Here is a 57,671-nt window from a genome sequence, read left to right on the forward strand (position 1 = left end):
TACCTCATAAATGACAGGTACTAGAATCAGAGTCAGCAGGGTAGAGGAGGTAAGTCCTCCAATAACAGTCACTGCCAGCCCTTTTGAAATTAAAGTGCCTGATGATGTTGTCAGCGCTAACGGAATTAACGCTGCTATGGTCGCGAAGGCAGTCATCAGGATTGGTCGAAGTCGGGTAATGCCTGCCTCTACAAGAGCTTCTCGTATTGTCATTCCTTTTTCCATACGATTCTGGCCGATCCTGTCGACAAGGACGATGGCATTTGTTGTAACAATCCCAATCAGCATCAGCAATCCTATCATGACACTTACAGACATTGGTTCATCAGCAATCCAAAGTCCAAGCAATGAACCAATTGGGACGAAAATCAACGATGAGAGAATGATTAATGGAATCCTTGCTTGCCCAAATGTGATCAGCATTGTCAGGTAAACAAGACCAATTGCGACCACTATGGCAATGCCAAGCTGAGTGAACGTCTCGACTGTTTCATCACTTCCTCCGCCGCCTTCCAATGAAACACCTTCAGGAAGGTCAAGGTTTTCTACACCGTTTATGACGCTTGTAGAAACAGAACGAATATCATTGGAAGCAATTTGTGCAGAGATTTGTGCAAATATTTTTCCGTCCAATTTCTGAATGGACGTAAAGGCGTCCGTTTCAGTAATCTCGGCAATATCTGTAATCGGTACAGGTCCCTGCTGAGTGAAAATAATCGTATTCTTTAAATCTTCTATAGTCTCTGATTGATCATTATAAGTGATTGAAACCTTCCGTTCCTCTTCACCTAATTTCATTGTACCCGCATCCACAGGTTTTGTTTTATCTGTGATCGTTCCAAGGATCTGGAATCCTGATAGACCAAGTTGTGCAGATTTTTCCGGGTCTATATCAACAATCACTTGCTTTTGTTTTTCGGAAAAATTGTTCGAGACATATTTTAAATCATCCTGCTTTTTCATATATTCTTCAACCCTTGCTGCTGCCTCTTGTAATGCTGCCAGGTAAGTCGAATAAAGATCAATATTTACATTGTTATTGGATGGAGGTCCTCCTGTAGATTGCTCCTGTATACCCAATTTCGCATCTGGTTCAATCTTAAGGATAATTTCCTCCATTTCTTTTTCTAACTCTGGTATAAAGGTAGAAACGCTGACACCGTCATCAAGGCTGATAAAATAATTCGCCTGGTTCTGGCGCTTCAGACCTGTTTGGAAATCGCGGCTGCCGATCCCTACCGTCACATCCTTGATTTCCTTTTTATCTGCAAACATTTCCTCTACCTTCAATGAAACATCATTCGTCTTTTCTAGCGATGTAGAAGAAGGGAGCTGAAAGGTAGCGACAAGCAGCTTTTGTTCCTCGTTAGGGATAAAAGTAAAACCAAGGCCTTTCACAAGGAAACCTGAGCCTGCCAAAAGCAGGAATGAAAGTACAATGACAAGTGCTTTATGGTTAAGTGACCACTTAATGGCACTTGCATATGCGCGCTGCATAACGCCTTCCTTTTCTTCCTTAGGTACCTTTTTAAAGGAGAATTTAGCAAGTATAGGAACGATCGTAATCGCAACGATTAATGATGCTAGCAATGAGAATACAATTGTCAGGGCAAATGGAAGGAAAAATTCTCCGGTAATCCCGCCTACAAGACCCAGTGGCAGGAATACGACGACGGTTGTTATGGTCGAAGAAGTGATTGCTTTCAGGATTTCTTTTGTTGAATCCTGGATCAGTTCATCCTTCATGCCTTCCTTTGTCTTTCGGACTCTCCTGAAGATATTCTCGATTACTACAATGCTGTCATCCACAACTCGGCCAACAGCAACGGCCATTCCCCCGAGCGTCATGATATTCAGGGAAATATCGAGCTGATTAAGAAAGATAGAAGAGATTAATAGCGAGAGCGGTATTGAAACAATCGCTATAATTGTAGCCCTGAAGTTTCTTAGAAAAATAAGCACCGCAATCGAGGCAAATAGTGCTCCTAACAGTCCTTCTTTTACTAATGTATTAACAGACTTTTCGATACCCTCTGCAGAATCAAAGCCAATTGCATAGTCCATGCGATCGCTATAGCTGTCTATTACGGCTAATACTTTTTCAGCAATCTCTACTGTATTGGCATCCTGTTTTTTTGTGATTGCCATTGATAAAGATTCTTTTTCATTGTAGCGAGTGATTTCTGGCTTTTCTGTTACAACCTCAATGGAGGCTATATCACCTAGTTTTACTGCAGGAGCTTCCGGTTCATATTTCGACTTAATCAGCAAGTTTTCAAGTTCATTAATCTCTTCAATTTTCTCTTGTACCCTGACTGGGACCTGGATTTCATTTTCGTTCAGATTCCCTGCTGGAAAGCTGAACTTTTTTGAATTGATCGTTTCTTTAATTTCATTTAAGCTTAGGGCGAGTTGGGAGGCTTTTTTCTGGTCAACGGTAATCTGCAGTACATCCTCAGTCTGCCCGCCAACGGAAACACTGTTAATTCCTTGAATTTTATTAAGGTCAGGAATGATTTCTTCATTTACAAGCTGTTCTAGGTCTTGGTCACCTTTGGCGAAAAGTGAAATGTTAAAAATAGGGAAGGATCCAAAGGAAAATCTGTTTACATTCGTCTGCACATTTTCTGGAAGTCCTGCCTCTTTTATATAAGTATTTACTTGCTGCTCGGCATCATCGAGATCTGTATTAAATGGGAACTCGAGATTAATGATGGCAATGCTTTCAAAAGACGAGCTCAACATTTTTTTAATGCCTTCAATACCTTTTAATTTTGTTTCAAGTTTTTCCGTTACCTGTTCATTAATATCCTGCGGGGAAGCACCGGGATACACAACTTCAATTGAAAGTTGTGGAAACTCAATATTAGGAAGCAAATCCACTTTTAAGCGTGTAAAGGAATACAATCCGCCAAGAATTAATAAGAAGGAAATGATAAATACAGCAAAAGAATTTTTTAAACTGAATTTTGTCAAGAACTGCATATGGTTTACCTCTTTTCATAAAATATATGCCTTTATTCTATAAGCCTTTTATGTACTTTTCATTTTTAAACTGTAAAAAGATAAAAAAACTTAAAAAGCCCGGAACAAGTCCGGGCTTCTGCATTATTTACCTTTAATCGTGATTTTATCATTTTCGATAACGGCAGTCAGTTCATTTTCATCTGGCTTATCAAGAATGAAGTCAGCGATTGAATCCTCAAGCTGTTCCTGGATGGAACGGCGAAGTGGACGTGCGCCAAAGGCAGGGTGATATCCAAGTTCCGCTAATTTCTCTTTTACTTCAATAGAAACTTCTAAGCGGATCTTTTGTTCTTTAAGAGTATTTTTCAGTTCTGCAAGCATCAATTCGACAATTTGAAGAAGACTTTCCTTCTCAAGAGACTTGAATTCTATAATGCTGTCAAACCGGTTAAGGAATTCTGGCTTGAAAAAGCCGCCAAGTGAATCAAGAACGCTTGATTCAGCAACAGCCTCACTTTGATCAAAACCAACCTTAATCGTTTTGTGTCCAACGCCTGCATTGCTTGTCATGATGATGACTGCATCTTTGAAGCTCACTGTGCGGCCTTGGCTGTCAGTCAGGCGTCCATCTTCAAGGATTTGCAAGAACAGATGCTGGACGTCAGGATGAGCTTTTTCGATTTCATCAAGCAGGATGATGCTGTATGGGTTGCGGCGGACTTTTTCAGTCAATTGGCCAGCTTCCTCGTGTCCTACATATCCTGGTGGTGAACCGATTAACTTGGAAACACTATGCTTCTCCATATACTCACTCATATCGAGACGTACCATGGCGTCCTTTGAACCGAATAATTCTTCAGCAAGGGTTTTAGTTAATTCTGTCTTACCCACACCAGTTGGTCCAACAAACAGGAAAGAGCCAATTGGCCGGTTTTTGGATTTCAAACCTGCACGGCTGCGACGGATCGCTCTTGCAACCTTTTGGACAGCTTCTTCCTGTCCAATGACTTTATCATTCAGATTAGCAACAAGATTCTTCATCTTTTCCTGCTCATCTTCCTGCAGCTTTCCTACAGGGATTCCAGTTTTCTTTTCAATGATTTCCTGAATATGCTGGACTGTTACGACAGGACGGGCTGAATTTCCCTTTGCATGTATAGCTTTTTCAAGCTTTGTCTCTTCGTCACGAAGCTTAGCGGCAGTTTCATAGTCTTCCTGCTTAAGAGCTCGTTCCTTCTCATTTGCAATTTCAGCAAGACGGCTCTCCGCATTGTTTTGATTTGTGTAATCAGAAACAAGATTTATTTTTGAACCAGCTTCATCCATTAAGTCAATCGCTTTATCAGGAAGGAATCGATCCTGGATATAGCGGTGTGATAGCTGAACGCATGCCTTGATCGCATCATTTTCAAATGAAACTTCGTGGAAGTCTTCATACTTAGACTGGATTCCTTTCAGGATTTCAATTGCTTCGTCAACATTCGGTTCAATGACATGCACAGGTTGAAAGCGTCTTTCGAGAGCTGCGTCTTTTTCAATCTGACGGTATTCTTTCAGCGTAGTCGCTCCGACGACCTGCAATTCACCACGTGCAAGCGCAGGCTTCAGGATATTTCCTGCATCCATGGAGCCTTCTGCAGAACCGGCGCCTACAAGCTGGTGAATTTCATCAATAAATAAAATGATATTCTTGCGGGCATGAAGTTCTGAAATAAGCTGTTTCATTCTTTCTTCAAATTGTCCTCGGATTCCTGTATTGGAAACCATGGAAGCTACATCTAGCAGATAAACTTCTTTGTTTTTCAATTTATTCGGTACATTGCCTTCAGCAATTTTTAATGCCAGACCTTCAGCGATGGCTGTCTTACCAACGCCTGGTTCCCCAATGAGAACTGGATTGTTTTTGTTTCTTCTGTTTAAAATTTCGATGACACGCTTTACTTCCTCGTCGCGGCCGATGACAGGGTCAATCAAGCCTGTCTTTACAATCTGGGTCAAGTTACTTCCGAATTGGTCAATAAATCCGTTTCCCCCACCAGCTTTCTTAGGAGAAGGAGGAGGTGCAATTTGATCTGGGTTACTATAGTTCATATTCTCTGTAAATTGTTTAAAGATATCGTTAAGAGGCGATCCTCCAAAACCGGAGAAACCGGACAGTGAGCTGCCGAAGGATGCACCTAATTTTTCTTTGCTGTAGCAATCTTCACAGAGCATTAAATGCTTCTGATTACCGTTTAAATTAATTTTTAATTGAATTTTAGCGTGTTTCTCCTGGCAATTTTGGCAAAGCATTTAAATTCCTCCTTCAATGGTTTCTATTTATATTCTTGATCAGTTAAGTCGTTATTTGACTTTGACTATCTTTGATCAATGTGTTTTTATTATAATTTGACCTTTCTTGACTTTCAACAATTTTGATGATGGTAATTTTTACATTTTTATAGTTAGTCTTTTTAAAAGCTCGTCATGGTTTGTCTTAGTTCACATATATTGAAAGGGAGGAGGGGAATGCTTTGAAGACAAACTGGGGAGCTGCCTTTCAAATCGCTGCTGTTTATGTTGGCACGGTCGTTGGTGCCGGCTTTGCGACCGGGAGGGAGATCGTCGAATTTTTTTCCCGCTTTGGCATATTTGGGTTGATTGGAATATTCATGAGCGGTTATATGCTTATTTACATGGGCTCCAAGCTGATGAGAATTGCTGCCTTAATTGGAGCCCATTCATATGAAGAAATGAATGAACATCTATTTGGGAAGTTTTTTGGAAAAATGATCAATCTGGTCATGCTGGTAATGCTTCTTGGGGTATGTGCTGTCATGCTTTCTGGGGCAGGGGCTGTCTTTGAAGAACAACTCGGACTGACGAAGTCACTTGGAGTATTTATAACCATCGCTCTTTCGCTTGTTGTCATGTTCGTCGGCTTGAAGGGAGTATTTGCAGTAAATACCTTTGTTGTACCAATGATGATTATATTCAGTCTAATCCTATTCTTCCTGTCAATAAAATTGCCAGGTTTTATTGAACAAGTGGTTTATATGCCATATGCAGAAGATGGCTGGAAATCTGTTGTGGCTCCATTTTCATATACAGCATTGAATCTTGCGCTTGCTCAAGCGGTGCTTGTCCCAGTAGCAGCGGAAATTAAGGACGATAATACCGTGAAGTGGGGCGGAATTATTGGAGGGATCGCACTGACATTAATTCTCCTTTCAAGCCATTTGACCTTGATCATGCTGCCAGGGTTCGAAACCTTTGAAATCCCGATGGCAGTGATCATGAAGCAGCTGGCTTCTGGTCTTTACTGGATTTTTGTATTGATCGTTTATGGAGAAATTTTCACGTCAGTAATTGGCAACATCTTCGGTCTAGAAAGGCAGATCCAAAAATACATCAAGCTTCCTAGTATGCTTGTCGTATCATTATTGTTTCTGATTTGCTATTTCATAAGCCTTATCCATTATGGAACACTGCTTTCGATTCTATATCCCGTTTTTGGTTATATCAGCTTGATTTTTATTATTCTGCTTTGGATGAAACCACTGAATAAAAAAAGTTAAACACAAATTGTTAATATATGGTAGAATTCAATTATAAACAAAAGCTTGTAAAGGTGTGAATGGCATGAAATATAAAGATTTGATAATGTCTGTTCTGCTTAATGCTTTTTTAGGTTATCTTTGGATTCTTTTTATCGATCACATAGTTGTAGTTGCAAATTCTCTCGATAACTTTGTTTTTGGGGTTTTGATCATAATTGGGGGTACGACACTTTTTTGGGAAATTGTTAAAAGGGTAACTCCATTGAATGAATACCAAAACAGGCATCCTGTAAAAATTGCTGGATTTGTTTCCTTTGGGATTGTAATCACAGTTAATTTATTTGTTTTCAATTTAATTTAATCGACTTTTAAACTTGACAAGTTGATTTTTTTTTTTGAAACTTAGAAGTCGCAAAAAAAACTATATAATATCAAAAACCAAGCAAAATAAAAAAGAAGGGAGGTCCCTTCTTTTTTATTTGTTCTCTTTAAGGATGGTTTTGCCCATTTCCAAAAAGGCATTCCTATGATCAGCATTATCCTTCGTAAATAATGTCAATTTTATTGGCTGTTGCTCATTCTTTATCAGATAGGATGTTACAGTCTCTGACCCGCTTTTTGTTTCCATTGCCCATGCATTTTCAAAAAAAGTATCATCAGGAATTTCGGCTTCTTTCACATCTGGCCCTACAGCTGTTAGCTGGGCTTTTGTGTTTTCTTCCATTAGAGCCCAATCGATATCTGCAGGAAGCAATTCAATCCTCATAAAGACGCTGTCGTCGTCCTTCCAGAAAAGAACATCTTTATTTGGTTCTTCTCCAGTAAGCTCATATTCAGGTAAAACATACATAGAATAGTTTTGATTGTCATTGTATTTTAAGAAGGCTGTTTCTTCTTTCTGTTCACCATTGACTTTATAAGATAAGTTTTGTTCAAGGATTCTAATTACGCCATCATCACCTTTATCTTCCGATTGCTTCTGTTCTGATGTTTCTTGTCCGTTAGCTTGCTCTTTTTCAGTATTGTCAGGTGCGGTAACTGTCTTAGCTGGCGTCTTTTCAGCAGACTGCTCAGCAGAACCGCAGCCAGCAATGAATAGTGCAGATAAGCTGATTACTGCAAAAGGTTTTACTAATTTGTTCATATTTTTGCCCCCTGTTTTCTCTTTTGGTGTTAACTATTCTTTTAGACGCAATTGATATAAATAAGTTACAACCACTATACCCTAAAAAAAAGATAACATGTACAAGATGTCCGAACAATAAAAAAATGACCCATTTAGGCCATTCAAACCTGCGGGGTCATTTTTATCGAAGCGGAAGAAATACAAATAATAATAAATCAAAAACAACATGAGAGACAATAACTAAAGGAAGGCTTCGCTTCCAGGCATATAAGATGCTCCAGGCTAATCCAGCAATAATTGCAGCAAGCACAAGGATTAATTCTCCTGAATATAGGTGAACAGAGGCATACAGGATTACGGAAAGTCCGATGCTCATTTTCATGCCATAATGTTGATTAAGGCGCTTTTGGATAAATCCTCTCCAAAAAAATTCTTCTCCAGGAGCAATGATTAAAATGAGCACAAGATAATGCCAGATTATTTCTGGTGAAAATCTGCTGTATAGTCGGGAAATTTGCGTGGTTAATGGGATGTTAAGAATATCGATAATTGAGCTACCCAGCCAGAAGAGTACAAAAAGGCCAAGTCCAGATGCAATTCCTATGGAAAAATAGGATAAAGCCGAAGCCTGATCTTCAATTTCTTCATGTTTGATCGAGTAACTGATTAACACTAGCATGGATGCTGTGAATATATACCAGAATACTGTCTTATCCTCGAAGGTAAAGAATAATAGTAGATGTGCGATCAATATACCTAAAATCAATCTGCGATCCGCCATCCATTTGTTCATTAAAACTAACCCCTTTCCAGAAACAAAACTTATTGTATCAAAAATTTGCTTAAAGTTGTAAGGAAAAGATTTCATCTATTTGGGGAATGGTAAGACAGAAGTAAATTTTATTTTGGAGGTTTTATTATGTCAGAATCAAAACATGAACAAGAACGTAAATGGACTGTCCGCAAGCAAGATCAGCACCCGCATGGGAAAGTAAAATCATTTAAGGAATTGGCTGGAAAGGAAGAGAAAAAATAATCCAATAAGAAAAAGCAGCCCAGGCTGCTTTTTCTTGATTTTCCATATATACATATATTAATAGGCTGTTTCCTTAATAATCTTATAATTTTTATGATTGATTACAGTTCTCTGGTCTAATTCCAAATCGCGGAAGTTGTTCATATAAGTTAAATCGACAATGACGGAGTTCTCATTGACTTTCTCAACAACCCCTTGTAATCCTTCTTTGAATTCGATTACATTTCCCACTTCTGCTTTCTTCAATAACCTCGCTCCTTCGTTATCTTTCGAATTACTAACATTTTGCACTAAATTTACAAAGGCGTAAAGGAAAATTCGTTATAAATTTGAAATGTTCACGAAATTTTCATTTTATAAAAGTTAGAAAATTCAATTTATATATTTGTTATTATATAAGAAATTTCAGATTCCATCTACAAGAAAATTTGTGGTTCCTTCAAATTCTTATAAAATAGAACTAGTTAATGTGGCAAAACGCAATAAACAACATGGATTCTACTCTTTCATTCCCAACATTAAAAATTCAAAAACATCAAGTTTCATTTACATTTAGAAACGGGTGATCGCTTGTTGCATTATTATAGCAAGAAGATAAAATAGTTGTTAGTTTATATAATTAGGGAGTGTAAATCTATGGATAAAGAACAAGCAGTAAGAATGCTTGACAGCCTAAAAAATAAAGAAGTGGATGAAATATTTGTGTCTAAACAAGATTTCATGATTTTTCGGGAAGTGATCGTTAACAGGGAGGATTTTAAGCATTACAGGGGAATCGCCCAAAGAGGTGGGGATGTCAAATATCAATATATGGACGAGCCTAGGAGTTAATATTTCTTATCATCAAAAAGTAACGTTAAATAAGCGTTTCTCAGACTGTAGACAAACTCGATGAAAATCGAGCTTGTTTACAGTTTTTTAGTTTGGAGGAGAAACGTGTAACTTTCCGTTCCAGGCGCTTCGCTTTCCGCGGGCCCTGCGCTGTGCCTCCTCGACACCGGTGGCGACTGCGGCGTGTTCTGTGACCTGTATCTTTGTCGACAGCTGAGAAAAAACTTTATTAGCGTTTCTTTTTGTGTGCTAGGCATTTTTTTACACACCTTCATGCCAGTTCATCGACTGTTTTTTTACATAAGTTGTTCTCGGATCACTTCTCATAACAACTCAATGCCAGTTTTTTGTATTGAGTTGTTCTCGCACCTCTTCTCATAACAACTTGATGCCGGTTTTTCGTATGGAGTTGTTCTCGGACCTTTTCTCATAACAACTCGACGCCAGTTTTTCCTATTGTTAACTAGAACGGAAATTAACAGCCAACATTAACAAGGCTTTGTGAAAATTAGATTGGATAAAAATGGGTATGAGTTTTCTTTTATTACAGCAGATGTTAGAATTTTAAAAAAAGAGAAATTTTCTGAGAACTTAGGGGGAGTCAAGGTGGAATGGTCAACTAAACTTGAAGAATTAAAAAGAGAACTAAGTAAAAATGTCATCGGCCGTGATTTTGAAGTTGAAATGATGGTAATTGCACTTTTAAATAATGGTCATATTTTAATGGAAAGCGTTCCGGGGACTGGGAAAACATTGCTTGCTAAAACCTTTTCGAAAGCTATCAGCGGAGATTTTTCAAGGATTCAATTTACGCCGGATGTGCTGCCAAGCGATATAACCGGGATTCAATTTTTCAACCCGAAGCTTCAAGAGTTTGAATTGAAGCCCGGTCCTATTGTTACTAATATTCTTTTAGCCGATGAAATTAACCGTGCAACACCTCGGACGCAGTCCAGCTTGCTTGAGGCGATGGAAGAACACCAGGTGACGATTGATGGACATACGATTCAGCTGAACACACCATTCCTAGTAATCGCTACACAAAATCCAGTCGAATCTCAGCAGGGAACTTTTCAACTTCCAGTAGCGCAAATGGACCGTTTTTTTATTAAACTTTCACTTGGTTATCCTGAATTGAATGAAGAAAGAGAGATGATCCGCAAGCATAGATTTGGTTCCTCAAAAGAAGAACTAAATCCTGTATTGAGTAAAGAAGATATTATTCAGCTGAAGAGAGAGCTTGAAAATGTGCAGCTTTCTGAAGTTGTTGAGCAATACTTGCTGAAAATCACAAGGGAAACTAGAAATCATTCTTCCATAGAATTAGGGATCAGTCCTCGTGGAACTCTCGCTTTAGTGAAAGCTGCTCAGGGGAGAGCACTTGTGAAGGGCAGGAGCTATGTAATTCCGAATGATGTGAAGGAAATGGCCCCTTTCGTTTTAGGACACAGAATCTATTTATCAGCTGAGGCATCTTTGACTTCGACTCCTGAAAAAGTGGTTCAGGATCTTTTAGAATCTATTCCGCTTCCGGTGGAAGTTGAGGTTTGAGACTATGCAATGGAAAAAAGTAATCATTGAGGATCGTTTTTTATCCATTCTAGCTTTTCTCGGCGTTCTACTGGTCATTGCCAGCTTTTACTTTAATTCATGGCTGATTTTCGGGGCTGGGCTGCTGATAATTTTAATAACAGCTGCTAACTCATATTATTTAAATCACATTGGCGAGGGTCTTGTCTTTGAAAACAAGCGTGAAAGAAACCGTTTTTTCATAGGCGATAACGGAGAATGGTCGCTTCATTTTGCTAACCATGGACTGCCAATCATGAAGGCAAGGCTGACGGTTTATTTTGACAGTGCAGTAATACCAGTTTCAGGAGAATTCCATATTCATCAATCAAAGGTTGATGTAGGAATGCCCGTATCAATGAGTCGCAAGGAACAAATAGTGATTAAAATTCCATTTAAAGCAGATAGGCGCGGAATGTCAAAAATCAGGAGATTGGAACTCCATATCCCACACTTTTTTGGATTTGGGGACACGATCCTGGAATTTAAAGATGTCATCAATAGGGAGGCCCTTGTATTCCCAAGGCCAATTTCTGTCAGGAACATAGATAAACATAAATCATTTAGACCAGGTACCAGCACATCGTTATTTTCTGTATTTGAAGATAATATGGGTCCAGTTGGAACAAGAGACTATCTTCCGACTGATAGTTTTAACAGGATTAACTGGAAAGCAAGTGCAAGGAGAATGACATTGCAGACAAAGGAATTTGAGCGAATAACCGAAGCTGGTGCTGTTTTGTTTGTTAATGTAGTGGATGGCTTTTCTGTAACCGTCATGCTGGAATTCCTTATGAGCAGCATAACTGAAATGGCTTATTTCTTCCATAAGGCTAACATTCCATTTTCTCTTTGTATGAATATCAGATCGGCAGGTGCCACTCCTTTTACTTATATTCCATTAGGTTCAGGTAAGGATCATTTGCAAAAACTGCTTGATATTTTGGCGATTGCAGACCATCATTCTCCTACAATTCCCTATGACAAGATGCTGTTCTTTTACAAAAGGCATTTTCCTGTCGCACCAACGATGATTCATACAGGAATTCGAACAGAAGGTGCAGATATTTACTTTAAGGATTTCGGCAGGGATGGGATTCAGCTTTTAGAGCTGCAAAGGCATGTGGCGGTTGAAGAGGAAGCCTTTTTAGGACCGCTCCAATTAATGATGAAGGAGGTGGCGATGAAATGAATAAAAAAGTCTTGAACATATTTTTTCGTTTTTATATGGAATGGACCTTCGCCACCTTAATCATTTTGATGCTTCACATATTATCTAGACAGCAAATGCCTTTGTTATCCACCATGGCCATCCCAGGAATTGCTTCCTTACTATTTGCCATTCTTTTAGAGAGGAAAAGAAATCAGGCTAAAGCATTATATTTTCTGTTGATTATGCCGGCACTTTATCTGACAGGATTATGGGTTGGGATTCCGATTTTTTACATATCCATAATGGCATTGTTCATTTTTTGGCGAACGCTGAATTATCACCAGGATGTAACGAGTAACTCCGAAAGTGTTTGGCTGGTGCTGACATTTCTCATCGGTTTGTTCCTTTCACCGCTTGCGCACTTTTATGATGGTGCTTATCTGAGACAAATTGCGTTTCTCTTGGCCTTTCAATTGATGTTTATTATTGCAGGGCAATTTTTTATAAAATGGTTGGATATCGAACTTGTCTCAAAAAGAAAGTTTGCAGGTGACTTTTCAAAATTGCTAGGACTTGGTCTTTTGATATTGTTGATTCTTACATTTGGAAGGAACTTCATTAAGAGTATTTTCTTCTTTATCCTGCAAGGGATTGGCTGGATTTTTTCTATTCTCCTTTATCCCTTATTTGCATGGGTAGAAAACCCGATCCTTAAAGAACGAGCTGGCCGTCTATTATCCTCCAGGCAGCCGCCGGCAAAAGAGTACGAATCCCCGTTTGCAAATGCAAAGGAGCTAATTAATCCTGATCTTTGGGGACCAATACTCTTTTCTGCTATCGGGGTGCTGATTTTCTTTTATCTTTACAAAAAAACAAGCTTATTCACTAAAGAGCAGGAGGTTGGCGTATCACCTAGCGGTTATGTAACATCGAGCTCACTTGATGATTCCATGTACAGTGACCCCTTCTATAAAAATCGTACAGGAATGCCTGTTAACCAGATCCGTAAGGAAATATACCACCTCGAGAAGTATGCTCAGAAAAAGGATTTGGCCAGGTTAAACCATGAAGCGATCAACGAATGGCTGCAGCGGTTGGGTATTGATTATGATGAACGGACGGTTCAAACGTATCAGCAGGTCAGGTACGGAGCATCTGCAGAAAATGAAGTCGAGGAATGGTTTAAGGAAGAAATCAAAAGGATAAAAAAACAGTTAACAATCCTGGAAAAAGAGAGAAAAGATACAAGTAAGTCAGGAATTAAAAGTTCCCTAAAAAAAGTATTTAAAAGATAGGATTACTTGCCTTAATCTTCCCAAAAGGAGGGTTTGTGATTAAAAAACAGTTGGTCAATTCTAAGTTAACATTGGGAAGACGAATGATTTTTAGGGAAAAATGCAATGGATAAAATCATTTGTCACAATTTCGCTAAAATGAAAACGTTTTAATGAAAAAAATGCTTAAAACCTTGAAAAAACCAATGTTTTTTCATTGTCTAACACTTTTCAAAATGCTATTCTTTTGTGTGGGATGCCAGTTACAGTTTCCGTGGAAACGATTGGAAATAATATATGGTGTGAAAGAACATTACTAATGGGTAAAATACAATTATCATTTTAGCTAGGCCGGAAATTTTGACCTTTCGCTGAATTGAACCATTTAGTTTGGAAGGCATCATGTATGGTCATCTTAATCATTTAATATAAAAGGAGAATGATCTAGTATGGTACAAAAACAATTCAAGGTTGTTGCTGAAACAGGAATTCATGCTCGTCCTGCTACAATGTTGGTTCAGGCTGCAAGCAAATTCGATTCAGAAATCCACTTAGAATATAAAGAAAAAAAGGTTAACCTTAAGTCAATCATGGGTGTAATGTCATTAGGAATCGGCCAGGGAGCAGATATTGCGATCATCGCTGAGGGTAGCGACGAGCAAGATGCTCTTAACACACTAGAAGAAACTTTAAAAAGAGAAGGATTAGCTGAATAATGGGCTTTCTTCAGGGAATTGCCGCTTCAAATGGCATTGCGATCGCCAAAGCCTATAAGCTGGTAGAACCGGATTTTTCTTTTGAAAAAAAGACAATCGAAGCACCTGCTGATGAAGTGGCCCGTTTTCAAGCTGCCCTTCAAACTGCAAAAGCTGAGCTTGCGCAAATCCGTGACCACGCAGGTACTGAATTAGGTGCCGACAAGGCTGCAATATTTGATGCACATCTTCTAGTTTTAAGCGACCCAGAATTGATTTCACCCATCGAAGATAAAATCAATACCGAAAATGTAAATGCTGAACATGCATTGAAAGAAACAGCTGACATGTTTATCAGTATGTTTGAGTCTATGGACAATGAATACATGAAAGAACGTGCAGCGGACATCAGAGATGTGACCAAACGTGTAATGGCCCATTTATTAGGCGTTCAGATTCCTAATCCAAGCATGATTGCTGAAGAAGTAGTCATTGTAGCGGAGGATTTGACACCATCTGATACTGCACAGCTGAACCGCCAATTCGTAAAAGGTTTCACGACAAATATTGGCGGACGTACCTCCCATTCTGCAATCATGGCTCGTTCCATGGAAATTCCTGCAGTCGTTGGCACAAAATCTGCAATTGAAGAAATCAACAATGGTGACATGGTCGTTGTTGATGGATTAAAGGGTGAAGTACATTTTAACCCTACACCAGAAGTGCTGGAAGCCTATAAAAAGATTCAGGTAGACTTCGAAAAGCAAAAAGCTGAGTGGGCTAAGCTTGTAAATGAAAAAACAGTTACAGCTGAAGGACACCATGTTGAGCTTGCTGCTAATATCGGAACACCTAAAGATTTAAAGGGTGTTATTGAGAATGGCGGTGAAGGAGTAGGTCTATACCGTACTGAGTTCCTTTATATGGATAGGGACCAGCTTCCAACCGAAGAGGAACAGTTTACTGCTTATAAAGCGGTTCTTGAAGGAATGGAAGGAAAGCCAGTTGTCGTCAGAACGCTTGATATCGGCGGCGATAAGGAACTTCCTTACTTGAACTTGCCTAAAGAAATGAACCCATTCCTTGGTTTTAGGGCGATTCGTCTTTGCCTTGAAGAGCAGGACATTTTCAGAACGCAGCTTCGTGCCCTTTTACGTGCCAGCGTATATGGCAATTTAAAAATCATGTTCCCTATGATTGCAACATTGGTAGAATTCAGGGAAGCAAAAGCAATGCTTGAAGAAGAAAAAGCAAAATTAGTAAACGAAGGGATCCAGGTTGCTGGGCATATCGAGCTGGGAATCATGGTGGAAATTCCTTCAACTGCAGTTCTTGCAGACCAGTTTGCTAAAGAAGTTGATTTCTTCAGTATTGGAACAAACGATCTGATTCAATACACAATGGCTGCAGATAGGATGAACCAGCAGGTTTCTTACCTGTACCAGCCGTACAATCCATCGATTCTTCGCCTTGTCAAAATGGTCATCGATGCTGCTCATAAAGAGGGAAAATGGGCTGGCATGTGCGGTGAAATGGCTGGAGACGAAACCGCGATTCCAATTTTGCTTGGTTTAGGACTGGATGAGTTCTCTATGAGCGCTTCATCTATTCTGAAGGCACGTTCACTCATCAGGCAATTAAATAAAGCTGATATGGAAAAACTGGCTTCTGAGGTACTTAACATGAGTACAACCGAAGAAGTAGTAGAAGCGGTAAACGAGGCTTTAGGTTTGTAACATAATTGTAATATAAAAAATGTTTTACCCTATAGATGGCGGGTATATATGAGTAAGCACTTTGGTTAGACTGAAAGTAAGCTAATCATTCTCATTTTCCCCCAGATTTGGCCGGCTGTTCATTCAGCCGGCATTTTTTTGCGTACAGGGAAAGGTGAAAACATCTAATCACATGTTTGGAAAAGAGGCATTGAAACAATCGAGGGATTGAAAAGAACTCGAACGATGTTCCTAAAGGTGATTGGAACAATGGAAGGGTAGGAACATTCACATCTGATGTTACAATAAGGGTCATTGGAACAACGGAAGGGCAGAAACAACCTCACTCGATGTTCTAATAAGGGTCATTGGAACAATGGAAGAGCAGAAACCACCTCACTCGATGTTCCAATAAGGGTGATTGGAACAACGAAAGAGCAGAAACCACCTCACTCGATGTTCCAATAAGGATCATTGGAACAATGGAAGAGCAGAAACCACCTCACTCGATGTTCCAATAAGGGTCATTGGAACATCGGAAGGGCAGAAACAACCTCACTCGATGTTCCAATAAGGGTCATTGGAACAATGGAAGGGCAGAAACCACCTCACTCGATGTTCCAATATGGGTCATTGGAACAATATACGAGGCGAAAAGGAACATTCCTATTCTATAAGATTCTCCTTAAAGAGTAGCAACAATGGTCTGTATTCAAACTAAGCGTCTAAAAACCCCAATCTTTTAGAAAACAGCCTATTATTTAAACGGATTTCTCCATTCCATCAGCATTCCGTAATTTAAGGATTCATCATCTTCGAGATAATTGGCTACTGGTTTTACTGGAGTACGTCCGCAGCGGAGCAAAAAGGAAACGACTGGATCTTTGAAATCTCCTGATAAAACCTTATTCATATACTCTTCAATCGATAATTCCTCCGAATAAAGATGATATCCAGGCATCCTTCCCCCGCCGAGCAACCTATCCAAACCTAATTGAACTACAGTTTCATACATCGACTGAAGCATCCATTTTCCTAAGCCGAGCCTTCTGTAGTCGGGGCTGATGCAAATATCAACTATATACAAAGTATTGCCATCTCTGTCATGGTTTCGGATGTATCCGTGATCTGTTATATCAGCCCAAGAATGCTCCAGATCATTATCTTTTAGTTTTACAATTAACCCTGTAATCGAGCCGGCTATCTTTCCATCTATTTCAACGCAAAGCGCTCCTTCGGGAAAAAAAGTTATATGGTTTTTTAGCTGCTCTTTATTCCATAAAAGTTCCTCAGGAAAAGGAGGGGGGAAAGCCTCCCGCTGAACTCGAATTAACTCATCAAAGTCATTTTCATTGTAATTTCTTATTACAGCTTTCACTGGCTTCGTTTGGTCGAAAACATATAACTCTTTATTAAACATGATTGCACCTCGATTTATGACTTTAGCTTGAGTTTAAAAAAAACAATAAAGCACGTCAATTTTCAGTTATTCGTTTATTCCTTGAGTTTATGATATCCCAGAATCAAAATATGAACTGTTAAAAATGAAATTACTAGAAAATTCTTATATAATGAATTTAATACATACAAGGGGGAATACATATGGAACTTCAGCTTACCGGCAAGACGGCTGTTATCGCTGCCTCTAGCCAGGGACTTGGCAAGGCGATTGCGGAAGGACTTTTGAGGGAAGGTGCAAATGTTGTTGTCTCAGGAAGAGAAGAGGGGAAATTAAAAGATGTAGTCGCTGAATTACAGCAGATTGGCATCGGAAAAGTCGTTTTTCGAAGGACAGACATCACGAACCAAGAGGATATTAAGCAATTAATTCAAACGGCCGTAGACCAGTTTGGCGGTGTCGATATACTGGTCAACAATGCTGGAGGTCCTCCCGCAGGCTCCTTTGAAACAATAACCGACGAGCAATGGCAAACTGCATTTGAACTGAATTTGCTGTCCTATATCAGGCTGATTCGTGAAGCACTGCCGTTTTTAAAAGAACAGGGAGGCAAAATTATTAACATAGCCTCCTCTTCAATCAAGGAACCAATTCCAGGGCTCTTGCTTTCAAATACTTTCAGGACAGGTATTGTTGGCCTGACAAAGACCCTTGCTCAGGAACTTGCTCAATATGGTATCTTAATCAATACGGTAGCACCTGGCCGGATTGCTACAGACCGTGTTAGACACTTGGATGAGGTTAATGCTGAGAAAATGCAAATTTCTCGTGAAGAAGTCGAAGAAAGAGTGAAGGGCACCATACCTTTAGGGCGATACGGAAAACCGGAGGAGTTCGCGAAGGTGGTAGTTTTCCTTGCATCTGATGCTAATTCGTATATGACTGGCAGCTCATTCCTTGTTGATGGCGGTATGGTAAAATCAATTTAATAAATAGGTTTGAACTATCTCGAAATGGGTATAAAACTATTGCGCATAAAATTGTAGATCGTTCTGGAAGGCCGGAGAAATTTTTCTTCGGCCTTTTTATATATCGGTTATTGTTTTCATATTGGTAGTTCAAGAATAACTTCAATGCCAAAAGATGACCTGTAATGATAAAATAAACTTAATTATTAAGGAAAGAAGGTATACATATGTTATCCAAGGAAGATACTGTGATTGGTTTTATTGGCACAGGTGTAATGGGAAAAAGTATGGCTGGCCATTTATTGAATGCAGGTTATCAAGTCACAGTGTATACGAGAACAAAGGAGAAGGCTGATAAGCTGTTGGAAAATGGGGCAGTCTGGTCTGATTCTCCAGGTGATATCGCGAAGAAATCCGATGTTATTTTTACAATAGTAGGCTATCCCGCAGATGTTGAAGAAATTTACTTGGGTGAAGATGGCTTGATTCCAAATGGGAAACCTGGAACGTACTTGATTGATATGACGACTTCGACTCCGTCACTTGCAAAGGAGATTTATCAGCAGGCTAAGAAAAAAGGGATGCATGCCCTTGATGCTCCAGTTTCTGGCGGTGATGTCGGTGCTAAAGAAGCCAGACTCGCAATCATGGTTGGCGGGGACAGTGAAGCTTTTTTGGAAATTGAACCATTGTTGAATATTCTGGGCACAAACATTGTTCACCAGGGCGAAGCTGGGGCTGGACAGCATACAAAAATGAGCAACCAAATCGCCATTGCCTCAAATATGATCGGTGTATGTGAAGCAATCATCTATGCTGAAAAAGCAGGTCTGGATCCCGAAACGGTATTAAAAAGCATTTCTACGGGGGCAGCAGGAAGCTGGTCACTTTCAAATCTGGCACCTCGTATGATCAATGGAAACTTTGAACCGGGCTTTTATATCAAGCATTTTATCAAGGATATGAAAATCGCTCTCGACGAGGCAAAACGAATGGATATGGAAGTACCGGGTTTGTCACTTGCAATATCACTCTATGAACAGCTTGCCGGAAAAGGTGAAGAAAACAGCGGCACCCAGGCTCTTTATAAGTATTGGAAACAATAAGTAATCCATTTAATATTTTCAAGTCATAGCATCCCCTTTAGGTAAAATACTAAAACAAAAGGAGGGGATTGATATGGCAAAAAGAACGAAGAAGAATGATCCGCAGCAAAAAAATAAAAAGGGTTTCGATTCTGCAGTAATTGATTCGGAATTTTCGCATGAGATCGGAAGTGCTGCAACGAACAAAATCCATAAGGATAAAGCAAAAAAAGAAAAAGCTCCGAAAAACAACGGACAATACAAAGGGTGAAGGAAAAGCCGTTCCATTGGGGAACGGCTTTTCTCGATTAGGCTATTGGTGACTCATTTCGTTAGGTTCTCAAGTTTTTGGTCATCACTGAGGTCTATTGGTGACCTATTTTGTGAGGTTCTCAAGTTTTTGGTCATCAATGAAGTCTATCGGTGACCTATTTTGTGAGGTACTCAAAATTTTGGTCATCAATAAAGGCTATTGGCAACCACATTGTTTTACCTGTTCAGATACTTCTCAAGACGGTCTAATCCTTCTTTAAGCGTATCCATTGAGTAAGCGTAGGATATCCGGAAATATCCCTCACCAAGCTCAGAGAAGGCACTTCCGGGAACAACAGCAAGCTTAACCTTTTCCACAAGCTCCATGCAAAAATCAAAAGAAGGTATGTTTTCAAGAGGGATTTTTACAAAAAAGTAAAATGCTCCTTCAGGCTTGATCACCTCAAGGCTCATAGATGTCAGGCGGTTGTAAACATAATTCCGCCTTAAAGCATACTCCTTCTTCATAGGCTCAGCGTCATTAATTCCATTCGTCAAAGCTTCCAATGCAGCCATTTGCGAAATGGAGGTGGCACAGGTCACATTGTATTGATGAACTTTTAAAATATGCTTTGCTACATATTCAGGAGCAAAAAGCATTCCAATTCTCCAGCCTGTCATGGAGTGTGACTTAGATAGCCCGTTGATCACAATCGTTTTATCCTTGATAAATTGGGCTATTGAAACATGCTTTTGCTCATAAACAAGCTCGCTATATATTTCATCCGCGAGAATGAAGATATCTTTATCTTTAACGAGCTGTGCAATCTCTTTAAGCTCTGTCTCGTTTAGACTTACGCCAGTTGGATTTGATGGGTATGGAAGAACAATACATCTCGTTTTTTCGGTAATCAGGCTTTCGATCAATTCAGCAGTCATACGGAATTGTGTTTTCCTAATATCTGCATAAACGGGAATCGCTCCGCACAACTTGATGATAGGCTCGTATCCAACATAAACCGGTGCCGGAAGTATCACTTCACAGCCTTCCTCAAGGATGGTCCTGAAAGTTATATCTATGGCCTCGCTGGCACCTGCTGTAATAATCGTCTCGTGTTCGGCTGAATATTCCACGCTATACTTTTGTTGGTAAAAATTAGCCGCTGCCTGCCTTAGGGGAAGGAAACCAGCGTTATGTGTGTATGTAGTGAAATTATTATCAATCGCTTTTTTACCAGCTTCTTTTACGTGATCTGGTGTAGGAAAGTCCGGCTGGCCAATGGTTAACTGAACCATATCTTTAACATCTGCAACCAGGTTGAAAAACTTCCTGATGCCTGAAATCTCGATCTCTTTTACCCTTTTGTTTATTAAATGCTCCACGACTATCATCCCTCCGAAAGAATATCCCTATTTTAACATGTTAAAGCGAAAAGGTGTAAACATGATAAAAAGGTTATTTGGCCTCTTTGGAGAATATTATTATGAATAGCAAGGAGGGGGAGAGAAAAATGAATGTAGAACAAATGAAACAGCATTATAGAGATTTTGACCAATGGGCAGGTTCATTAAAGGAATTACAAGATGGCGAATGGCACAAGCCTATTAGCGAAGGAAAGTGGTCCGTTGCTGCGGTCGTAGCACACCTATTGCTCTGGGATCAATATTCCCTTGCAGAGCGATTTCCGTTCTTTAAAGAAGGGGCTGAACTACCGTCATATCCGGATTTCCAAAATGTAAACGACCGTGCCCGGGAGTATGCAGAGATGGTTTCTAAAGAGCAAGTCCTTGATGAACTGCTTGAAACACGCAGAGGCTATCATGAACTGCTTGAGCAAACAAATAGGGAGAAGCTTGCTGTTTCCTTCAAAATATCCACACATTCATTGACGGTAGAGGAGTATATTACGGATTTCATTCAGCATGATCTGCACCATCAAAAGCAAGTGGACGAGGCGCTCGGCAGATCACTTGTAAAATAACGTGTAACTGCTGGCAAACCGATTATCGGTTTGCTTTTTTATTTGGAACGAATGTGCTGATAAAAACATTTTTTATGTTTGCAGCCAGGAATACTTTCAATCTAAACAGTTCTGATTGGACAGCCGATAATAAGAATAATGAAAGGTATTATAAAATAGTTTTACTTTAAAATTGGAAGGACGATTGAAATGAACGATAGCAGTATTTTATTAGAGGCCGGTACGAATGAACTTGAAATCGTAGAGTTCAGTATCGGTGAAAATAAGTTTGCCATAAATGTGATGAAAGTAAAAGAAATTCTAAATCCTGTTCCAGTTGTTGCCATTCCGCATGCTCACCCATTTGTGGAGGGAATAATGGAGTTGCGTGGAGAAGTGCTGCCTGTAGTTGATGTGGCTGCTGCACTAGGTCTGCCTAGTTCACCTCAGAACCACCTTGATAAATTTGTTGTTGCAGAATTTAATCAGCAGAAGACCGTTTTCCATGTGCATAGCGTAACCCAGATACATCGCATTTCCTGGGGACAGATTGAAAAACCGTCGGAAATATATCAGGGTGCTGAAAGCCAAGTAATTGGTGTTATAAAGCTGGGAGGGCAAATGATTTTGTTCCTGGACTTTGAAAGAATCCTGCTGGAAATAAATCCTGATTCAGGTATTAAAATGAGTGAAGTCAAAAAATTGGGTCCCAGGGAACGATCCAATAAAAGAATTGTGATTGCGGAAGATTCAGCCATGCTGCGCAAAATGCTTCATGACACATTATCTGAAGCAGGCTATCAGTATCTGGAGTTTTTTGAAAATGGAAAGGATGCAATTGCCTATCTTGAACATTTAGCAGAAAATATTCACGACTTCAGAGATGCAGTGCAACTGGTGATCACAGATATTGAAATGCCTCAGATGGATGGGCATCACCTAACTAAAAGAATTAAAGAGCATTCAGTTCTATCAAAACTTCCTGTCATCATCTTTTCCTCTTTAATCACAAATGAACTGAAGCATAAAGGAACTGTCGTTGGTGCCGATGCACAAATTAGCAAACCTGACATTGGTGATCTTGTCCTGAAAATTGATGAGCTGGTTTTGTAAAATCCACCTTTTCTCTAATAATTCAGCATGGCATTAAAAAAAGGCACCGTTAAACAGGGCTGTTGATTTCCGTTTCAGGCGCTTCGCTTTCCGCGGGGGCTCACCTGTCCAGCTGCACCTGGAGGAATCTTCGCGCCTTCAACTACAATCAACAGGGGAATTAAAATCAACATTCAGCTTTAATAGAGCCAAAAAAAGAAAGCTGGTTTGTTCAGCTTTCTTTAAGGATAGCGTTCTCCAAGTTTCTTGAAAACTGGTTTTGCATACTGTCTCGTTTTGCCTGTGCTTACAGGTTCCTGAGTTTCCTTTAAACCAGTATATGTCGCAAGTAATTTTTTTGCGTTGTTTAATGAAATGGAGGCTTTTGGGTTTCTGACTGATTGATCAAGCTTTCCTAAATGGGGAAGCATTTCAAAATCAAGTTTGGTTGGCGGAATATGAAAGGTGTAATCACCGCAAACGACGAGCACATCTGATTGCTGCTGGCTATTCCTTGGGTTGTTGGAAAAATGAAGGCCCGTTTTTTTAGCCTTCCCCTCTTTAAGCATCTTTTTAATTGCATCATGTTTTAGCTGATATAAATATTTTGGGTTTGGTGCAGTCTTGGCATGACGATTCACAGTGAAGATTGCTTGTGAGAGGTTCTCAATCGTTGGACGGAGTTGGGGAATTTTGTTTCTTTCATTATTCAATGGATAGGCTCCTTTCATTTTTTTAGGCTCTCTTTACAATATAATTTTATTATACCCTTTATTTGTTTAATTGAGAAATGAAAGCCCATCCATATATGCAATTCACATAATGCAGTGATAGCAAATTATCTGATTATCATTACTCTCGTTCCATTTGGAACCTGCCTGGCTACCTCTAAAACATCTCTGTTTTGCATTCTGATACATCCTTTGGAGACTTCCTTGCCGATTGATGAGGGATTGTTTGTGCCGTGAATCCCATATCCTCGTTTGGAGAGCGAAAGCCACATGACGCCATATGGTCCTCCAGGATTTGATTCTCTATTTACAATGACAAATTCGCCAACGGGGGTTTGTGTCAGCATTTTTCCAATTCCCACAGGATATGTTTTTACTATCTGACCAGATCGATATAATGTCAGTCTTCTGTTCTTTAATGAAACAGTAATATAGTATGGAATCGAATATGGATCAGGCAGCCCAGGAATGATGATTCGTTGTCCAGGGTAAATAAGAGCTGGATTTGTTATTGAGGGGTTTGCTGAAAGAATCTGCATAAGGGTGCGCCGGTAATTTGAGGCAATGATGGCTAGTGTCTCACCTGGTTTTACTATATGTTGCATAGAATCTCCTCCTATAAACTCAGCTTATGCCGGGTGTATGAAGGAGTTACATCTGTTTCAAATTCTGAATATGGTGTGAAAATGTCTGTTTTTGGCGAATAATTTTTAATATTTAAAAATTTTTGTCGTTTTTCCTTATTTTTAAAGTTAAAATAGGAATATAACACTATTTCAGAAACAAGCAGCAGGTACTTTTGTACTTCTGGAATGAGGATGGTTAAATGAATCAGACTAAGCAAGCACGATTAACATATAAAAAGAATAATCCTACCTCAAAAAAAATAGAAACAATGATTTCAGACATCATTTTTAAGCATGTAAAAGATCTTGTTTTTATTATGGAGGTTGAAGAAGAGGAGCATTTCCGTTACATATTTGCAAATGAAAACGGTATGTATCATGCCGGGATGAATCCAGAAGACATAGGTAAGAGGATGGAGGAAGTATTACCCTTTCATCGAGCCTACCCAATGAAAAAGCATTATCAGAAGGCAGTTGAGACAGGGAAAGAAGTTGTTTTCTATGATGAAGTAAGTCTTGACCAAGGGCGGCAGGTCCTGGGTGAAACCTTGCTTACTCCAATTTATGGAGAAAACAGCTATATTGAATTTGTCGTTGCTGTGACACGGGATTTCACTGAAACCTTTATAGAAAAGCAACGAATGATAGAAAGTGAACAAAGGTATCGTTCACTGATCGATCATAACTTGGATGCTGTTTTATCAATAGACCTGAAAGGGAAAATCCTCGACGTAAACCCGGCTGCACAAACTCTTACAGGCTATACTGTTAAACAGTTGAAAAACAAAAAGATTTTTAGTCTGATATGCGAAACAGATGTACCAATCTTTAGCAGCATCATAGAAGAGACCCAGCTAGGAAATGCAATGGAATCAATTGATTGCCGTATCATGCATCGGAAGGGACAGCATTTAACGATTCATCTTAAAACCATTCCGATAGTTATTGATTCGGAAATAAAAGGAATGTATGTCATTCTCCGTGACCTTTCGGATCAGGCAAAAAGTACAGAACTAATTAAATACATGGCATTCCATGATCAGCTGACTGGCTTGCGCAATAGACGTGCACTTCTTGATCAGCTTGATGATATGGTTAACAAGAAAAAAAGAACAAATGATGAATTTGCCCTTCTCTTTATCGATATAGATAGATTTAAATTTTTGAATGACACGCTTGGCCATATTGTCGGTGACCAAATATTGAAGCAAGTGGCTGACAGGTTACTTGAAATTCAAAAAGAGTATTGTACAGTATACCGCCAGGGCGGGGATGAATTTATGATTGTTCTGGAGAATACAGGCAGACAGGCAGCGGGGGAATTTGCCCAAAAAGTATTATGCCGCTTCATGGATTCATTTTATTTTAATTCACAAGAATACTATATTACACCAAGCATTGGCATCAGCCTATATCCAAATGACGGCAGAGAATCAGAAACTTTAATAAAAAATGCAGATGAAGCCTTATACAGTGTGAAAGAAAAAGGGAAAGCACACTATCAATTTTACCGTGCGGACATGCAAGCTACAGGCATTAATGTCATTGCGCTAGAAGCCCATTTGCGAAAGGCGATTGAACGTGATGAATTGGAATTATATTTTCAGCCGCAAATTAACTTGTTTACGAATGAAATAAAAAGTTTTGAGGCATTGCTGCGCTGGAATAGCAAGGAGTTGGGTTTCATTTCTCCGGCTGAATTTATCCCGCTTGCTGAAGATACAGGATTGATTATCCCGATAGGCAATTGGGTAATCGATAGGGCGTGCAGGCAGATTAACGAGTGGATTGAAAAAGCAGGAAGGCCTATTAGGATTGCTGTTAATATCTCTCCCAAGCAATTCTTGCAGCTTGATCTAATCAGAATCATCAAGAATGCAATCGATCAATATAAAATACAGCCATCCCTGCTTGAGATAGAAATTACTGAAGGGGCAATGCAGGATACAAAGGAAACCATTCCAATTTTAAGGAAATTAAAGGAATTGGGGATTACCATTGCAGTAGATGATTTTGGTACAGGTTATTCGTCGTTAAGCTATTTAAAACAGTTTCCAATTGATGTTTTAAAAATTGACCAAAGCTTTGTCAGAGATATTAAATATAATGAAAAAGATGCGGCAATCATCACGACAATCATCCATTTAGGCAAAAGCCTAGGAATGGAAATCGTGGCAGAAGGCGTCGAAGAACAAAGCCAGGTAGATTTTCTTATAGCCGCCGATTGTGAAAAGGCGCAGGGATTTTATTTTGCCAAGCCGTTAAAAGCCCAAGATGCAGAGGAAAAATTTATCTTAAAACATGAAGCAAGCAGCTAATTTATTAGCTGCTTGTTTTTTCATGATATAGGGTGAAAAGAGCCAGTTCTGGCTGGGACAAGAATCGGAAAGGCAGTCTAGTTGTTCCGAGTCCGCGATTTACATATAGCCTCAATGGACTTATATCCCCAATAGTATAAAAGCCTTCAATGTATTTCTCCGCGAAAGGCGGCGTGACTAATGGACCGTAAAATGGGATTTGAATTTGTCCTCCATGGCTGTGCCCGCTAAGCTGCAATTGAATGGGATATCTGACTGCTTCATCTGCTTTATCTGGCGCATGAGATAAGAGGATGGTGTAAGAATTTTGTGGTATTTCTCCCATAGCGGCTGCGAGATCAGGCTTGCCAAGCATGGCATCGTCAATCCCGGCAACCATGATCGTGCTTCCATCAAGGAGTTTAATAGCGGCAGATGTATTTAACAAAAGGTGAAATCCAGATCCTTCCATGATTTGTTTATATAAATCCGACCCGTAACCTCCATGATCATGGTTCCCATAAACTGCAAACTTCCCTAACGGCGCATTCAGCTTGCTTAGGATGGAAATGATCGTATTTTTTTTCGTGAAATGGCGTGGATCATCGAGTAAATCACCAGTAAAAAAAATGATGTCCGGTGTAAAATTATTTATTTTTGTGATTAATTCCTCAAGTTGTTCCATCGTATACTGGAAACCAATATGTGTGTCGCTGAATTGAATGATTTTGACCCCGTCGAATCCGGCGGGCAAATGAACATTTTTAATCTTGTGTCTTGTGATGTCAAGTATGCGTGGTTCCACTTCACGCGCATAGAAGTAGCCCCCTGTGCCGGAAGCGGCTACAGCGAGGAAACTTCGAAATGCCCTCTTTATAAACGTCCTCCGAGTCACTTTTTCAGACATGCATTTTTACCAGCCCATCTCCAAATTTTCTCTATTATACTAGCAAACAACCAGATAAAAATGAAGTGCCATTTTAGGGAATATCGATTTTAAGCCTGATATATGTGGGTTTTTAAATTCTTCGAGAAGGGAAGAGAAAGGAAAGTAAATAAGTCAGTCCATAGAGAAATACAAAAGACGCTTAATGTTAACAGAGGTGAAGGACTATATGAAGGATTACGATTTGCGCATGGAGATGATATTTATCCCAGCTAAAAATGGTTATATAAAAGTATTTATATACGGTTTTTCAAATTTAGGCACATGGGGAAATGCAGTCGCGGAATTCAACGGACTATCTGTATCGGCAAAAGGTTTCAATAAAAAAAGAACGATTATCCGATCCATTGCCAAGCTGCATGAATCATTGGTAAGAAAAGGAAGGAAAAATGATTGAAATTGGCAATCTGGTAAATTTTTAAAAAATAGCGAAGACTAGGCTGGAAAATTATCCAGCCTTATCACTCAAAATCATTTATAACTAACGGCTCTGGATTGCATGGCTTTCCAGGTCCTAATAAACCGTTGTTTATTTACAGATACCTGTTTCCTGCCAGATAAAGGGTCATTTAAATAGACAGAATTGTCGGTATACCCTACCAGGACGACTGCATGCAAGTCGAGTGGAGTTTTTATGACTTCATTGCCATGTGTCCATGATTCCCATCGATCTGGCATCCTATAATCACCTGTAGTCCATATAACTACAGGATATCCCTCAGAAACATGTTTAAGAACCTCGTCAAAATTTTTGCCAGTCAAATTAACTGCCCGGCCTGGAAGGTAACGATTAATCAAATCCACCATTGGCTTGTCAAAAACAGCATAGCCTGCATGTCTTCCAGTCATGTCTCCTACAAAACCTTCAGCCGGATTGCCCCAGCTTAAAATATCCCCACTTGAAGATCTTTTTAAAGGGTCAGGATCTTTCTTTGTTTCCCTGAATAATTTCATCTTATTTGTGTCTGCTCCAGCATATTTAAGCATCATCGCCAGGCTGGTTACTTCACAGCCGTACTTCAATTCAGGATTTTGCCTAATTAAGGGAACGTTCATCAACTTTTTATCTTTAAATCGAGGCTGAGTTTTTATATCTTGCTTTTCGTTGATATCTTTTATTATTTTTTGGGTCTCCAGTTTTTGATTTGGCTTGGGACTATCTGTAATAACAATTGGAGCTTCGGTATTAAGCGTCTGCACATCATTTCCGGCGGGCGAGCCGTGGCTGCATCCAAGCAATGGAAGAAGAATGCCAATGAAATGCCATGCTTTCATGTCATCATCCTTCCATAAGCTCTACTGTTAGTTTGGGTTTATCAAGAGCTTTTATAACATGAGGAAAATGGAAACAGTGTTACTGAGGGATTACTCATAATATGGTAAAATCATTCATATCACATTAATGGAACAGGTTAAAAATAAATTTTCGCTTTACATAAACTAAGATGATTTTTCTATTTGTAAATCAATCTAACAAAATAACTGGAGTGCTTATCTGATGGGGGAGGAGTTGATTTTATGGATGCGCTTGATATTTTGACAGATCTTGATCATGTCATTCCTTATTTTCAGCCTATTTTTAATGCGGAAGAGCATCGCATTGTCGGTTATGAGATTCTAGGGAGATATAAAAGCGAGAAAGAAGCAGTTAGCTTGGGCCCATTTTTCCTTGATGAAACTATCCCTGAAGAGTATCGAATCGAAGTAGATAATACTGTTTTGACAAAGGCGCTTGAAATCGCTTCTCTGTCGGAGAAAGATGATGTCATGTGGTTTGTAAACCGCGATGCCGAGTTATTGATGCTTGATGACGGGGAACAATTTTTACAGCTTATTCTTAGTTTTAAAGAAAAAGGCATCCATCCCAGCCAAATCGTCCTTGAAATATCTGATCGGAAATATGGTAAAGAAAATAGCCATAGCCATATTGAGCATTTATTAAGTTATTACAAATCCTATGGCATCAAAATTGCCATTGATAAGGTTGGGAACGAGAGCAACCATCTGGACCGGATCGCAGATTTTGAACCAGAAATACTAAAGATTGATATGTCTTCATTGCGTTCGAATTCAGCAGGTTCAGCTTACCTTGATGTCCTTCATTCTTTATCGATTCTTGCAAGGAAAATTGGTGCTACGTTATTATTTGAAAATATTGAAACAACGTATCAATTGCAATTCGCCTGGAAAAACGGCGGCAGGTTTTATCAGGGGTTTTATCTTCAAAAACCTTATGAAGCGTTAGTCAGCCGGACTATATTAAAGGAAAAATTAAAAAAAGAAATTCATGGTTTTATTTTATCCGAAAAGAAAAGGCTGCAATCTTTCTTTGATCTGAGAAGCGAACTGAATTCAAAGTTTCAGGATCTAATTAGCCGTAATAAAAAAATTCAAAATAACAGTGAATTACTGATTTCCCTGGGTAAAAGTCTGGATGAGATGGCTTTTAGAATGTACATTTGTGATGAGGACGGTTTCCAAAATTCTCCAAATTTATATAAAACAGGGGAAAAGTGGTTGCTTCAGCCAGAATATATCGATAAAAATTGGAGCTGGCGTCCATACTTCCTTGAAAACATCATCAGGATGAGGACTGGGAAAAAAGGCATTTTATCAGATCGTTACAGCGATATAGAAACGGGAGAGGTAATTCGGACATTTTCACTGCCTTTAAACGAAACAGAATTTTTGTTCGTCGATTTAAGCTCAGCATACCTGTCTCAAAAAGAAGGTTTATTTTGACAAGATAAGTGACGAATAGCATTGCGGAAATAGCACAATTTATATATAAACAGCCTTCTCAAAGGGGGATTAACATGAGCTCTTTTACAACAATATTGCTATTGGCGGGAGCTGGAGTGCTGGTTGCAGGTCTTTTCTATACCTGGTCATTTGGCAAGGCACAGAAAAGGTCAGATGCCAATCTGGATTCGCAGATTCCAGGTGCAGTTCAGGAACACGCCTATATTCGCAATCCGGTATTCCTGACATATATCATTGTCCTTTCCATAGCATTGCTGTTCGTTGTATACTTCGCGGTAACAACAGCGAGATATTAACCTCCTTATGGGGGTTTTTTTATTCTAAAGTCTGTGTAAAGTTCAATGTTGATTTTTTGCACCTGTTGATTGGAGCGGAGGGCAACTCGACTCCTCCGAAATTGCCATCGTGCGTGGGCAGGTTCGAGGAGCTGTTGAGTATCCTGCGGGCTAACCTGAAACCCCGCGGAAAGCGAGTGCCTGAAGCGAAAATCAACAGACAAGTGTAACCTAGCCTTTTAAAAAACTAGGAACTGATAACTGATACCATAGAGGAAAAATCCGATTTAATTACAATTTTTTTGACTTTTGCGTTAGTTCGATTTTTTTAAGGGTAAATTGTTACTAACAATCGTATTTTATGTCATAAGATGCTGTTATTTTGCGAATGAATTACGTAATCCTCTAGGGTAAATGTTGGTAAAATGATATTTACAGTCCTAAAGAAAGGGGAAGGGAAAATGGACAAGCGATCATGGCTATTATTGTTATTTTTTTCAATACTAATATGGGTAGTTCCTTCAAACACTTATGCCCAATCTGATTCAATGGACAGGGACCAAGTATTCGAATTTCTCGGGAAGGCGTTCGATGCGCAGGTTTCCTTAAGTGAGCAGGGAAGGTCAATGGATGAAATTGAAAGTATTCTCAAACCGTATTTTACAGAAGACTATAAGTCATTGTTTATAAAAGAAAATGTGATTGGGCAGGAAAATCTATACCAGACATATGGAACGGATTTTGCCCCTTACTACATCCCGTTTTACGCATTCTCTGAAAGAACAAAAGTGGTTGAGATGAAAGACGAAATTTATGTTCTTGAATATTTCCCTGGGAATGGCGAGGGTCCGGTAAGCTATGACAGCCATTATGAAGGATTGAAAATAGTAAAGGAACAGGGCAGCTGGAAGGTAGCAGATTATCTGCATGATGAGATTCCTGAGAAGGTCATTAATAAGGCCTATCCAGAAAAAGCGGATAAGAAGGAAGTATCAAAAGTAAATTTGGATAAAAAACAACTTGCTAATTCTCTTGTTTTTGGTCCGAATTTCTCTTCGTTCAAAACCTTCATGGAATTAGGGGTTATATTTAGGAATGAAAACAAAACACTTTTATTTGGTTTATTGTAAAAGTGGAGCGGAAGCAGAAAGAGACAATAAAAGAGGTGCCATGAGGCACCTCTTTTATTGTTGTAAATTGATTAATCAATGATTTTCAGGACCAGCTTTAACTTTTCAAGATCAAATCCAGTTATGACCTCGGTGCCGACTACGATTGTAGGTGTAGAGTATGAACCATAAAGATCAGTTAGTTCCTGCCTGCTTTTTTCGTCCTCATGAATATTTTTTTCTGAAAACGAAAAACCGTATTCGGTTAGGAACATTTTAACAATTTTGCATGGTGGGCATTCATTCTGTGTATAGACGATGATGTTACTCATTTAACGATTTCCTCCTGAATTTTTTTCTAAATAATGGACCAGTCCCATTGAACTTACATTAATATCCAAATACAGCAACTCAAATATAGGATGATTTTCTGCAAGGCCGTGGTTTGTCAAATATTCTTTTATTTTATCAAAGAGTCTTTTGGTAACTTCCTCTACCTTATGGGCAGTACCCTCGCAAGTTGGTACCGCATGTTTTGCTTCCGTTAAGAAAATTTCCAGCCAATACTCAACTTGCTGGAATGCTTCAGCAGGATTTTCTGACATTCCATAATGGCCAAAATAAATCCGTTCAATTCCCAGTTCCTTGTACTTATTGATCGACTGAATCATTTTTTCTGGGTCGAACTGATTTGGAGAAGTGGATGGTAGATAGAACTCTATGTCTTCGCGGTGAATTTGCGGATAATAGATACCCGCAGTGTCTCCACTGAATATTCCATTAGTTGCCGGGTGATGAATACTGAAATGGTGATTTGCATGCCCAGGAGTATCGAAGAACTGCAATGTCAATTTTTCTCCAATAACCAATGTATCACCATCACCCTTCGTGATGATCCTGTCTTCTGGTATTTCCAGAATTGGTTCGAATAGTTCGGTGAATTTTTCTCCATACACCGCTTTTGCTCCCGCAATCAACCTCGATGGGTCAGCTAAATGTCTTGCTCCTTTTGGATGGACAATCACTTTTGCCTGGGGGCAATGCTCGAGCAGCAGTCCTGCACCTCCAGCATGATCGAGATGGATATGAGTAACAATTATGTAAGCAACATCCGCAGGTGTAACTTTAAGTGATTCCAGACCCTCTAAGATAAATGGAATTGAAGGACTGGCAGAAGTTTCTATTAGCGTTATTTTCTCTTCTAAAAGCACATATGTCCCGGTGCGTTCAGTCATACTTAAATCAAAATCATCAATTAGATAGATATTTTCGGATAACCTTGCAGGTTTTTTCAAAAAAACACTCCTTTCGCGTAGCTTTTACTTGTACAACGCCTTACAATATTTTATTCTGTTAATATTGACATGTAAAGAATAAAGTATAGAATATTCTGAAATCATTTTACATGGATATAAATATGCCAATTGAGAAACCTATTGATAGATAATTGGTTTTCGCTTTGAAAGGAGAGAGAGCAATGTCACAGCTTCAGGGAATCATCACACGCTTAAAGAACTTGCAAGAGCAGTCAAATGGAGGGGAACCTGCACAACGCTTTTTTGAAGTAAACGGTGAGCGTAAATGCCAGGTTACATACCATCCAAAAACTGAAACATACGAATTGGAAATATATAATGAAAAAGAAAAGCCGAAGAAATACCAGTTCGACAATATTGATATGATTACGATTGAGATTTTTGATCTGATTCAATAATATTACCCATAAAAAAGGAACCTTGCAGGTTCCTTTTTTTATTTTTCGTCAGCTTAAAAATATTTGTGCCAATTTAGAGTCAATAGTATTTTTGGGTGAGCGATATGGTGTTAATGATCATTCTTTTGTCAAAACAAAAAAGAGAACGTAACGTTAACAGAAATCGTTCTACATATATTCCCTTAAGCAATTGCACACTTAGCAATACAATCTTTGATAATTATCATTTCTTTAGTGCAAACTATTTGAAAGCGTCTGCAAATGAATTATGATAAAATGGAGAAGAAAGAAATCCATTTTAGGGAGTTTTCGCCATGATTAGTCTTCACAGCGGAGAGTTTTTAGAAATAAACATTAAAGATTTAATGATTCCTTCTGAACGAGTTGCCCATGTGCAAATTGGCAACAGCTTAGAGCATGCTCTACTTGTATTAACAAAAAGCGGTTATACCGCAATCCCAGTCCTGGACCCCCACTATCGCCTCCTGGGCCTGATCAGCACACCAATCATAATGGATTCAATCCTTGGACTCGAGAGAATAGAATTTGAGCAGCTTGAAAAAAAACGGGTCGAAGAAGCTATGAATAAGAAAATTCCAAGAATCAGCATCCACTCAACTCTAAAGTCCTCTTTAGATCTTCTTGTCGATCATCCATTTCTTTGTATTGAAGATGAATCCGGTATATTTGAGGGAATCCTGACAAGGCGGACCGTTTTACAGCAATTATCTAAACAAGTAAGAAAGCCTTATAAGAATTAGGGCATGTTCCAGCTCCCGTCCGCGGGGGCTGAATTTTTTATTCAGACAGAGGTGAAGGATGGTATGGGACAAGCAGATGATACAAAGCAAAAACCGCATAAACGGGAGACAAAAAGACCTCTCGTTTTGGTCACAGTAATGCTTGCCATGTTTATGGGGGCGATTGAAGGAACAATCATTTCAACTGCCATGCCAGCTATTGTAGGGGAACTTGGCGGGTTCACTTTGTACAGCTGGGTTTTCTCAGCGTATCTTTTGATGAATGCCGTCACAGTCCTTATATATGGAAAATTATCGGATTTATTTGGCCGTAAGCCAATTTTAACATTTGGAATTATCATTTTTTTAATTGGTTCAATTTTGTGCGGAATGGCTGAAACAATGGAAATGCTGATATTATTCAGATTCATTCAGGGGTTTGGTGCTGGAGCAGTAGCGCCAATAGCTACAACGATTGTAGGGGATATTTATACAAAGGAAGAACGAGCGAAAATCCAGGGCTACCTATCCAGTGTCTGGGGCATCTCAGCAATCACTGGTCCAGCACTTGGAGGACTGCTGGTAGAGTATGTAAGCTGGCATTATGTATTCTGGATTAATATTCCGCTTGGAATTTTGGCCATCGCCGGTCTCTGGTTATTTCTCCATGAAAATGTGGAGAAAAAGAAACATAAAATTGACTATCCTGGAGCAATTCTCCTGACTGTGGCGATCAGCTCATTAATGATTGTCCTTGTCGAGGCAGGAACAAACTGGGCATGGACATCCTTTAATACAATAGGTTTGACAGGGATCAGTATTGTAGCGTTTTTCTTGTTTATATTTCAGGAACAAAGAGCGGAAGAACCGATGATGCCTTTCAATATTTGGCGTGAGCGGTCTATTTTCATTGCGAATATGACCTCCCTTACAACAGGGGTCATGCTGATTGGTATATCCAGTTTTCTTCCTGCCTTTGTACAGGGAGTTATGGAACGTTCACCAATTGTAGCTGGGTTTACGCTGACGTCCATGTCGATTGGCTGGCCAATCGCAGCTGCAGTCGCTGGAAGACTCCTTTTAAATATAGGATATCGAACGACTTCCTTAATTGGTGGAGCGTCATTAATTTTGGGCAGTATTATGTTTGTAACGTTAACACCAGAGGCTGGTCCCCTGTGGGCTGCGGCAGGTTCATTTTTAGTGGGGGTTGGAATGGGTCTTACCAGCACTGCGTTCATTGTTTCCATTCAGAGTACTGTGGCGTGGCAGCAGAGGGGTATTGCAACAGCCGCCAATATGTTCATGAGGAATCTTGGAAACACGGTCGGAGCCGCTCTGCTTGGCGGCATCCTCAATAGCAGCATCATCAGTTTCATGAAAAAGAATGGTGGCGATGGCCAGGATTTGTCCATTGATACAACTAACGTTCTTTTAAAGGAAACAGAGAGAATGAAACTGCCGCTAGAACTAAAAGAGATTCTCCAGAACGCTTTGACAAATGCATTGCATTCTGTGTACCTTGTTGTTTTGGTTTTCGCGGTAGTTAGTATGCTTTTCATCCTTTTCTTGCCCAAGAATGAAAAAACTGCAGATTGATTTGCAGTTTTTTTTGTATTCTTTCTTATACTTATAATGAAAGATGCTTCATTTTTAGATAAAATATAAGTAAAACTTATTAAGAGGTTGCTATATGTCATCGATTTCAGAATTCCACCTTCTATCTGTACTTGCGCAGGAAATGAATATGAGAAAAGCGTCAGAGAGGCTTTTTGTTTCCCAGCCAGCACTATCGCAAAGGCTTCAGACAATCGAAAAAGATTGGGGTGCTAAATTATTCCTTCGCTCACAAAAAGGTCTCACTTTAACACCGGCTGGAGAGGTGGTCATTCAATTTGTAAATGAAACCATCTCCAGAGAGGAAAAAGCACGAGAATCAATCCATGCATTAAACTCTGAAGTGTATGGAACGCTAAAAATTGCGGTAGCATCCATAGTCGGACAGAACTGGCTTCCACAGGTGCTGAAAAAATATGTCAGCAGGTACCCTCAGGCGAAAATATCCCTCGTCACCGGCTGGAGCAGCGAGATATCAAAGGCATTGTATGAAGATCAAGTCCATATTGGAATTATTCGAGGAACTCCTGATTGGAAAGGGGTTAAAATCCATCTTTTTAAGGACAGCCTATATCTGGTTGATACGGAAATTACTAGTCCCGAGCAGGTACTTGAGACGGATAGGCCTTTCATCCAATTTAAAAGTGACTCGAATTATTATCAAGAAATACAAGATTGGTGGCTAAGACAATTCCAGACTGCCCCACGGAGGACGATCATTGTGGACCAGATAGAAACATGTAAACAAATGACATTCAATGGGATAGGTTACGCTATACTTCCAGCCATAACTCTGAACGGAGCAGAGAAAGACATCTTTAAAGTTCCATTGCATGATGAAAATAATGAGCCATTAGGGCGCGATACATGGCTTCTTGGTTATGAATCTGCTTTCCAATTAAAGCAGGTTCAGGCATTTATTGAGATCGTCAAGGAACATATTGTTGATTCAAACAAGAAAGTAAAATAGTTTTTCTTGTTTTCAATACTTTTGTTTGTTAAAGTAATTTTTAGAAAAAGCAGTTTTCAAGGCACTTTTCGTATGATTTACAGCTTACTTATTATATGCTAAGCTGTGTGAATTTTGTTTTGGCTATTTAGCTGATGAGAAGAGGCTTTGAAAAAATACATATTTGGAGGTAAGAAATATGAAAATGATGGATGCAAACGAAATTATTTCGTTTATACAAAATAGCAAAAAAGCAACACCAGTTAAGGTGTATGTAAAAGGAGACCTTGAGGGGATAGACTTTGGGGCAAACTCAAAAACCTTCATCACTGGAAATACAGGCGTCATATTTGGCGAGTGGGCAGAAATCAATCCTGCTCTAGAATCCAATCAGGCGAAAATTGATGACTATGTTGTAGAAAATGATCGCAGGAACTCAGCTATTCCATTGCTGGACATGAAAAACATCAAAGCTCGTATTGAGCCAGGAGCAATCATCAGGGATCAGGTTGAAATTGGTGATAATGCTGTTATTATGATGGGTGCTTCCATCAATATCGGTGCAGTGATTGGCGAAGGCACAATGATTGATATGAATGTAGTGCTTGGCGGCCGTGCTACTGTGGGCAAGAATTGCCATATAGGAGCAGGATCGGTCCTTGCAGGAGTTATTGAACCACCTTCTGCTAAACCAGTAGTAGTTGAAGATGATGTTGTGATTGGAGCAAATGCAGTTGTCCTTGAAGGAGTTACTGTCGGCAAGGGAGCTGTAGTAGCTGCCGGTGCTATCGTTATTGATGATGTACCTCCTTATACTGTGGTTGCGGGAACTCCTGCGCGCGTAATCAAGGAAATCGATGAAAAAACAAAATCAAAAACTGAAATCAAACAGGAGCTTCGCCAGCTATAAAAGCGAGAAAGCGTGGATACATAATCCGCGCTTTCTTTTATAAGGGGGAGAGAACATTATGGAGCATGAAACGTTTATAAAAATCAGAAGAGACTTGCACAAGATTCCAGAGCTTGGTTTCAAAGAATATAAAACTCAGGCTTATCTTCTTCATTATTTGCATCAGCTTCCAGGAGAGCGATTGGACATAAAAACTTGGGAAACGGGGATCTTTGTCAAAATCCAGGGTGAAAACCCTAAAAAAATGATTGGATACCGTGCAGACATTGATGGTCTCCCAATTACCGAGAGTACTGGGGTTGAGTTTAAATCCCTGCACGAGGGCCAGATGCATGCATGTGGACATGATTTACACATGAGCATTGCACTAGGACTGATCACGCATTTTGTCAGCCATCCTATTGACGATGATTTACTTTTTATTTTCCAGCCTGCTGAGGAGGGGCCTGGCGGTGCCGAGCCGATGCTTGCGACCGATATCATGGCAGAATGGAAGCCGGATATGATCATAGCCTTGCATATTGCTCCTGAATATCCAGTTGGGACCATCGCAACGAGGGAAGGCCTTCTGTTTGCCAATACTTCAGAACTTTTCATCGATCTTGAAGGGAAGGGTGGACATGCAGCTTATCCACATCATACAAATGATATGATTGTCGCTGCATGTGCACTTGTTACACAGCTTCAATCGATTGTGGCAAGGAATATTGACCCGCTGGACAGTGCAGTCGTCACTATTGGTAAAATTACAGGCGGTACCGTGCAAAACATCATTGCCGAGACAGCCAGAATTGAAGGTACCATCCGTACTCTTTCTGTAGAATCCATGGTTAAGGTGAAAGAACGAATTGAGTCACTGGTGAAGGGGATTGAAGTTGGTTATCAGTGCAAAACAGCGATAGATTATGGATCCATGTACCACCAGGTTTATAATCATGAGGAATTAACGAACGAATTTATCAAATTTGCAGGAGCAAATGAGAATATTAATATGATCGTTTGCAGAGAGGCCATGACAGGGGAAGATTTCGGTTATATGCTAAAAGATATTCCGGGATTCATGTTCTGGCTTGGGGTGGATTCGGGATTCGGACTTCACCACGCTAAACTGAACCCCGATGAAAAAGCAATTGGAACAGCGATCGATTTATTAAGCAGTTATATAGAATATAAGAGCAAGTAAGCAAATGAAACAAGAAGCAAGAGGGCAGAATGAAGATAACTCCCATCTTGCTTTTTTTCTTGAATAAAGGCTTATCATTTTGTCCCGAATAAAAAGCATGTTAAACTAATATTCGGAATAAGTTATATTTTCCAGTTCGCTGCATAGCTGCGAGCTTAGTTTAATTTTAATGCAGTTTGGGCAAAACATTTAAGGTGGGTCAATAATCAGGAATTATAATTAATACTTATTTAAATTAATTATAATTTAAGATTGACTCCAAACAATTATTCTGATATATTTAGAAACATAGGTTTTAACAGATGCCCAGAGGCATCTTAAATAAAAATTATTGTAATGGAGGGATTTTACATGCCAGAACGTATGGTAGGTAAGCAAGCACCACGCTTTGAAATGGACGCAGTATTAGCAAATAAGGAATTCGGAAAAGTAAGTCTTGAAGAAAACATGAAGAACGACAAGTGGACAGTTCTTTTCTTCTATCCAATGGATTTCACTTTTGTATGCCCAACTGAAATCACAGCTATGTCTGACCGTTACGATGAGTTCGAAGACCTTGATGCAGAAGTAATCGGCGTATCAACTGATACAATCCACACTCACCTTGCTTGGATTAAAACAGACCGCAAAGAAAACGGACTTGGCGATCTTAAATATCCATTAGCAGCTGACACTAATCACGTTGTGTCACGTGAATATGGCGTGTTAATCGAAGAAGAAGGCGTAGCACTGCGCGGATTATACATCATCAGCCCAGAAGGCGAATTAATGTACTCTGTAGTTAACCATAACAACATCGGCCGTGATGTTGATGAAACTCTACGTGTGCTTCAAGCACTACAAACTGGCGGTCTTTGCCCTGCAAACTGGAAGCCTGGACAAGCTACTCTTTAATCGCAGCGTCAAACACTATGATAATTTAAAAGACCTAACAAAAGTTAGGTCTTTTTCTTAATAACGAAAAGCAAAATTTTTATAATAAGAGGGGTGCTATTATGAAATTACGTGAACCAATGCCGGAATTGACTGGCGCGACAGAATGGCTAAATGGAGAAGTGACAAGGGAGCAATTAGTCGGAGAAAAGCCGACCTTGATTCATTTCTGGTCAATCAGCTGCCATCTCTGCAAGGAAGCAATGCCGCAGGTCAATGAGTTCCGTGATAATTATAAAGATAAGCTGAACGTGATTGCCGTTCATATGCCACGTTCTGAGGATGACCTGAACCTTGAAGAAATCAAGAAGGTTGCAGCTGAACACAACATTGCACAACCCATCTTTGTAGACAGCGAACACAAATTGACAGAAGCCTTTGAAAATCAATATGTTCCTGCATATTATGTTTTTGACAAAGATGGAAAACTAAGACACTTCCAGGCAGGCGGAAGCGGCATGAAAATGCTTGAAAAGCGAGTAAACCGTGTCCTGGATGAATTGGAAAAGACAGAATAAAACACGTCTGGAGAGCCGATTACCATCGGCTCTTTTTTGTGGCTCAAATTTAAAGCGCTTAATATTGATTTTGATCAATGGGTTGATTTAAGAATGTGATGTGATGAAATATCAGATAATTCACACTGACAAAAAAATAAAAAAATTCTTGAAAAAAGCTGGAAAAACATTTCGAAACCCGATATATTATTTTATACGTGCTTTTCTTTTTAGCTCTCTTTGTAAAATACATACTATCTAAATCCAGTTTGATTTTTAGATCGACCTAATAATCTCTGGTAAAAAAGCACAGCGAAACATAGTTTATCACTTTAGCTTTTTATCAAATCGAAAGAAGCTTCGATTCAAAGGGGGTACATGAATGGAGACATTCAAAAAATTGAAGTCGTATTACTGGCCATACAAAAATTTGTTTTTATGGTCCATCTTTTTTATGCTGATTGTAACGGCTATTACAGTCATCTATCCAATGATTTTACAGCTAACGATTGATGAAGCAGTCATGGGAGGCAGGTTTGAGCTCATTCCAATCCTGGCTGCCGGTTTTGTCGGTTTCATGGTGGTAAAAGGGGTTTGCACTTATATCTATCAGTATACTGGTGATCTCTTTGGTATTCATTCGGTTTATAAACTCAGAAATTCACTTTATGAAAAATTGCAGTTCCTATCCTTCAGGTATTATGATAATGCCAAAACTGGTGATTTAATGTCCCGGCTTACAGCAGACGTAGAAGGGTTTCGTTTTTTCCTGAGCTTCGGCTTTTCTGAACTGATCCGATTTGTACTGTTAATTGGCATCAGTTTCTCGGTCATGTTCTATTATTCTATTTCATTAACCTTTGTGACTCTTGCGACTTTGCCCTTTCTTGCAGTAGTTGTTTATAAGTTTGATAAAGCGGTTCATCCTGCATTTCGGGGAATACGAAAATCCTTTGGCAAACTGAATACAAAGGTTCAGGAAAACATCAGCGGAATCAACACGGTTAAATCTCTGTCGAGAGAGAGCTATGAGATTGGAAGATTCAATGATTCTAATGGTGAATATAAAGACAAATACTTATTCACTTCAGATATTTGGGCTAAGTATTTTCCTTTAATGGAGTTCTTGGGCAATATTAGTGTGGTACTGTTGCTTGGCTATGGCGGATACCTTGTGATGAATGGTTCCCTAAAGCCTGGCGAACTTGTAGCATTTTATAGTCTTGTGTGGTACATTATGTGGCCAATCATGAATCTTGGTTTCGTTGTTAATCTATTTTCGCAGTCTAAAGCTTCTGGAGAAAGGTTATTAGAAATCCTTGAAGCTGATGCCGAGATCGAAGATAAGGATGGAGCAATCGAAACCGAAAAGCTTTCAGGTGATGTGCAATTTAGCAACGTAACGCTTCGATATGGAAATGATGAAAACGAAGCACTGTATGATATTTCCTTTAAAGCACGTCAAGGGCAGACCATTGGATTGATTGGATCCACTGGTTCAGGCAAAACCAGCATTACACAGCTAATGACGAGATTTTATGAGCCTGTAGAGGGGCAGGTCTTGATTGATGAACGGGATATAAACGATTATTCCTTACGTTCGCTTCGAAGTAATATTGGTATTGTACTTCAGGAATCCTTTCTTTTTTCTTCATCTATTAAATCGAATATTTCTTACGGCAAGCCAGACGCAACGATGGATGAAATTGTTGATGCTGCAAAACGGGCGCAGGCTCACAGCTTCATAATGGAGCTTCCGGATGGATATGATACCATCCTAGGTGAGAGAGGCATGGGCCTGTCAGGCGGCCAAAAGCAAAGGATTGCCATAGCAAGGGCAATCTGTGTTAACCCAAGCATTTTGATTCTTGATGACGCTACAAGCGCAGTGGATATGGAAACAGAATTTAAAATTCAGAAAGCATTGCTGGAAGTGATGAAGGGAAGAACGACATTCATCATTGCTCACAGGATCTCTTCCTTGAAGCATGCCGATGAAATTCTTGTGCTTGAAAATGGGTCCATTGCTGAACGGGGTACCCATGAACAATTAATAAAAAATGGCGGGACATATCAAAAAATATATGAAATTCAATTTAAAGATCGCCAAAGGGTCACACATACAGGATAAATCTCTTCGAATCAGTTATGAAACGTCCGATTAAAAAAGGGGGGAAGGTTTTGAGCAAAAAAAGTAATTCTCATGTTTTAAAAAGGTTTCAATATTCTACCGACCAGGTGATTGATAAGCCTTTTAATTGGAAGCAAATGTCAAGGCTCTTCAGCTATATGCTTCCATATAAAGCATCGCTTGTTCCATTGTCAATAGCGATGGTTCTCATTACAACTGCCGTCAGGCTTGTTATCCCTATACTTATTGGGATATATACACTTGACCGTGCAGTGAAAAACAAAGATGCTAACATGTTAATCTGGCTCGTGGCTATAATTGCTGGCCTTTATTCAGCTGCATACATCGCAAATATATTTAGGATACGCTGGATGAATCAATTAGGGCAGAACGTCATTTACGATTTGCGTAAGCACTTATTCACCCATGTCCAGAATCTGTCGCACCGTTTCTTTGATCAGCGTTCGGCCGGTTCGATTCTGGTAAGAATCATGAATGATATTAACTCATTACAGGAATTGTTCACAAATGGAGTCATCAATCTGCTAATGGATATGGTCCTGCTGATTGGAATATTCTTTATTCTGTTTTCGTTAAGTCCTCAATTAACGCTGGCAATCATGGTGATCTTGCCGATCATGTTCTTGATTTCTACGAAATTGAGAAAAAATATCAGGCGTTCATGGCAAGATGTCCGTTTGAAACAATCTAAGCTTAATTCACACTTAAATGAAAGCATACAGGGAATCAGGGTTACACAGTCTTTTACTCAGGAAAAAGAGAACATGGCCTTTTTCGATGGAATCAACGATGAAACATTCCAGAGCTGGAAGTCAGCATCGCAAAAGAACGCCATGTTCAGGCCGCTGGTAGAATTGACAAACGCACTGGGGACCGCAGTTTTAATCTGGTACGGTGCACATCTGATCCAAAACGGCTCAATCTCAATTGGTGTATTCGTTTCATTTGCCTTTTATCTTGGCATGTTTTGGGAACCTATCTCAAGGCTTGGCCAGGTATACAATCAGTTATTAATGGGGATGGCATCTTCTGAAAGAATCTTTGAATTCCTGGATGAGAAGCCAATTGTATCAGAAGCAGATCACCCTGTAGAATTAAACGACCTCAAAGGGGAAATTCAATTTGAAAAGGCTGTATTCTCATATGACAACAAAAGGATTGCACTAAAAGGAATAAACCTTGAGATAAAGGCAGGCCAGACAGTTGCTCTTGTTGGCCATACAGGTTCAGGAAAAACGACGATCGCCAACTTAATCAGCCGCTTCTATGATCCTACTGCAGGAAGGGTACTGGTGGATGGACACGATTTAAAAAATGTTTCTCTCAGCAGTCTGAGGAAACACATCAGTATCGTATTACAGGATACATTCATTTTTTCAGGGACAATTTACGATAATATTCGTTTTGGCAGGCCTGAGGCAACTGATGAAGAGGTGAAGGCTGCAGCCAAAGCAGTTGGTGCTTCTGATTTTATTGAAAAACTCCCTAACGGTTTTCAAACAGAGGTAGAAGAGAGGGGCAATATTCTATCTGTTGGTGAAAGGCAGCTTCTTTCCTTTGCCAGGGCTCTGCTGGCGAATCCAAAAATTCTCATAATGGATGAGGCTACGGCTAGCATTGATACAAAAACTGAGATGAGAATCCAAAATGCACTGAAGACTCTATTAAAAGGACGGACCGCGATTATTATCGCTCACAGGCTGTCGACAATCCGGGAAGCAGATAATATTTTCGTTCTAGAAAATGGGCTTGTCATTGAAAAGGGCAATCATGAACAGCTTATGGATCAAAAAGGAGAATACTACGATCTTGTCCAGGCACAATTCAATATGCTGGATGCAGTATAAGAAGACTTCTATATGAAGGCTTCTCAGTTTGTCGACAAAGATACAGATCACAAGTCAATTATTGAGAACCTGTTGATTGCAGTGGAAGGCGCGCAGACTCCTCCGAAAATGCTAACGCATTTCCATCGTGCGCGGGCAGATTCGAGGAAGCTATTCAGAGTCCTGCGGGCTCAGCGCCAGCCCCGCGGAAAGCGAAGCGCCTGGAACGGAAATCAACAGACTTGTTTTACTTCTCACCTAAGATAAAAAAACTTTAGACAAGCCCACTATAATCGAGTTTGTCTACAGTCTGAGAAGCCTTCTTTATGAAGGCTTCTTTTGCTATTTAGAAGGTTGGCAGCTCAGTTAATAAAAAGGAACAACAATCAAGGATACAGTAGAAATGTTTATTTTGCTAATAATGTAACATTCTTGTAATAAAACCGTCTGATTCTTAAACAGTTTAAAATAAGGGGGCATGTTGATGTCGAAAAAGATAATGGCAGTCATATTGTTATTTATTCTCTTGCTTGCAGGCTGCAGCGGCGGGATGTCAGATGAAAGTAAATCTAGCAGTGATATGGGTGCAAAAACGGAATCCATGGATTACTCTGAGAGTAACGATGTTTCTTTTTCAGAAGGAGAAAAAGACTCGGCTTTAGAAAATAATCAATCTGATGACGGAAAAGCGAAAACGAACGCTGCTGAAGCTGCTATTGTACGAATGGTCATTTATAATGCAGAATTGAATTTAAGAGTCAAAAACTTTGAAAAAGCCCGCAATGCCCTCGAACAAAAGGCAAAAAGCTATAAAGGATATATCGTAAATTCCAGTTCCAGCCGTTATGATGGAGAACAGCAAAGTGGCACAATGACCTTCAGGATCCCTCAGGAGCATTTCCAGGCTTTTCTGACCGATGCAGAGGGTTTATCGGTACAAGTATACAATCGTCAGGTTAGCGGTGAAGATGTAACGGAAGAATATGTGGACCTTGAATCAAGACTAAAGTCTAAAAGGGTAGTGGAAGCCAGGCTCCTTGAATTCATGAAGCAGGCACAAAAGACCGAGGATTTGTTGAAAATCTCTTCTGACCTTGCGAACGTCCAGGAGGAAATAGAACAGGTTTTAGGCAGGAAAAAGTTCCTTGAAAATCAGTCAGCCTTAGCTACTGTAACGATTTCACTGGAAGAAAATGCTGTGTCTGTCCCAAAAATCGATAACGATAACTTGAACACCTGGCAAAAGATTAAAAAGCAATTTGCTGATAACATCAATATTCTTCTGTCAGCGGGTTCCGGAATCATAGTCTTCTTGATCGGCAACCTCCCAATCTTACTGATTGTAGGCTTTATGGTTTCAGCGATAATATTTTTTGTCAGAAAATATGCTAAACGCCCTGAGAATAATGATATCGACTCAAATAGCTAAGTGACAGACTTTGTTAAAACCAATTGTTATTTAATAAAGTGAAATGAAAAAAACCGTTGCATTTGCAACGGTTTTTTCTATTAAACCTCCATGATGATCGGTAAAATCATCGGGCGGCGTTTTGTTTTCTCATAAAGGAACGGTGCTAATGTGTCCGTGATTTCATTTTTAATTTCGGACCACTGAGTTGTTTTTCTTTCCATTACTTTGTTTAAATGCTTGCTAATCAAGCTCTGGGCATCATTGATTAAATCGCCGGATTCCCTCATATAGACGAATCCGCGGGATATCAGGTCAGGTCCTGCAGCAATTTTGAATTCCTTCATGTTGATGCTGACTACAACCACAACAAGTCCTTCTTCAGAAAGGATGCGGCGATCGCGCAAAACGATGTTTCCGATATCACCAACTCCGCTGCCGTCAATATACACATTTCCGGATGGAATCTTACCTGCAACGCCAACTTCATTATCGCCTAATGCCAGTACTTCACCATTATCCATGATAAAGCAATTTTCTTCAGGAACACCACAGTCGGTGGCAAGCTTTGTATGCATCTTCTGCATGCGATACTCACCATGGATTGGCATAAAGTATTTCGGTTTGATCAGGCGAAGCATTAATTTTTGTTCTTCCTGGCCGCCATGACCTGAAGTATGAATGTCATTTAAAGATCCATGGATGACATCAGCCCCTGCACGAGAAAGCATGTTGATCGTACGATTTACGCTGATTGTATTGCCTGGGATAGGAGATGAAGAAAATACAACTGTATCGCCAGGCTGGATCTGAATTTGTCGGTGAGTGCCATTGGCGATTCTCGATAAAGCAGCCATAGGTTCTCCCTGACTTCCAGTACAAAGGATTGTAACCTGGTTAGCAGGCAGTCGATTTATTTGCTGTGCTTCAATGAAAGTATCCTTAGGCGCATTAATATAGCCGAGATCTTGTCCAATATTAATTGCTGATTCCATGCTTCTTCCAAAGACTGCTACTTTTCTGCCTGTCGTAACAGCAGCTTCAACAACCTGCTGTAATCGATGGATGTTTGAAGCGAAGGTAGCGAAAATGATGCGGCCATCCACTTTTCTAAAAATATCATGAATGCTTTCCCCAACACGGCGTTCTGACATCGTAAAATGAGGGACTTCAGCATTTGTGCTGTCTGAAAGCAGGCATAGTACGCCTTCTTTTCCGATTTCAGCCATCTTCGTTAAGTTAGCTGGTTCGCCGACAGGTGTAAAATCGAACTTGAAATCTCCTGTGTGGACAACTTGCCCTGGAGGAGTTTTAACAACAACGCCATAGGAGTCAGGAATACTATGAGTAGTCCGGAAAAATGTGACCGAAGTTTTGCGGAATTTGATGATGTCATCTTCCTGTATTTCAATCAGTTTTGCTTTTCTCAATAAGCCGTGTTCTTCCAGCTTGTTCTTGATCAAACCTAGAGCAAGCTTTCCTCCATAAATCGGAATATTGATTTCACGCAATAAATAAGGAATACCGCCAATATGGTCTTCATGGCCATGGGTAATGAAAAGACCTTTGATTTTATCTTCATTCTTTATCAGGTATGAATAATCAGGAATAACATAATCGATCCCAAGCAATTCATCTTCTGGAAATTTAATGCCAGCATCAATTAGTATAATCTCGTCCTGAAATTGCACACCATAGGTGTTTTTGCCGATTTCGCCTAGTCCTCCCAATGCGAAAACCGCAGTTTGGTCATTTTTTACAAATTTCATAAATTATCCTATCTCCAATACTTCAAAGTCTTCTTTTTGTTTTTCATATTCAAAATAATTACCCTTAACAGCCTCAACATACTCCACGTTATATTGGCGGTCAGCAATTTTTGTCCGAACATCTCTTTCAGATTCAGCTTCCACGTATATTGTCTTTGTTTTTTCACGTACGGGAACTTGCTTGTTAGATTCCTGGAAGTAAACTTTAAAAATCATGTAAAATCTCTCTCCTTAATTAAATTAAACTTTTTCTATTTTATAGGGCTTTTTTTGTAAGGATTGCAGCATTTGCACCATATTAGACTCTCCGTTTAAGAACCCGCTTAAAATGAGGGGGGAAGGGCCATGAATGTCAAACAACAATCTGTACGAAAAAGCCATTTATAAAAAATTGACAATTTTTACATTGTAATTGTACATCAAATTATAAACTTGCTAAGTGTAACCCTTTTTTTCAGCTATTAACCAATTTACAATAAGGAAGGAGCCCTTCGCAAGTTTGAAGGGCTCAAAAGTTTATGCGATAGTTTTTTTACGAAGCAAATCTTTCCACTGTTTTAAGAGCTTCTTTCTTAGCTTCTTTAACATAGTGGATCATCTCCTTAGTTCTTATTTTAAACTATCCTTGTCCAAAGTAAAGTAAACAAGGGAAAGTTTAGCAAAGATTATTTTTCAAATTCCTACCTTTTTGTTTATATTATATGATGAAATAGAAAATTTTTTCATGGGTAATGATGGAATGTCATGAATTGTCATTGATTTGCCATAGTTTAGATTTTCTTTTTTATGTACAATGCACTTAGAAATTTGCTAGACTGCTTTAAATAACCAAAAAACTGTATGATAATAGCGGAATACCCCAAGAATGATGCAGCAAAGGAGAATAACATGAGTAAAATTGTATTTTTTGATATTGATGGGACATTGCTGGACCATGATAAAAATTTGCCGGCTTCCACCAAGAAAGCAATAACCCTTCTTAAGGAGAATGGTGTCTTTGTTGCAATCGCAACAGGGAGGGCGCCGTTTATGTTCGAGAGCTTGAGAAAAGAACTTGATATCGATTCTTTTGTCAGCTTCAATGGACAGTACGTAGTTTTTGAAAACGAACCAATTTATAAAAATCCATTAAATTCTCAAAAGATAGAGGACCTCTATTTTAAAGCAAAGGAAAATGGACATCCTGTCGTATTCATGAATCACAAAACGATGAAATCTTCTGTAAAACACCATGCTTTTATTGAAGAGAGTCTTGGGGGCTTGAAGTTTGCCCATCCTGGTCATGACGATGCTTTTTATGTGGACAAGGATTTATATCAAACACTGCTATTTTGTGAAGAAGGGGATGAAGAGTTTTACAGGGAAACCTATCCTGATTTCACTTTGATCAGGTGGCATCCATATTCTGTTGATATTTTGCCAGTTGGAGGGTCCAAGGCTGAAGGGATAAAAAAGATGATTGAAAGGCTGGGATTCAAGCCTGAAAATGTTTATGCTTTTGGCGATGGCTTGAATGATTTTGAAATGCTGAAAGCAGCTGGAACTGGGGTTGCCATGGGGAATGCGGTGCCTGAGCTGAAGGAACATGCCAACCTAGTTACGCGTGATGTTGATGATGACGGTATCTGGCATGGATTGAAAGAATTGAATTTAATTTAATATGATAAGAGCTGCTTTACAATCCTTCAATCATTACCGGGAGATGTAAGGAATGAGCTCAAAAAAAAGCCGGATCAAAGTTGATTCGGCTTTATCTTTCAATTGGAGATGCATTTGGTATTTCTTTGTAAGGATCTTGTTTATTGATATGATCGTAAAACATGATGCCATTAAGATGGTCAATCTCATGCTGAAAAACAATTGCAGGCAGGCCTTTCAGTCTTAGTTTGACTTCAGTTCCATCAAGGTCAGTTCCTTTTACAGTAACCCTTGCATATCTAGGAACATAACCTGGAATCGACTCGTCAACAGAGAGGCAGCCTTCGCCTGCAGCGAGATAAGAACGTTCAACTGAGTGGCTGATAATTTTAGGATTGAAAAGAGCATAGCTGAACAAGTTTCCTTTTTCATCATTAACATGGACGGCTATCATCCGTTTTGAGACATTTATTTGCGGTGCGGCAAGTCCAATTCCGGGCCGTAGTCCATGTTCTTGAGCGACTTCCGGGTCTTGGCTATTTTTTACGTATTGTAACATGCTTTCTAAAATTGTCTTGTCTTCCTGGGAAGCAGGCAATTTGACTTCTTCCGCAACTTTGCGGAGGACAGGATGTCCATCACGTACGATATCATCCATCGTCAACATAAACTTCACCTCTTGTTTCTATAGTATGTAATATTTTTAAGTCTAACAAAAGAACATTAAAAAGTTAACTAGAAAAATGTTTGCTATAGATATTCAAAAAGAGAAGATGCTATTATACATCTTCTCTCTTAGTGATTAGAATCTCCTGCAAGAGCAGCCTACGATGATGAGGAGTATGAACAAAACGACAATTAAAGCGAATCCTCTTCCATAACCTACACCCGGATAACCACATCCGTAACCATAACCGTACATAAAGGAAACCCTCCTCTTATATGTTTTTCGCCCATCAGTTCTGATGGGTCGATTGCTATAGCCTATGCGGTTTAAGAAATTTGGTATAGGCTTGCGCCTAAGGCATAAACTTCAAAATAAAGGAATAAAGTTTATTAAGGGACAAGCTTATATGAATATTTTGAAGGCAGCTTACTGACTTCCTTATTAATTGTCAAATCACGCCGCAATCGCTATAGTAAAATTGGTATCTGTGAGGAGGTTTTTATTTTGTCCATTTTAAAAAGCATCGGTTTATCCATCGTATTGATGGCTGGTGTATTAAGTCTTGCCGGATGTATGGATCGGCAAACTCCAGAGGAAAAAATGTTTGAAGAGCTTGAAAAAGTGGTGTCTACTGAAAAGGTTTTTGAAGATCAGCAGGACCCTCTAGTGGAATTAGAAAAGCAGGAAAAAGAAATTTACGAACAAATCATATCACTTGGGATGAAAGAATATGACCAGATTGTTAAGCTAGCGGATGAAGCGCTCACAATAGCTGACAAGAGAGAGGAACATATCGAGAAGGAAAAAGAAAGCATAAAAAAGTCAGAACAGGAATTTAAGAATGTATCTAAAATAGCTGAAGAAATAGAGGACCCTTCCCTAAAGAAACAAGCTGCTGAATTACAGGCAACTATGAAAGAAAGATACAAAATACATGATGAATTATATAAAAACTATAAACAAGGCCTGCAATACGACAAAGAGCTTTACGAAATGCTGAAGGATAAAGATTTGAGCTTTGAAAAGCTTGAGGAGCAAATCAATAAAGTGAACAAGGTATATGAATCAGTTTTGAAAAACAACCAGGAATTCAATGATAGAACGGATCGTTACAACAAAGAAAAAATGGACTTTTATAAAAAGGCGGGAATAGAAGTTAATACCGAGACAAAAAAATAATGAAATGACTCAAATTAGCCTGCATGCAAATGTGGGCTTTTTTTATTTCATCACACTACCACGTTAAACCGGTGGGGGTCTGACCCCCACCGGTTTAACGCGGTGAATTGTTGTGTAATACAGTTTTAATTAAAAGTAATTTATTATAGTACAGTAATAAATATTTATTAATACAGTTACTGAAAAAGGATAATAACATATAGATAGTGTATAAAATTAAAAAAGATAAAACTAAGTATTTGACGGAGTTATTTTCGTGATGTAAACTAAAAAACGAATGAGTTGATTGTATTACTTTATTATTGATTTCCATTGATACAGTCCAGTTGACATGGAAATGGGCAAATAATAGTTTTTTTATAGCTAATCTGTGGAAAACTAATTAATGGTGTGTTCACAACCTATGCATGGCTGTAAGTCATTAGGTTTCCATCCTGCATTGTATGCGCTCCAGCCTAATAGATAAATTTAATGCAATTTTGTGCTCAGATGTATTTAGAAACCCGGGGAAGTTTATCCTGATTTTGGGTAACCTATTTCTGTATATTCAATTAAAAATTCATGAAGTTAAGAAAGGAAGAGGTGGCTCTGATGGCATCTAAAACAAAAAACAACACTTTTGATGCAATGAAGCAGCTCGAGAATGTTGAAAGCCAATTCGAAATGTTCCAAATTTTAAACGAAGAGGGCGAAGTCGTTAATGAAGCGGCAATGCCTGAGCTTTCAGATGAGCAATTACAAGAATTAATGAAGCGCATGGTTTACACTAGAATCCTTGATCAGCGTTCCATTTCATTAAACCGTCAAGGACGCCTTGGCTTCTACGCTCCGACAGCAGGACAGGAAGCTTCCCAGCTTGCATCCCAATTTGCACTGGAAAAAGAAGACTTCATCCTTCCTGGCTACCGTGATGTTCCACAAATGATCTGGCACGGACTTCCGCTTGCACAGGCATTCCTATTCTCACGCGGACATTTCAAAGGAAATCAGATTCCTGAAGGTGTAAATGTTATTTCACCACAAATCATCATCGGTGCGCAATACATTCAGGCTGCGGGAGTTGCTCTTGGAATGAAGAAGCGCGGTGCTCAATCTGTTGCTGTAACTTATACAGGAGATGGCGGTGCATCACAAGGTGATTTCTATGAAGGAATTAACTTTGCAGGTGCATACAAAGCGCCAGCAATCTTCTTCGTTCAAAATAACCGTTTTGCGATTTCAACTCCTGTTGAAAAACAATCCGCTGCTAAGACAATTGCTCAAAAAGCTGTAGCAGCTGGTATTCCAGGAATCCAAGTCGATGGTATGGACCCGCTTGCAGTATATGCTGTAACACTTGAAGCGCGTAAGCGTGCAATCAATGGCGAAGGACCTACTTTGATCGAAACAATGACTTACCGTTATGGCCCACATACAATGGCTGGTGACGACCCAACTCGCTACCGTACTGCTGATCTAGATAACGAGTGGGAAAAGAAAGATCCATTAGTACGTTTCCGTAAGTTCCTTGAAACTAAAAACCTTTGGAACGAAGAAATGGAAAACGAAACAATTGAAAAGGCTAAGGAAGATATTAAAGAAGCAATCAAAGAAGCTGACAATACTCCTAAGCAAAAGGTTACTGACCTGATTTCTATCATGTATGAAGAAATGCCAAAACACTTACAAGAACAGTATGAAATATATAAAGAGAAGGAGTCGAAGTAAGCCATGGCTCAAATGACAATGATTCAAGCAATTACAGATGCGTTGCGCACAGAACTTCGCAACGATCCTAATGTACTTGTATTTGGGGAAGATGTAGGAGTAAACGGCGGTGTATTCCGTGCTACTGAAGGACTTCAAACTGAATTTGGAGAAGATCGTGTATTCGATACTCCACTTGCAGAATCTGGAATCGGCGGTCTTGCGATCGGTCTTGCACTACAAGGCTACCGTCCAGTACCTGAAATCCAATTCTTTGGGTTCGTATTTGAAGTAATGGACTCTGTTGCTGGTCAAATGGCTCGTATGCGTTACCGTTCAGGCGGCCGTTACAATTCACCTGTTACAATCCGCTCACCATTCGGCGGTGGCGTACATACGCCAGAAATGCATGCTGACAGCCTTGAAGGTATGGTTGCACAGCAGCCAGGTCTTAAAATTGTCATTCCATCAACTCCATATGATGCAAAAGGGTTACTGATTTCAGCAATCCGTGACAATGACCCGGTTATTTTCCTAGAGCACATGAAGCTTTACCGTTCATTCCGCCAGGAAGTACCTGAAGAAGAGTATACAATTCCTTTAGGAAAAGCAGATGTGAAACGTGAAGGTAAAGACCTATCCATCATTACTTATGGTGCTATGGTTCACGAATCCCTTAAGGCAGCAGAAGAGCTTGAAAAGGAAGGTCATTCTGTTGAAGTAATCGACTTAAGAACAATCATGCCACTAGACATCGAAACAATTGTAGCATCTGTTGAAAAAACTGGCAGAGCGATTGTTGTTCAGGAAGCACAAAAACAGTCAGGAATTGCTGCTCATGTTGTTGCTGAAATCAATGACCGTGCAATCTTAAGCCTGGAAGCACCAGTATTGCGCGTTGCTGCTCCAGATACAGTTTTCGCATTCTCTCAAGCAGAAACTGTATGGCTGCCTAACTACAAAGATGTAATTGAAACGGCTAAGAAAGTCCTTACATTCTAATAATACAAAAGTTGAAATTGATAATAGGTTCGACAAAAATAGGAGGGTGAATTCCATTGGCATTCCAATTTAAACTGCCTGATATCGGTGAAGGCATTCACGAAGGTGAAATTGTCAAGTGGTTCGTAAAGCCTGGCGATAAAGTTCAGGAAGACGATGTACTTTGTGAAGTGCAAAATGATAAAGCAGTAGTAGAAATTCCTTCACCAGTTACTGGTACAGTAGAAGAAGTATTAGTTGAAGAAGGAACAGTCGCTACAGTTGGACAGGTACTAGTAACTTTCGATGCACCTGGATATGAAGATCTTAAGTTTAAAGGTGACGAGGAAGATGCACCTGCTGAACAACCAAAGCAAGAAAAAACAGAAGCTCAGGTTCAATCTACATTAGAAGCTGGACAGGATATTAAAAAAGAAGCTGCCGAAGCTCCTGCTCCTGTAGCTGAAACAGGCGCTGGCGCTGCTGCTGCACCACAAGCAGAAGTGGACCCTAACCGCCGCATCGTAGCTATGCCATCTGTACGTAAATACGCTCGTGAAAAAGGCGTTGATATCCGTCAGGTTGCTGGTTCAGGAAAAAATGGCCGTATTGGCAAGGAAGATATCGATAGCTTCATGAATGGTGGTGCTGCTGCAGCTGCTCCACAGGCAGAACAGACTCAACAAGCTGCACCAGCAGAAGAAGCACCTAAGGCTGCTGCTGCAAATGCCCTTCCTCAAGGTGAGTACCCTGAAACACGTGAAAAGATGAGCGGAATCAGAAAAGCGATTGCCAAGGCAATGGTTAACTCTAAGCATACAGCTCCTCACGTTACACTTATGGATGAAATCGATGTTACGAAACTTGTTGCACACCGCAAAAAGTTCAAAGAAGTTGCTGCTGCTAAAGGAATTAAGCTTACATTCCTTCCTTACGTGGTAAAAGCATTAACAAGTGCTTTACGTGAATACCCAGCATTGAACACATCTTTAGATGATGCTACAAGCGAAATCGTTCATAAGCACTATTACAATATCGGTATTGCTGCTGATACAGAAAAAGGCTTGCTAGTTCCTGTCGTTAAAGATGCTGACCGTAAGTCTGTATTCTCAATTTCAAATGAGATTAATGAACTTGCAGGAAAAGCTCGTGATGGAAAGCTTGCTCCAACTGAAATGAAAGGTGCATCTTGCACTATCTCTAACATCGGTTCTGCTGGCGGACAGTGGTTCACTCCGGTTATCAACCATCCGGAAGTTGCAATCCTTGGAATTGGCCGCATTGCAGAAAAGCCAGTAGTTAAGGATGGGGAAATTGTCGCTGCTCCTGTACTTGCGCTTTCTCTAAGCTTCGATCACCGCATGATCGATGGCGCAACGGCACAGAATGCATTGAACCATATCAAACGTCTATTGAACGATCCAGAACTATTGTTAATGGAGGGGTAATAAATGGTAGTAGGAGATTTTCCAATCGAAACTGATACTCTTGTCGTCGGCGCAGGTCCTGGCGGATATGTGGCAGCCATTCGTGCTGCCCAGCTGGGACAAAAAGTTACAATCGTAGAAAAAGCAACTCTTGGCGGCGTATGCCTAAATGTTGGATGTATTCCTTCAAAGGCTCTTATTTCTGCAGGCCATAGATTTGAAAATGCTAAGCACTCTGAAGACATGGGAATTAAAGCTGAAAACGTAACGCTTGATTTCTCTAAAGTCCAGGAGTTCAAAGCAGGTGTAGTAAAGAAGTTGACTGGCGGCGTTGAAGGTTTATTGAAGGGCAACAAAATCGACATCGTAAGAGGCGAAGCGTATTTCGTGGATGCCAACACGATTCGTGTAATGGATGAGAATTCTGCCCAGACATACACGTTCAAAAATGCAATCATTGCAACTGGTTCTCGTCCAATCGAGATTCCTGCATTCAAATATACTAAGCGTGTACTTGATTCTACAGGCGCATTGAATCTTCAGGAACTGCCTGAGAGCATTGTAGTAATCGGTGGCGGATACATCGGAACAGAGCTTGGCGGAGCATATGCTAGCTTTGGAACAAAGGTAACAATCCTTGAAGGCGCTGATGAAATTCTTAACGGTTTCGAGAAGCAGATGTCTGCTCTTGTAAAACGCAATCTTAAGAAAAAGGGTGCTGAAATTATCACTAAGGCACTTGCTAAAGGCGTAGAGGAAACTGATACTGGTGTGACTGTAACGTACGAAGCTAAAGGCGAAGAGCAAAAAGTTGAAGCTGATTACGTATTTGTCATGGTAGGAAGAAAGCCAAACACTGATGAGCTTGGACTTGAGCAAGTTGGCATCGAAATGACTGACCGTGGTGTCATTAAAATCGACAAGCAATGCCGCACGAATGTAAGCAACATTTACGCAATCGGCGACGTTGTTGAGGGACCGCCACTGGCACACAAAGCATCCTATGAAGGTAAAATTGCAGCAGAAGCAATTGCTGGCCATCCATCTGAAATTGATTACCTGGCTATTCCAGCTGTAGTATTCTCTGATCCAGAATTGGCATCTGTAGGTTACTCTGAAAAGCAGGCAAAAGATGAAGGACTGGATATCATTGCAGCTAAATTCCCGTTTGCTGCTAATGGCCGTGCACTTTCACTTAACCAGACAGACGGCTTCTTGAAGCTTATTACTCGTAAAGAAGACGGTATTGTAATCGGTGCCCAAATCGCTGGACCAAATGCATCAGACATGATTGCAGAGCTTGGCTTAGCGATTGAAGCAGGTATGACTGCAGAAGATCTTGCAATGACAATCCACGCACATCCAACGCTTGGAGAAATCACAATGGAAGCTGCAGAAGTAGCTCTAGGAAACCCAATTCATATCGTAAAATAATAGATAAAAAAATCCTTTCCATCTGGAAAGGATTTTTTTATCTTTAATCATTTTGGAGTACAGCTGAAAGCGGTTCAATGATTTCGTCCTTAGTAACAGTGCCATTAACATTGGCAATCACCTTGTCTCCATGTACAACAAGTATTGCTGGGAATTGTTCCACCTCAAATAGATCATAGTATTTTTTAGCATTCGAAGCTTTTATGACCATCATATTATCAAATTCAGCTGGATATTGTTTCTTTAATTCAATAATCGCATCATAATAAGAGGCTTCATGCTTATAGTCCTTTTCATCTGAAAAAAAGACTACTTGCTTTATACCTTCACTCAACATTAAATCATCAGAATCATTTACGGGGTTACAAGAAGCCGTTAGGAAAAGGAACGAAGCGACAAAAACAAAAGATAAGCCTTTCATTTCTCTTTGCCTCACTTTTTTTCGGATTCGTGAAAATCTACGGTTAATAGTTGTCCATATTTTATCACAGCAATTTCCAAAAAAATGAGATGTTATTGAAATGTTACATAAATGAAAAATATCCCTGGGACATGGACATATAATATAAACAACCCATATGTTTAGTTTCCAAAAGCTAGGGAAGAGATTATTTAAGTAATGGTGGTGGAAGGTGTGAAGGTGTATACAGTGGTCTTGCTGCAATTGATCATTTGGAGTGGGTATACATTTATTGAATGGCTGTCAAAACATGATCATCCCATTTATAATGTTATTATGTTCTTAGTGTTTTTCTATTTAGCCATAATAATAGGTAACTACATAATGAAATCGACAAAGAAGACGTTTATCATTACCCTGACCAGCCTTGCTATCTATGCTTCGTTTCATTTTACAATGTCTGTTATTGTTTAAATTCACACCAGGGTATTGTCAGCAGGAGGGATGAGGTATGAAGAAGAAACTGTTAATGTTTGCTGCCGTTTTTCTAATAGTAGGCTGCGCAGCAAATGAAGTTCAAAAGGATGAAGATCAAAATAAAGAGGCCGCAATACTTGAGAAACAAGAAAAGAATGAAGAAATCAAAAATCAGGAAACCGAAGAAGTGGTAAAGCCTGATGAGCAGCCTGCGGATGAAAGCACGAATCCCGATCCCGCACCAACAATATCAGAGTATAAATTGAGGGATGACTTCTCCATCCAGAATATTAGCAATCCCGACGAGAAAATAGTCCTGCTGACAATTGACGATGCACCAGATAAAAATGCTTTAACAATGGCAAAAGTCTTGAAGGATTTGAATGTTAAAGCAATCTTTTTTGTCAATGGTCATTTTATTGATACCCCTGAAGAAGGTGAAGTTCTGAAACAAATTCACCAGATGGGCTTTCCAATTGGGAATCATACGTACAATCATAAATCTTTAAAGGATTTGACAGAGGAACAGCAAAGGATTGAAATCGTCGGCTTAAATGACAGGATAGAAGAATTGATTGGAGAGCGTCCACGCTTTTTCAGAGCACCGTTCGGGATGAATACTGAATACAGCAAGAAGATAGCTGCTGAAGAACAGATGCTGCTGATGAACTGGAC

General features: G+C 39.6%; 56 protein-coding genes (2 of these 56 only partly in view). 38 read left to right on the forward strand and 18 right to left on the reverse strand.

The window, feature by feature from the left end:
• On the reverse strand, nucleotides 1-2,985 hold the 5' portion of the coding sequence (locus AABM38_RS07665) for an efflux RND transporter permease subunit (RefSeq protein ID WP_423409856.1). 36 nt of this gene lie to the left of the window's left edge; only the first 2,985 of its 3,021 coding nucleotides appear in the window; it begins with the start codon at nucleotides 2,983-2,985; its stop codon lies off the left edge, out of view.
• A gap of 123 nt (nucleotides 2,986-3,108) precedes the next feature.
• Complete coding sequence (locus tag AABM38_RS07670) at nucleotides 3,109-5,259, reverse strand: AAA family ATPase (RefSeq protein WP_423409857.1); 2,151 nt, start codon at nucleotides 5,257-5,259, stop codon at nucleotides 3,109-3,111.
• Nucleotides 5,260-5,480: 221 nt separating this feature from the next.
• On the opposite strand from AABM38_RS07670, the gene AABM38_RS07675 reads away from it, so the two are divergent.
• Nucleotides 5,481-6,524 carry a hypothetical protein gene (locus AABM38_RS07675; RefSeq protein WP_423409858.1) on the forward strand — a complete coding sequence of 348 codons (1,044 nt, stop codon included), beginning with the start codon at nucleotides 5,481-5,483 and terminating at the stop codon, nucleotides 6,522-6,524.
• Between the two features lie 64 nt (nucleotides 6,525-6,588).
• Nucleotides 6,589-6,867 carry a hypothetical protein gene (locus tag AABM38_RS07680; RefSeq protein WP_423409859.1) on the forward strand — a complete coding sequence of 93 codons (279 nt, stop codon included), beginning with the start codon at nucleotides 6,589-6,591 and terminating at the stop codon, nucleotides 6,865-6,867.
• Between the two features lie 114 nt (nucleotides 6,868-6,981).
• Here the strand turns inward: AABM38_RS07680 and AABM38_RS07685 are convergent, their stop codons facing one another.
• A complete protein-coding gene (locus AABM38_RS07685; RefSeq protein WP_423409860.1) occupies nucleotides 6,982-7,650 on the reverse strand; it encodes a hypothetical protein in 669 nt (222 codons plus the stop codon).
• 163 nt (nucleotides 7,651-7,813) lie between these two features.
• Complete coding sequence (locus tag AABM38_RS07690) at nucleotides 7,814-8,425, reverse strand: lysostaphin resistance A-like protein (RefSeq protein ID WP_423409861.1); 612 nt, start codon at nucleotides 8,423-8,425, stop codon at nucleotides 7,814-7,816.
• Between the two features lie 126 nt (nucleotides 8,426-8,551).
• On the opposite strand from AABM38_RS07690, the gene AABM38_RS07695 reads away from it, so the two are divergent.
• On the forward strand, nucleotides 8,552-8,668 hold the full coding sequence (locus tag AABM38_RS07695; RefSeq protein WP_423409862.1) for a DUF6254 family protein: 117 nt from the start codon (nucleotides 8,552-8,554) through the stop codon (nucleotides 8,666-8,668).
• 57 nt (nucleotides 8,669-8,725) lie between these two features.
• Here the strand turns inward: AABM38_RS07695 and AABM38_RS07700 are convergent, their stop codons facing one another.
• Nucleotides 8,726-8,914, reverse strand: a complete 189-nt coding sequence (locus AABM38_RS07700; RefSeq protein ID WP_207498658.1) for a DUF2187 family protein — start codon at nucleotides 8,912-8,914, stop codon at nucleotides 8,726-8,728.
• Nucleotides 8,915-9,304: 390 nt separating this feature from the next.
• Between AABM38_RS07700 and AABM38_RS07705 the strand changes: the two genes are divergently transcribed.
• From AABM38_RS07705 to ptsP, 6 genes are all read left to right on the forward strand, one after another.
• A complete protein-coding gene (locus AABM38_RS07705) occupies nucleotides 9,305-9,499 on the forward strand; it encodes a hypothetical protein (RefSeq protein ID WP_423409863.1) in 195 nt (64 codons plus the stop codon).
• Nucleotides 9,500-10,105: 606 nt separating this feature from the next.
• Nucleotides 10,106-11,050, forward strand: coding sequence for an AAA family ATPase (locus AABM38_RS07710; protein ID WP_423409864.1), 945 nt, complete (start codon nucleotides 10,106-10,108; stop codon nucleotides 11,048-11,050).
• 4 nt (nucleotides 11,051-11,054) lie between these two features.
• The gene (locus AABM38_RS07715; protein ID WP_423409865.1) at nucleotides 11,055-12,260 is read left to right on the forward strand and encodes a DUF58 domain-containing protein; all 1,206 of its coding nucleotides are present in this window, start codon (nucleotides 11,055-11,057) and stop codon (nucleotides 12,258-12,260) included.
• Nucleotides 12,257-13,516, forward strand: a complete 1,260-nt coding sequence (locus AABM38_RS07720; protein WP_423409866.1) for a hypothetical protein — start codon at nucleotides 12,257-12,259, stop codon at nucleotides 13,514-13,516. The genes AABM38_RS07715 and AABM38_RS07720 overlap by 4 nt, the downstream gene beginning before the upstream one ends.
• A gap of 428 nt (nucleotides 13,517-13,944) precedes the next feature.
• Nucleotides 13,945-14,211, forward strand: a complete 267-nt coding sequence (locus AABM38_RS07725; protein WP_144474695.1) for a phosphocarrier protein HPr — start codon at nucleotides 13,945-13,947, stop codon at nucleotides 14,209-14,211.
• Nucleotides 14,211-15,926 (forward strand): phosphoenolpyruvate--protein phosphotransferase, encoded by a 1,716-nt coding sequence (gene ptsP / locus AABM38_RS07730; protein ID WP_423409867.1) that lies wholly within the window; start codon nucleotides 14,211-14,213, stop codon nucleotides 15,924-15,926. Before AABM38_RS07725 ends, ptsP begins: the two co-directional genes overlap by 1 nt.
• A 736-nt stretch (nucleotides 15,927-16,662) precedes the next feature.
• Here the strand turns inward: ptsP and AABM38_RS07735 are convergent.
• Nucleotides 16,663-17,325, reverse strand: coding sequence for a GNAT family N-acetyltransferase (locus AABM38_RS07735; RefSeq protein WP_423409868.1), 663 nt, complete (start codon nucleotides 17,323-17,325; stop codon nucleotides 16,663-16,665).
• 182 nt (nucleotides 17,326-17,507) lie between these two features.
• Between AABM38_RS07735 and AABM38_RS07740 the strand changes: the two genes are divergently transcribed.
• The 3 genes from AABM38_RS07740 to AABM38_RS07750 all read left to right on the forward strand — a co-directional run bounded on the left by AABM38_RS07740 (nucleotide 17,508) and on the right by AABM38_RS07750 (nucleotide 19,628).
• Nucleotides 17,508-18,293, forward strand: a complete 786-nt coding sequence (locus tag AABM38_RS07740) for an SDR family oxidoreductase (RefSeq protein ID WP_423409869.1) — start codon at nucleotides 17,508-17,510, stop codon at nucleotides 18,291-18,293.
• 206 nt (nucleotides 18,294-18,499) lie between these two features.
• Complete coding sequence (locus AABM38_RS07745; protein ID WP_423409870.1) at nucleotides 18,500-19,378, forward strand: NAD(P)-dependent oxidoreductase; 879 nt, start codon at nucleotides 18,500-18,502, stop codon at nucleotides 19,376-19,378.
• A gap of 73 nt (nucleotides 19,379-19,451) precedes the next feature.
• Nucleotides 19,452-19,628, forward strand: coding sequence for a hypothetical protein (locus AABM38_RS07750; RefSeq protein WP_335378971.1), 177 nt, complete (start codon nucleotides 19,452-19,454; stop codon nucleotides 19,626-19,628).
• Between the two features lie 218 nt (nucleotides 19,629-19,846).
• Here the strand turns inward: AABM38_RS07750 and AABM38_RS07755 are convergent, their stop codons facing one another.
• Nucleotides 19,847-20,992, reverse strand: coding sequence for an aminotransferase A (locus tag AABM38_RS07755; RefSeq protein WP_423409871.1), 1,146 nt, complete (start codon nucleotides 20,990-20,992; stop codon nucleotides 19,847-19,849).
• Nucleotides 20,993-21,120: 128 nt separating this feature from the next.
• On the opposite strand from AABM38_RS07755, the gene AABM38_RS07760 reads away from it, so the two are divergent.
• Both AABM38_RS07760 and AABM38_RS07765 read left to right on the forward strand, forming a co-directional pair.
• Entirely contained in the window at nucleotides 21,121-21,591 is a 471-nt protein-coding gene (locus tag AABM38_RS07760; RefSeq protein WP_423409872.1) for a DinB family protein, read from the forward strand.
• A 189-nt stretch (nucleotides 21,592-21,780) separates the two neighbouring features.
• Nucleotides 21,781-22,683 carry a chemotaxis protein gene (locus tag AABM38_RS07765; protein ID WP_423409873.1) on the forward strand — a complete coding sequence of 301 codons (903 nt, stop codon included), beginning with the start codon at nucleotides 21,781-21,783 and terminating at the stop codon, nucleotides 22,681-22,683.
• Between the two features lie 221 nt (nucleotides 22,684-22,904).
• Here the strand turns inward: AABM38_RS07765 and AABM38_RS07770 are convergent, their stop codons facing one another.
• Together AABM38_RS07770 and AABM38_RS07775 are read right to left on the reverse strand one after the other, a co-directional pair.
• Nucleotides 22,905-23,393: a YkyB family protein gene (locus AABM38_RS07770; RefSeq protein ID WP_423409874.1), complete on the reverse strand. Its 489-nt coding sequence runs from the start codon at nucleotides 23,391-23,393 to the stop codon at nucleotides 22,905-22,907.
• A gap of 107 nt (nucleotides 23,394-23,500) precedes the next feature.
• Nucleotides 23,501-23,998 carry a L,D-transpeptidase family protein gene (locus tag AABM38_RS07775; protein WP_423409875.1) on the reverse strand — a complete coding sequence of 166 codons (498 nt, stop codon included), beginning with the start codon at nucleotides 23,996-23,998 and terminating at the stop codon, nucleotides 23,501-23,503.
• A gap of 221 nt (nucleotides 23,999-24,219) precedes the next feature.
• Between AABM38_RS07775 and AABM38_RS07780 the strand changes: the two genes are divergently transcribed.
• Nucleotides 24,220-26,337: an EAL domain-containing protein gene (locus AABM38_RS07780; protein ID WP_423409876.1), complete on the forward strand. Its 2,118-nt coding sequence runs from the start codon at nucleotides 24,220-24,222 to the stop codon at nucleotides 26,335-26,337.
• Nucleotides 26,338-26,341: 4 nt separating this feature from the next.
• Here the strand turns inward: AABM38_RS07780 and AABM38_RS07785 are convergent, their stop codons facing one another.
• Nucleotides 26,342-27,223, reverse strand: coding sequence for a metallophosphoesterase (locus AABM38_RS07785; protein ID WP_423409877.1), 882 nt, complete (start codon nucleotides 27,221-27,223; stop codon nucleotides 26,342-26,344).
• Nucleotides 27,224-27,431: 208 nt separating this feature from the next.
• On the opposite strand from AABM38_RS07785, the gene AABM38_RS07790 reads away from it, so the two are divergent.
• Entirely contained in the window at nucleotides 27,432-27,659 is a 228-nt protein-coding gene (locus tag AABM38_RS07790) for a hypothetical protein (RefSeq protein WP_423409878.1), read from the forward strand.
• Nucleotides 27,660-27,733: 74 nt separating this feature from the next.
• On the opposite strand, the gene AABM38_RS07795 is transcribed toward AABM38_RS07790, so the two are convergent.
• The gene (locus AABM38_RS07795) at nucleotides 27,734-28,537 is read right to left on the reverse strand and encodes a C39 family peptidase (protein WP_423409879.1); all 804 of its coding nucleotides are present in this window, start codon (nucleotides 28,535-28,537) and stop codon (nucleotides 27,734-27,736) included.
• Nucleotides 28,538-28,780: 243 nt separating this feature from the next.
• Here AABM38_RS07795 and AABM38_RS07800 point away from each other — a divergent pair, with 243 nt between their 5' ends.
• The 3 genes from AABM38_RS07800 (at nucleotide 28,781) to AABM38_RS07810 (ending at nucleotide 31,430) form a co-directional block, all read left to right on the forward strand.
• A complete protein-coding gene (locus AABM38_RS07800) occupies nucleotides 28,781-30,004 on the forward strand; it encodes an EAL-associated domain-containing protein (protein ID WP_423409880.1) in 1,224 nt (407 codons plus the stop codon).
• 74 nt (nucleotides 30,005-30,078) lie between these two features.
• Nucleotides 30,079-30,321, forward strand: a complete 243-nt coding sequence (locus tag AABM38_RS07805) for a hypothetical protein (RefSeq protein WP_423409881.1) — start codon at nucleotides 30,079-30,081, stop codon at nucleotides 30,319-30,321.
• A gap of 440 nt (nucleotides 30,322-30,761) precedes the next feature.
• The gene (locus tag AABM38_RS07810; RefSeq protein ID WP_423409882.1) at nucleotides 30,762-31,430 is read left to right on the forward strand and encodes a DUF3993 domain-containing protein; all 669 of its coding nucleotides are present in this window, start codon (nucleotides 30,762-30,764) and stop codon (nucleotides 31,428-31,430) included.
• A 71-nt stretch (nucleotides 31,431-31,501) separates the two neighbouring features.
• Here the strand turns inward: AABM38_RS07810 and AABM38_RS07815 are convergent, their stop codons facing one another.
• Both AABM38_RS07815 and AABM38_RS07820 read right to left on the reverse strand, forming a co-directional pair.
• A complete protein-coding gene (locus AABM38_RS07815; RefSeq protein ID WP_423409883.1) occupies nucleotides 31,502-31,741 on the reverse strand; it encodes a glutaredoxin family protein in 240 nt (79 codons plus the stop codon).
• Complete coding sequence (locus AABM38_RS07820; protein WP_423409884.1) at nucleotides 31,742-32,704, reverse strand: MBL fold metallo-hydrolase; 963 nt, start codon at nucleotides 32,702-32,704, stop codon at nucleotides 31,742-31,744.
• 182 nt (nucleotides 32,705-32,886) lie between these two features.
• Between AABM38_RS07820 and AABM38_RS07825 the strand changes: the two genes are divergently transcribed.
• From AABM38_RS07825 to AABM38_RS07875, 11 genes are all read left to right on the forward strand, one after another.
• Nucleotides 32,887-33,123, forward strand: coding sequence for a YkuJ family protein (locus AABM38_RS07825; protein WP_251478007.1), 237 nt, complete (start codon nucleotides 32,887-32,889; stop codon nucleotides 33,121-33,123).
• Nucleotides 33,124-33,437: 314 nt separating this feature from the next.
• Entirely contained in the window at nucleotides 33,438-33,884 is a 447-nt protein-coding gene (gene cbpB / locus AABM38_RS07830; RefSeq protein WP_423409885.1) for a cyclic-di-AMP-binding protein CbpB, read from the forward strand.
• Nucleotides 33,885-33,947: 63 nt separating this feature from the next.
• Nucleotides 33,948-35,462 carry an MDR family MFS transporter gene (locus AABM38_RS07835; RefSeq protein ID WP_423409886.1) on the forward strand — a complete coding sequence of 505 codons (1,515 nt, stop codon included), beginning with the start codon at nucleotides 33,948-33,950 and terminating at the stop codon, nucleotides 35,460-35,462.
• Between the two features lie 94 nt (nucleotides 35,463-35,556).
• Nucleotides 35,557-36,450, forward strand: a complete 894-nt coding sequence (locus tag AABM38_RS07840; RefSeq protein ID WP_335378988.1) for a LysR family transcriptional regulator — start codon at nucleotides 35,557-35,559, stop codon at nucleotides 36,448-36,450.
• Nucleotides 36,451-36,628: 178 nt separating this feature from the next.
• Nucleotides 36,629-37,339 carry a 2,3,4,5-tetrahydropyridine-2,6-dicarboxylate N-acetyltransferase gene (gene dapD, locus AABM38_RS07845; protein WP_423409887.1) on the forward strand — a complete coding sequence of 237 codons (711 nt, stop codon included), beginning with the start codon at nucleotides 36,629-36,631 and terminating at the stop codon, nucleotides 37,337-37,339.
• A 58-nt stretch (nucleotides 37,340-37,397) separates the two neighbouring features.
• On the forward strand, nucleotides 37,398-38,522 hold the full coding sequence (locus tag AABM38_RS07850) for an N-acetyldiaminopimelate deacetylase (protein WP_423409888.1): 1,125 nt from the start codon (nucleotides 37,398-37,400) through the stop codon (nucleotides 38,520-38,522).
• Between the two features lie 351 nt (nucleotides 38,523-38,873).
• The gene (locus AABM38_RS07855) at nucleotides 38,874-39,416 is read left to right on the forward strand and encodes a peroxiredoxin (RefSeq protein WP_251478023.1); all 543 of its coding nucleotides are present in this window, start codon (nucleotides 38,874-38,876) and stop codon (nucleotides 39,414-39,416) included.
• 101 nt (nucleotides 39,417-39,517) lie between these two features.
• The gene (locus AABM38_RS07860; protein WP_423409889.1) at nucleotides 39,518-39,973 is read left to right on the forward strand and encodes a TlpA family protein disulfide reductase; all 456 of its coding nucleotides are present in this window, start codon (nucleotides 39,518-39,520) and stop codon (nucleotides 39,971-39,973) included.
• Between the two features lie 361 nt (nucleotides 39,974-40,334).
• Nucleotides 40,335-42,083, forward strand: coding sequence for an ABC transporter ATP-binding protein (locus tag AABM38_RS07865; protein ID WP_423409890.1), 1,749 nt, complete (start codon nucleotides 40,335-40,337; stop codon nucleotides 42,081-42,083).
• 50 nt (nucleotides 42,084-42,133) lie between these two features.
• The gene (locus AABM38_RS07870) at nucleotides 42,134-43,951 is read left to right on the forward strand and encodes an ABC transporter ATP-binding protein (protein WP_423409891.1); all 1,818 of its coding nucleotides are present in this window, start codon (nucleotides 42,134-42,136) and stop codon (nucleotides 43,949-43,951) included.
• Between the two features lie 463 nt (nucleotides 43,952-44,414).
• Nucleotides 44,415-45,359: a DUF4349 domain-containing protein gene (locus AABM38_RS07875; protein WP_423409892.1), complete on the forward strand. Its 945-nt coding sequence runs from the start codon at nucleotides 44,415-44,417 to the stop codon at nucleotides 45,357-45,359.
• Nucleotides 45,360-45,439: 80 nt separating this feature from the next.
• Here the strand turns inward: AABM38_RS07875 and rnjA are convergent, their stop codons facing one another.
• Nucleotides 45,440-47,107 carry a ribonuclease J1 gene (gene rnjA / locus AABM38_RS07880; RefSeq protein WP_423409893.1) on the reverse strand — a complete coding sequence of 556 codons (1,668 nt, stop codon included), beginning with the start codon at nucleotides 47,105-47,107 and terminating at the stop codon, nucleotides 45,440-45,442.
• Between the two features lie 3 nt (nucleotides 47,108-47,110).
• Nucleotides 47,111-47,323, reverse strand: coding sequence for a DNA-dependent RNA polymerase subunit epsilon (locus AABM38_RS07885; RefSeq protein ID WP_423409894.1), 213 nt, complete (start codon nucleotides 47,321-47,323; stop codon nucleotides 47,111-47,113).
• Between the two features lie 672 nt (nucleotides 47,324-47,995).
• On the opposite strand from AABM38_RS07885, the gene AABM38_RS07890 reads away from it, so the two are divergent.
• Nucleotides 47,996-48,766: a Cof-type HAD-IIB family hydrolase gene (locus tag AABM38_RS07890; protein WP_423409895.1), complete on the forward strand. Its 771-nt coding sequence runs from the start codon at nucleotides 47,996-47,998 to the stop codon at nucleotides 48,764-48,766.
• Nucleotides 48,767-48,857: 91 nt separating this feature from the next.
• Here the strand turns inward: AABM38_RS07890 and def are convergent, their stop codons facing one another.
• On the reverse strand, nucleotides 48,858-49,412 hold the full coding sequence (gene def, locus AABM38_RS07895) for a peptide deformylase (protein WP_423409896.1): 555 nt from the start codon (nucleotides 49,410-49,412) through the stop codon (nucleotides 48,858-48,860).
• A 135-nt stretch (nucleotides 49,413-49,547) separates the two neighbouring features.
• Entirely contained in the window at nucleotides 49,548-49,667 is a 120-nt protein-coding gene (locus AABM38_RS07900) for a YjcZ family sporulation protein (protein ID WP_335379060.1), read from the reverse strand.
• A gap of 249 nt (nucleotides 49,668-49,916) precedes the next feature.
• On the opposite strand from AABM38_RS07900, the gene AABM38_RS07905 reads away from it, so the two are divergent.
• The 5 genes from AABM38_RS07905 to lpdA all read left to right on the forward strand — a co-directional run bounded on the left by AABM38_RS07905 (nucleotide 49,917) and on the right by lpdA (nucleotide 56,119).
• The gene (locus AABM38_RS07905) at nucleotides 49,917-50,591 is read left to right on the forward strand and encodes a YkyA family protein (protein ID WP_423409897.1); all 675 of its coding nucleotides are present in this window, start codon (nucleotides 49,917-49,919) and stop codon (nucleotides 50,589-50,591) included.
• A 591-nt stretch (nucleotides 50,592-51,182) separates the two neighbouring features.
• Nucleotides 51,183-52,298 (forward strand): pyruvate dehydrogenase (acetyl-transferring) E1 component subunit alpha, encoded by a 1,116-nt coding sequence (gene pdhA, locus AABM38_RS07910; protein WP_423409898.1) that lies wholly within the window; start codon nucleotides 51,183-51,185, stop codon nucleotides 52,296-52,298.
• Between the two features lie 3 nt (nucleotides 52,299-52,301).
• Nucleotides 52,302-53,279 (forward strand): alpha-ketoacid dehydrogenase subunit beta, encoded by a 978-nt coding sequence (locus AABM38_RS07915; RefSeq protein WP_423409899.1) that lies wholly within the window; start codon nucleotides 52,302-52,304, stop codon nucleotides 53,277-53,279.
• A gap of 56 nt (nucleotides 53,280-53,335) precedes the next feature.
• On the forward strand, nucleotides 53,336-54,706 hold the full coding sequence (locus AABM38_RS07920) for a dihydrolipoamide acetyltransferase family protein (protein ID WP_423409900.1): 1,371 nt from the start codon (nucleotides 53,336-53,338) through the stop codon (nucleotides 54,704-54,706).
• Between the two features lie 3 nt (nucleotides 54,707-54,709).
• A complete protein-coding gene (gene lpdA, locus AABM38_RS07925; protein WP_335379055.1) occupies nucleotides 54,710-56,119 on the forward strand; it encodes a dihydrolipoyl dehydrogenase in 1,410 nt (469 codons plus the stop codon).
• A 43-nt stretch (nucleotides 56,120-56,162) separates the two neighbouring features.
• On the opposite strand, the gene AABM38_RS07930 is transcribed toward lpdA, so the two are convergent.
• Complete coding sequence (locus AABM38_RS07930; RefSeq protein ID WP_423409901.1) at nucleotides 56,163-56,540, reverse strand: small peptidoglycan-associated lipoprotein; 378 nt, start codon at nucleotides 56,538-56,540, stop codon at nucleotides 56,163-56,165.
• 213 nt (nucleotides 56,541-56,753) lie between these two features.
• On the opposite strand from AABM38_RS07930, the gene AABM38_RS07935 reads away from it, so the two are divergent.
• Entirely contained in the window at nucleotides 56,754-56,993 is a 240-nt protein-coding gene (locus AABM38_RS07935; RefSeq protein ID WP_423409902.1) for a hypothetical protein, read from the forward strand.
• A 37-nt stretch (nucleotides 56,994-57,030) separates the two neighbouring features.
• Nucleotides 57,031-57,671: the 5' portion of a polysaccharide deacetylase family protein gene (locus tag AABM38_RS07940; protein WP_423409903.1), read on the forward strand. 226 nt of this gene lie beyond the right edge of the window; only the first 641 of its 867 coding nucleotides appear in the window; it begins with the start codon at nucleotides 57,031-57,033; its stop codon lies off the right edge, out of view.

Source organism: Heyndrickxia sp. MSNUG, assembly GCF_049532715.1.
Classification (GTDB): domain Bacteria; phylum Bacillota; class Bacilli; order Bacillales; family Cytobacillaceae; genus Mesobacillus.

What these genes read in the sequence shown, in the direction of transcription:
- AABM38_RS07670 (WP_423409857.1), bottom strand. Translation starts at nt 5,259, where the DNA reads ATGCTTTGCCAAAATTGCCAGGAGAAACACGCTAAAATTCAATTAAAA.
- AABM38_RS07680 (WP_423409859.1), top strand. Translation starts at nt 6,589, where the DNA reads ATGAAATATAAAGATTTGATAATGTCTGTTCTGCTTAATGCTTTTTTA.
- AABM38_RS07685 (WP_423409860.1), bottom strand. Translation starts at nt 7,650, where the DNA reads ATGAACAAATTAGTAAAACCTTTTGCAGTAATCAGCTTATCTGCACTA.
- AABM38_RS07690 (WP_423409861.1), bottom strand. Translation starts at nt 8,425, where the DNA reads ATGAACAAATGGATGGCGGATCGCAGATTGATTTTAGGTATATTGATC.
- AABM38_RS07695 (WP_423409862.1), top strand. Translation starts at nt 8,552, where the DNA reads ATGTCAGAATCAAAACATGAACAAGAACGTAAATGGACTGTCCGCAAG.
- AABM38_RS07705 (WP_423409863.1), top strand. Translation starts at nt 9,305, where the DNA reads ATGGATAAAGAACAAGCAGTAAGAATGCTTGACAGCCTAAAAAATAAA.
- AABM38_RS07715 (WP_423409865.1), top strand. Translation starts at nt 11,055, where the DNA reads ATGCAATGGAAAAAAGTAATCATTGAGGATCGTTTTTTATCCATTCTA.
- AABM38_RS07720 (WP_423409866.1), top strand. Translation starts at nt 12,257, where the DNA reads ATGAATAAAAAAGTCTTGAACATATTTTTTCGTTTTTATATGGAATGG.
- AABM38_RS07725 (WP_144474695.1), top strand. Translation starts at nt 13,945, where the DNA reads ATGGTACAAAAACAATTCAAGGTTGTTGCTGAAACAGGAATTCATGCT.
- ptsP (WP_423409867.1), top strand. Translation starts at nt 14,211, where the DNA reads ATGGGCTTTCTTCAGGGAATTGCCGCTTCAAATGGCATTGCGATCGCC.
- AABM38_RS07735 (WP_423409868.1), bottom strand. Translation starts at nt 17,325, where the DNA reads ATGTTTAATAAAGAGTTATATGTTTTCGACCAAACGAAGCCAGTGAAA.
- AABM38_RS07740 (WP_423409869.1), top strand. Translation starts at nt 17,508, where the DNA reads ATGGAACTTCAGCTTACCGGCAAGACGGCTGTTATCGCTGCCTCTAGC.
- AABM38_RS07745 (WP_423409870.1), top strand. Translation starts at nt 18,500, where the DNA reads ATGTTATCCAAGGAAGATACTGTGATTGGTTTTATTGGCACAGGTGTA.
- AABM38_RS07750 (WP_335378971.1), top strand. Translation starts at nt 19,452, where the DNA reads ATGGCAAAAAGAACGAAGAAGAATGATCCGCAGCAAAAAAATAAAAAG.
- AABM38_RS07760 (WP_423409872.1), top strand. Translation starts at nt 21,121, where the DNA reads ATGAATGTAGAACAAATGAAACAGCATTATAGAGATTTTGACCAATGG.
- AABM38_RS07765 (WP_423409873.1), top strand. Translation starts at nt 21,781, where the DNA reads ATGAACGATAGCAGTATTTTATTAGAGGCCGGTACGAATGAACTTGAA.
- AABM38_RS07770 (WP_423409874.1), bottom strand. Translation starts at nt 23,393, where the DNA reads ATGAAAGGAGCCTATCCATTGAATAATGAAAGAAACAAAATTCCCCAA.
- AABM38_RS07775 (WP_423409875.1), bottom strand. Translation starts at nt 23,998, where the DNA reads ATGCAACATATAGTAAAACCAGGTGAGACACTAGCCATCATTGCCTCA.
- AABM38_RS07780 (WP_423409876.1), top strand. Translation starts at nt 24,220, where the DNA reads ATGAATCAGACTAAGCAAGCACGATTAACATATAAAAAGAATAATCCT.
- AABM38_RS07785 (WP_423409877.1), bottom strand. Translation starts at nt 27,223, where the DNA reads ATGTCTGAAAAAGTGACTCGGAGGACGTTTATAAAGAGGGCATTTCGA.
- AABM38_RS07790 (WP_423409878.1), top strand. Translation starts at nt 27,432, where the DNA reads ATGAAGGATTACGATTTGCGCATGGAGATGATATTTATCCCAGCTAAA.
- AABM38_RS07795 (WP_423409879.1), bottom strand. Translation starts at nt 28,537, where the DNA reads ATGAAAGCATGGCATTTCATTGGCATTCTTCTTCCATTGCTTGGATGC.
- AABM38_RS07800 (WP_423409880.1), top strand. Translation starts at nt 28,781, where the DNA reads ATGGATGCGCTTGATATTTTGACAGATCTTGATCATGTCATTCCTTAT.
- AABM38_RS07805 (WP_423409881.1), top strand. Translation starts at nt 30,079, where the DNA reads ATGAGCTCTTTTACAACAATATTGCTATTGGCGGGAGCTGGAGTGCTG.
- AABM38_RS07810 (WP_423409882.1), top strand. Translation starts at nt 30,762, where the DNA reads ATGGACAAGCGATCATGGCTATTATTGTTATTTTTTTCAATACTAATA.
- AABM38_RS07815 (WP_423409883.1), bottom strand. Translation starts at nt 31,741, where the DNA reads ATGAGTAACATCATCGTCTATACACAGAATGAATGCCCACCATGCAAA.
- AABM38_RS07825 (WP_251478007.1), top strand. Translation starts at nt 32,887, where the DNA reads ATGTCACAGCTTCAGGGAATCATCACACGCTTAAAGAACTTGCAAGAG.
- cbpB (WP_423409885.1), top strand. Translation starts at nt 33,438, where the DNA reads ATGATTAGTCTTCACAGCGGAGAGTTTTTAGAAATAAACATTAAAGAT.
- AABM38_RS07835 (WP_423409886.1), top strand. Translation starts at nt 33,948, where the DNA reads ATGGGACAAGCAGATGATACAAAGCAAAAACCGCATAAACGGGAGACA.
- AABM38_RS07840 (WP_335378988.1), top strand. Translation starts at nt 35,557, where the DNA reads ATGTCATCGATTTCAGAATTCCACCTTCTATCTGTACTTGCGCAGGAA.
- dapD (WP_423409887.1), top strand. Translation starts at nt 36,629, where the DNA reads ATGAAAATGATGGATGCAAACGAAATTATTTCGTTTATACAAAATAGC.
- AABM38_RS07850 (WP_423409888.1), top strand. Translation starts at nt 37,398, where the DNA reads ATGGAGCATGAAACGTTTATAAAAATCAGAAGAGACTTGCACAAGATT.
- AABM38_RS07855 (WP_251478023.1), top strand. Translation starts at nt 38,874, where the DNA reads ATGCCAGAACGTATGGTAGGTAAGCAAGCACCACGCTTTGAAATGGAC.
- AABM38_RS07860 (WP_423409889.1), top strand. Translation starts at nt 39,518, where the DNA reads ATGAAATTACGTGAACCAATGCCGGAATTGACTGGCGCGACAGAATGG.
- AABM38_RS07865 (WP_423409890.1), top strand. Translation starts at nt 40,335, where the DNA reads ATGGAGACATTCAAAAAATTGAAGTCGTATTACTGGCCATACAAAAAT.
- AABM38_RS07875 (WP_423409892.1), top strand. Translation starts at nt 44,415, where the DNA reads ATGTCGAAAAAGATAATGGCAGTCATATTGTTATTTATTCTCTTGCTT.
- rnjA (WP_423409893.1), bottom strand. Translation starts at nt 47,107, where the DNA reads ATGAAATTTGTAAAAAATGACCAAACTGCGGTTTTCGCATTGGGAGGA.
- AABM38_RS07885 (WP_423409894.1), bottom strand. Translation starts at nt 47,323, where the DNA reads ATGATTTTTAAAGTTTACTTCCAGGAATCTAACAAGCAAGTTCCCGTA.
- AABM38_RS07890 (WP_423409895.1), top strand. Translation starts at nt 47,996, where the DNA reads ATGAGTAAAATTGTATTTTTTGATATTGATGGGACATTGCTGGACCAT.
- def (WP_423409896.1), bottom strand. Translation starts at nt 49,412, where the DNA reads ATGTTGACGATGGATGATATCGTACGTGATGGACATCCTGTCCTCCGC.
- AABM38_RS07900 (WP_335379060.1), bottom strand. Translation starts at nt 49,667, where the DNA reads ATGTACGGTTATGGTTACGGATGTGGTTATCCGGGTGTAGGTTATGGA.
- pdhA (WP_423409898.1), top strand. Translation starts at nt 51,183, where the DNA reads ATGGCATCTAAAACAAAAAACAACACTTTTGATGCAATGAAGCAGCTC.
- AABM38_RS07915 (WP_423409899.1), top strand. Translation starts at nt 52,302, where the DNA reads ATGGCTCAAATGACAATGATTCAAGCAATTACAGATGCGTTGCGCACA.
- lpdA (WP_335379055.1), top strand. Translation starts at nt 54,710, where the DNA reads ATGGTAGTAGGAGATTTTCCAATCGAAACTGATACTCTTGTCGTCGGC.
- AABM38_RS07930 (WP_423409901.1), bottom strand. Translation starts at nt 56,540, where the DNA reads ATGAAAGGCTTATCTTTTGTTTTTGTCGCTTCGTTCCTTTTCCTAACG.